The following is a 55,404-nucleotide window of genomic DNA, read 5'->3' as shown; positions in this document are numbered from 1 at the left end:
CGACCCGGTACGGCCCGACGCGGGTGACACCGTACGGCGGCTGCGGCAGGCCGGCTTCCACCGGTTGGTCATGGTGACCGGGGACCGGCCGGAGGTCGCCGAGCGGGTGGCCCGCGCGGTGGGCGTGGACGACGTGGTCGCCCGCTGCTCCCCGCAGGAGAAGGTGGCCCGGGTGCGGACCGAGTCCGACCAGGCGGTGACGGTGATGGTCGGCGACGGGATCAACGACGCGCCAGCGCTGGCAATCGCCGGAGTGGGCGTGGCGCTGGGGGCGACGGGGGCGACCGCCTCGGCGGACGTGGCGGATGCGGTGCTGTCGGTGGACCGGCTGGACCGGTTGGCCGACGCGGTGGAGATCGCGCGCCGGTCCAGGAGGATCGCGGTGCAGAGCGCTGGCGCGGGCATGGGGATGGCGGTGGTGGCGATGGTCGCCGCCGCGTTCGGGTTGCTTCCCCCGGTGGCCGGCGCGTTCCTACAGGAGGGCATCGACGTGGCCGTGATCCTCAACGCGCTACGCGCCCTCGGTGGCGGCACCCGTGTCGGGGCGCTGGCTAGCCGGGACGTAGCGCGACGGCGGTGACCTTGTACTCGGGGCATCCTGTGGTGGTGTCGGCGCAGTCCGAGGTGAGGGCGTTGGTGGGCCGGTCCGGGAAGGCGAAGGTGGTGAAGACCTGACCTCGTTCGACGGTGTCGGTGACGTTGACCGGGAAGGTCACGCTGGTGCGCCGACTGGTCACCTCGACGAGGTCGCCGTCGGCGAGCCCGAGCCGGGCCGCATCGTCTGGGTGCAGGTCGAGCACCTCGCGGGGGAACAGGTCGAGGTTGGGGGTGCGGCGGCTCATCGATCCGCTGTTGTAGTGCGGCAGGCGGCGGCCGGTGATGAGTACGAACGGGAACCTCTGATCGGGTTGTTCTCCGGGCGGCAGGTAGTGCCGCGCAGCCAGGGCGGCCCGGCCGTCAGGGGTGGCGAACCGGTCGAGGTAGAGCCTCGCCTCCCCGGGCTGGTCGGGTGCCCGGCAGGGCCAGTGCAGCGGCCCGTTCCGGTCGAGCCGGGCGTGGGTGATCCCGGCGAACGTCTGTCAGGCTGGCGCATTCGGCCATCGCGTCGGCCGGGGCTGGGCAGCCGAGGTTGGCGCCCATCGCGGCGGCCAGTAGGTGGAGGATCTCGAAGTCGGGCTTCGCCTGCCCGGGTGGTGGCAGTGCTGGGTGGGCCCGTTGGACGCGGCGTTCGAAGTTGACGAAGGTGCCGTCCTTCTCCAGGGAGGAGACGGCGGGGAGGACTACGTCGGCGTGTTCGGCGGTGCGGGACAGGAACAGGTCGTGGCAGACGACGAGGTCGCAGGCGGCCAGCGCGGCCTGGACGCGTCGGGTGTCGGAGGCGCCTTGGACGTTGTTCTGCCCGCGCAGCGTGAGGATCCCGCAGCCGTCGGGGGTGCCGACCGCGCCTTTGAGGATGGCCAGGTTGGCCAGGGTACGGACGCCGTCGGTGCCGTGGGCGTGTTCGGTGATCCCGAGGCCGTAGACGATCGCCGGCAGCCGCGCGTTGCCGTAGAGGCGGGCGGCCTCGTCTAGGGTCGCGGGGTCGACTCCGGCCAGCTGGGCGGCGCGGGCGAGGGGGTAGTCGCGTAGCAGTTCGGTGAGCTCGTCGAATCCGCTGGCCCGGTGACGGATGAAGGTCTGGTCGACGTGGTCGTTGTCGAGCAGGGCGCGGGCGATGCCGTTGAAGACGGCCACGTTGGATCCGGCCGGGCCTGCACGTGGACGTCGGCGAAGCCGACCAGGTCGATCCGGCGCGGGTCGATGATGACGAGCCGGACGCCGTCGAGGACGCGCTGTTTGATCCGGGCACCGACGACCGGATGTGCCTCCGATTTCCCACCGGCCCGTTAGGGCGAAGGTCCCGTCGCAGCGGCCCCTTCTGGCCCTACGGGGCAGGGTCGCTGCCTTGGTACCACCGAGGTGACCACCTGTATCGACGGATCGGGAGAGGCGGCCGGTGATGCGCAAGTACGTGTTCGACTTCATCGAGGGCGGCGCTGATCTGACGGACCTGTTGGGCGGCAAGGGCGCGAACCTGGCCGAGATGACCCGGTTGGGTTTGCCGGTTCCGCCGGGGTTCACGATCAGTACCGAGGCGTGCCGCGCCTACCTGTCGACGGGCGCCGTGCCGGCGGGGTTGTTTGACCAGGTCAACGTCCACCTTCGGCTGGTGGAGGATCGGTTCGGCAAGGTGTTCGGCGATCCGCCGGATCCGCTGCTGCTGTCGGTGCGTTCGGGCGGGAGGTTTTCCATGCCCGGAATGATGGATACGATCCTGGACATCGGCCTGACCGATGCGAGCGTGCCGGGCCTGGCCGCGCGGTGCGGTGATCCGCGGATGGCGTGGGACTCGTACCGGCGGTTGATCGGGATGTTCGGTAGGACGGTGTGCGGGGTACCGGCCGAGGCGTTCGAGCGGGAGTTGGCGGCGCACCGGTCGCACGCTGGAGTCGCGACCGACGCGGAGTTGAGCGAGGCTGACCTGCGGCACCTGGTGCAGGCGTACAAGAAGGTTTTCCACGAGCAGACCGGCCGAGAGTTCCCGCAGGCGCCGCACGAGCAGCTCTACCAGGCGGTCGAGGCGGTGTTCGCGTCGTGGAACACCGAGCGGGCGGTGCTGTACCGGCGGCAGGAGCGGATTCCGCAGGATCTGGGCACCGCGGTGAACGTGATGGCGATGGTCTTCGGCAACCTCGGCCCAGACTCCGGCACCGGGGTGGCCTTCACCCGCGACCCGGCCACTGGGGCACGGGGCGTGTACGGCGACTACCTGGCCAACGCGCAGGGCGAGGACGTGGTCGCCGGCATCCGCACCCCGGTGCCGCTGGAGGACCTGGCCCGGATCGACCCGCGCAGTTTCCACGAGCTGGTGTCGATCATGGAGCGGCTGGAGCACCACTACCGCGACCTGTGTGACATCGAGTTCACGATTGAGCGCGGCAAGCTGTGGATGTTGCAGACCCGGGTCGGCAAGCGCACGCCGGCGGCGGCGTTCACCATCGCGGCTCAGCTGGTCGACGAGGGCGTCATCGACCTGGACGAGGCGCTGCGGCGGGTCACCGGTGCGCAGCTCGCCCAGCTCATGTTCCCCCGCTTCGACCGGACGGCCGCGCCCGAACCGCTGGCGGTCGGCGTACCGGCCTCCCCCGGCGCGGCCAGTGGACGGGTGGTCTTCGACGCGTCCCGGGCCGCGTCCCGGGCGGCGGCCGGTGAGCGGGTCATCCTGGCGCGGCGCGAGACGAACCCGGACGACCTGCCCGGCATGATCGCCGCGCAGGGCATCCTCACCTCGCGCGGCGGCAAGACGTCACACGCCGCTGTGGTGGCGCGGGGGATGGGCCGGACCTGCGTGTGCGGCGCCGAGACGCTGGACGTCGACACCGACGCCGGCCGCTTCACGGTGGCCGGGACGGTGGTCTCCGAAGGTGACGTCGTGTCGATCGACGGTGCGACCGGTGAGGTGTTCCTCGGCGAGGTGCCGGTACATGCCTCCCCAGTCGCGCGGTACTTCGGCGGTGAGGCGCCGGCGGCCGGGACGGACCTGCTGCTCGACTCCGTACACCGGTTGATGACGCACGCCGACCGGGTGCGGCGGCTGTGGGTGTACGCGAACGCCGATACCGGTGCGGACGCGGCCCGGGCGCGGCGGTTGGGTGCCGAAGGAGTCGGGCTGTGCCGTACCGAGCACATGTTTCTCGGTGAGCGCCGGGCCCTGGTCGAGCGGCTCATCCTCGCCGACGGCGACGAGGAACGGGCGGCGGCCCTGGCGGCGCTGTTGCCGTTGCAGCGCGCGGACTTCGTGAAACTCTTCGAAGCGATGGACGGACTGCCGGTCACGGTACGCCTGCTGGACCCGCCGCTGCACGAGTTCCTGCCGCCGCTGGCGGAGCTGACCGCCCGGGTGGCCCGGGCCGAGGCGCTCGGCCAGGACCCGGGACGCGACGGTGCACTGCTGGCCGCGGTGCGGCGGATGCACGAGCAGAACCCGATGCTGGGGCTGCGTGGGGTGCGGCTCGGGCTGGTTGTTCCCGGGCTGTTCGCCATGCAGGTCCGGGCGGTCGCGCAGGCCGCGGCCGACTGCGCCGCCCGTGGGCTGTCGCCACGGCCGGAGATCATGGTGCCGTTGGTCGCGGCCGTTCCGGAGCTGGCGGCGGTACGCGCCGAGGCGGAGCGGATACTCGCCGAGACCGACGGGCTGCGCCGGGTCCCGATCGGCACGATGATCGAGGTGCCCCGGGCGGCGCTGACCGCCGGTGAGATCGCCGGCGCGGCCGAGTTCTTCTCGTTCGGCACCAACGACCTGACCCAGCTCGGCTGGGGGTTCTCGCGGGACGATGTGGAGGGTTCGTTCTTCCCCCACTACCTCGCAATGGGCATCTTCGGCGTATCCCCGTTCGAGTCGATCGACGCCTCGGGCGTGGGGCGGCTGGTGCGGATCGCCACCGACGAGGGCCGCGCGGCCCGGCCGGATCTGAAGATCGGGGTCTGCGGCGAGCACGGCGGCGACCCGGACTCGATCCACTTCTTCCACACGGTCGGCCTGGACTACGTCTCCTGCTCGCCGTACCGGGTGCCGATCGCCCGCCTGGAGGCCGGCCGCGCCGTGGTCGCCGCTCCGGTGACCGCCAGCTCCGACAGCCGTTAGCGAGGCCCGCGATGCTCCACACGATTCCCCGCCCGGGCCAGGGCACCCGACCGGACACTGTCGGACCGCCGGTCGGGCTGATCGGCCCCGAGCCGGTCACGCTGGTGCCGGTGGTCCGTGGCGGCACGCGACCCATCGGCGCGTACGTGCTGGCCGGTGGGACCGCCCGCTATCGGCCCGCGTTCGACGTGCGGGAGGTCCTCGCCGCCGTGGTCTTCGCCGCCGCCGTCACGGCGGTGGCGGCGAGCCGCCGGTCCGGCCCGAGCGTCGGCAGCATCCGGATGGGCCCCGGTGGCTGGGTGAGCCTCAAGGGCGTACCGGCACCGGCGCTGACCCCGACCCGTCGACCGTGGTGGGCCCGTGTTCTGCGAGCCCGCCGGCTGGTCGTCGAACGCTCCGAACCGAGAAGGAGAAGGCCATGCGCGCGTCCGTCGTGACGAGTTTCGACAGACCGTTGGAGATCAGGGATGTTCCGGTGCCCGCGACGGGGCCGGGACAGGTCCTGGTCCGCATCGAGGCCAGCGGGCTGTGCCACACCGACATCCACGCCGCCCACGGCGTCACGCAGGACAAGCTCCAGCTCGCCACCGCGCTCGGCGCCGATGACGTGGTCAACGCTGCCGGCACCGATCCGGTCGCCGCGATCGAGGCGCTGGGCGGGGTCGACGTGGCCGTGGTGCTCGCCGCCGATTCGCGGGTGCTGGAGCAGGCGCACGCCTGCCTGCGCCGTGGCGGTCGGTTGGTGCTGGTGTCGCTGCCGAAGGAGAACGCGATGCGGCTGCCGATCTTCGAGACCGTGCTCAAGGGCATCACCGTGTACGGCTCGATAGTCGGTACCCGCGACGACCTGGCCGAGGTCTTCAGGCTGCACGCCGCCGGCCGGACGAAGGTCAGCTACGAGGTCCGCAAGCTCGACGAGATCAACACGGCGATCGCGGACGTGCTCGCCAGCCGCGTGCCGGCGCGGTTGGTGCTCCAGCCCTGAACGGATTTCAGGGCGGACGTGCGGCCGGCCGGCGTTTCCCGACGCCGGCCGGCCGCACGCGGGATGGAAGGACGGATCATGCCGAAGCAGAAAGGCGGCGTAGCATCGCGTGCCGCCGCGAAGTGGCACAGCCTCCTGCGGTGGATGTATGCCAGCGGTCGCCCGAACCGGATGGCCCGGTTCCTCAACCGGATCTCGGCGTTCCAGTTCTCGACCGGCCTGTTGGCCCCGGGCAACTGGGTGACCCTGGAGGTGCGTGGGCGGCGCAGCGGCCGCCCTGTGACGCTTCCCGTGGTGGTCACCGACCACGACGGCGAGCGCTACCTGGTGTCGATGCTCGGTCCGAACGCCAACTGGGTCCGCAACGTCCGCGCGGCCGGCGGCCAGGCGGTCCTGCGGCACCGTGGCCGTGAACGTGTGCGGCTCCAGGTCGTCCCGGTGGCACAGCGCGCACCGATCCTGCGCCGCTACCTCCACCTGGCCCCCGGCGCCCGCCCGCACATTTCGGTCGAGCGGGAGGCGCCGCTGGCGGAGTTCGAGCGAATGGCGGCACGGTTCCCGGTCTTCCGTATCACACCCGACCCGACCGGCCGGTAGCCGACGCGGCCGCACGGCCGGCGTACCGCCGGATCCAACCGAAACCGGCCGCCGGATGGTCGGCTCGGACGAACACGCCGCCACGGGCCTGGGTTCGCCCGGCCCTGAGCTGACGGGACCAATGCCCCTGTCCGGCAGCCGTGACCCCGAGCAGGCTGGGATACGCCGTTCCCTCCCTAACTGCGAGAGGCCGCACTCATGGAGACGACCCTGGAGACGACGACGGCGCCGTTGAGCGAGGCGGAGCTGGCGCGACTGGAGCGTACTGGCGGGCGGCGAACTACCTCACCGTCGGCCAGATCTACCTGTTGGACAACCCGCTGCTGCGTGAACCCCTGCGGCGCGAGCACATCAAGCCGCGCCTGCTCGGGCACTGGGGCACCAGCCCGGGGCTCAGCCTGCTCTACGCCCACCTGAACCGGGTGATCGTGGCCCGGGACCTGAACGCCATCTACGTCACCGGCCCGGGACACGGCGGTCCCGCGATCGTGGCGAACACCTGGCTGGAGGGCACCTACAGGCCCTGGACGACATCGCGGCGATCCAGCGGCACGCCCGCACCACCGGCGAGATGACCCGACCGCGCTGGCCGATGATCGTCCTGCGTACCCCGAAGGGCTTGACCGGGCCCGCGACGGTCGACGGGCAGCAGGTCGAGGGGACCTTCCGGGCACACCAGGTGCCGATCTCGCAGGTCCGGGACAACCCGGAGCACCTGCGGCAACTGGAGGAGTGGCTGCGTTCGTACCGGCCGGAGGAACTCTTCGACGCCACCGGCGCCCCGGTCCCGGACCTGGTCGCCCTGCCGCCGACCGGCGAGCGGCGGATGAGCGCCAACCCGCACGCCAACGGCGGCGTCCTCCTGCGTGACCTGGTGCTGCCGGACTTCCGTGACTACGCGGTACCCGTCGACCGGCCGGGCGGGTCGACGGCGGAGGCCGCCCGGGTGCTCGGCAGCTGGGTCCGGGACGTGATCCGGGCGAATCCGGACCGGTTCCGGTTGTTCGGCCCGGACGAGGTCGCTGGACCGATCCCGGTACGGTCTCGACTCTCTGACCTTGGCGGGGTGTGTCGCCCGGCCCGGACGATCGTGCGATCGTCCGGGCCGGCGCGGTCCGATCGGCGGTATCAACGTGCACGGCGCGATCCGACCCGGCCAGGTCGGGTACGCCCGCCGGAAGGTCACCGCGGCGTTGCGGCACGTGCCGCGGCCGGTGCTCTTCGTCCGGATGAGTCTGAACCGATCCGCCGCCTGTGGCGTCGACCGGCCGTACGGCGTCGCCATCCACGCCAGCCTGCCGTGCGTGGACCTGCACGCGGCAGCCGACGCGGCCACCTTCACCGAAGCGGTCGCACTGGCGCAACGGCGCCTGGAGACCCAACTCCAACGGGCGGACCGGCGGGGTTGATTCCGGACCGAGCCGGGAGGCGACGCGCGCCCGCCAGGCACCACCCGGCCGAGATGGCACCGCAGACCGAGCATCCAGGGTGGCCGATCGGGCCACCGGTCCTGTCCCGACGGGACCTGTGGCCCTGCTCGGCCAGGAATCGAGGACGGAGGCTGGAGGTGACCGGATCGACGGAGGACCGCGATGGCACGGCGGAGCAACGCCCATCCCGCACCGGTCCGCGGTCTGACGCCGCATCCGAAGCGCTTGGAGGAAGTGATGACCACGCTCGACGCCTGGCGCGGATTCGTGGGCGATGACTGGCGGCACCGGATCGAGGTGGCCGCGTTCATCCGGCAGAACTACACCCCGTACGAGGGCGACGGCGCCTTCCTGGTCGGCCCCACGCCACGGACCACCGCGCTGTGGGACGGGCTCGGGCCGCTCCTCGCCGAGGAGCGACACCGTCGCGTGTACGACGTCGACGTCGGCACCCCGTCGACGATCACCTCGCACGGGCCAGGCTATCTCGACCGGGAGCGGGAGCTGATCGTCGGGTTGCAGACCGACGGACCACTGCGCCGGGCGATCCTGCCCAACGGCGGGATCCGGATGGTCCAGACGGCGCTGGCCGCGTACGGCTACACCCTCGATCCGCGGGTCTGGGAGACGTTCACCCGGCACCGCAAGACCCACAACGACGGCGTCTTCGACGCCTACCCGGACGCTGTCCGCAGGGCCCGCCGCTCGCATGTCATCACCGGGCTGCCCGACTCGTACGGCCGCGGTCGGATCATCGGCGACTACCGCCGGATTCCGCTCTACGGCGTGGACCAGCTCATCGCCAGTCGGCTCGCCGACCGGGTCCGTCTGGACGCGTTCCGCTCCTCGGCCGAGGTCATCCGGGACCGCGAGGAAGTGGCGGAACAGGTCCGGGCACTGGATGATCTCAAACGGATGGCGGCCGGCTACGGCTACGACATCTCCGGTCCGGCCAGCACCGGTCGGGAGGCGATCCAGTGGCTGTACTTCGGCTACCTGGCAGCGACGAAGGAGCAGAACGGCGCGGCGATGTCGCTCGGCCGCACCGCCACTTTCCTCGACATCTACCTCCAGCGGGACATCGCCGAAGGGCGGCTGACCGAGCAGGAGGCGCAGGAACTCGTCGACGATCTGGTGATCAAGCTGCGGCTGATCCGCTTCCTGCGTACGCCCGAGTACGACCAGCTCTTCTCCGGCGACCCGACCTGGGTCACCGAGGCGCTCGGCGGGATGGGACGGGACGGGCGGACCCTGGTGACCCGGACGGCGTTCCGGTTCCTGCAGACCCTTTACAACCTCGGTCCGGCACCGGAGCCCAACCTCACGGTGCTCTGGTCGCCGGCGTTGCCTGACGGGTTCAAGCGGTTCTGCGCCCAGGTGTCGTTGGACACCAGCGCGGTGCAGTACGAGAACGACGAACTGCTGCGTCCCGGGTTCGGCGACGACGCCGCGATCGCCTGCTGCGTCTCCGGGATGCGGGTCGGCAAGGACATGCAGTTCTTCGGCGCCCGCGCCAACCTGGCCAAGGCGCTGCTGTACGCGATCAACGGCGGCCGGGACGAGATCAGTGGAGCGCAGGTGGCCCCGCCGACCGCGCCGGTCGGCGGGGAGATCCTCGACTACGACGAGGTGGTGGCGGCGTTCGAGCGGACCCTGGACTGGCTCGTCGCCACCTACGTCGACGCGCTCAACGTCATCCACTACATGCACGACAAGTACGCCTACGAGCGGCTGCAGATGGCCCTGCACGACTATCCGGTGCACCGGTTCCTCGCCACCGGCATCGCCGGGCTGTCCGTCGCGGTCGACAGCCTCTCCGCCATCAGGTACGCCCGGGTTAAGGTGCTGCGCGACGAGACCGGGCTCGCGGTCGACTACGCCGTCGACGGGGACTTCCCGTGCTACGGCAATCACGACGACCGGGTCGACGCCATCGCGGTCTGGCTCGTCGAGGCGTTCATGGACCGGCTGCGCCGGCAGCCGACGTACCGCAGTGCCGAGCCGACGTTGTCGGTGCTCACCATCACCTCCAACGTCGTCTACGGCAAGCACACCGGCAACACTCCGGACGGACGGCGCGCGGGCGAGCCGTTCGCACCCGGCGCCAACCCCGGCAACGGCCGGGACCGGCACGGCCTGGTCGCCTCCGCGCTGTCGGTGGCGAAGCTGCCCTACGCCAGCGCTCGGGACGGAATCTCGCTGACCAGCACCATCACCCCCGGCGGGCTCGGCCGCACCCGTGCCGAACAGATCACCAACCTGATCGGCGTGCTGGACGGGTACGCCGATGCCGGCGGCTACCACATGAACGTCAACGTGCTCGACCGGGCCACCCTCGAAGACGCCATGGCCCACCCCGAGCGCTACCCCCAGTTGACCATCCGGGTCTCCGGCTACGCGGTCAACTTCGTCCGGCTCACCCCCGAGCAGCAGCGCGACGTCATCTCCCGCACCTTCCATGGATCGCTGTGAAGACCGCCGTTCGCCGGGTAGCCGGGGCCGTCCACTCCTGGGACGTCTCGACCGGAGTCGACGGTCCCGGCACCAGGTTCGTGGTGTTCCTGGCGGGCTGCCCGCTGCGCTGCCTCTACTGCCAGAATCCGGACACCTGGCGGATCCGGCCGGGGCAGCGTATCGGTCTCGACGAACTCTGGACTCTGGTGTCGCGGTTCGCGCGGTTCATCCGGGTAGCCGGCGGCGGCCTCACCGTCAGCGGCGGCGAGCCCTTGCTCCAGCCGGCGTTCACCGCGGCGCTGTTGACCCGTGCCCGGGAGGCGGGCCTGCACACCGCGTTGGACACCTCCGGCGTGCTCGGCGACCGGGCCACCGACGTGCTGCTGGACGCCACCAGCCTGGTCCTCCTCGACATCAAGTCCGGCGACCCGCAGACGTACCGCAGGGTGACCGGCGGCGAGTTGGACCCGACCCTGCGGTTCGCCCGCCGGCTCGCCACCCGTGGCAATCGGATGTGGATCCGATTCGTGCTGGTGCCCGGCCTGACCGACGCGCCGGCCAACGTCGACGCGGTGGCTCGGCACGCCGCCGCGCTCTCCACGGTGGAGCGGATCGAGGTGCTGCCGTTCCACCGGCTCGGCGCGGCCAAGTACGCCGCCCTGGGGCTGAGGTTTCCGCTCGCGGCGACTTCTCCGCCGTCGCCGGAGCTGCTGGAGCGGGTACGCGACCAGTTCCGCGCACATGGCCTGACCACCCTCTGACCACACGCTCTCCGAGCCCGCGACCGGCAGGGCACAACCGGCGGGCAGACGGGTCCGAAGGTCCCGGGCCGGATGGCAGTCAGGCCCTGGATCGGACATTCGGCACGGCGGATCGGTGGAGGCACGGGGCTCGCACCGAGCCTCTGTGCCGCGGGACGGTGCCGAGGTCGCTGCGAGCGAAGCGCGACGGGAGGACACCATGCACGGAGTCGGCCGGAAAAGGCGGCGCCCGACGACCGACGACTGGACTGCGGATCCGCAGGGCACGCCGCACGGATCGCTACGTGCGTGTCTGACGGCCGCCGTCGCGGCGCCGTCGGTGCACAACACCCAGCCATGGCGGTTCCGGATCCGCGGCAACACCGTCGATGTCCTCGCGGATCGGCGGCGACGGTTGCCGGTGCTCGACCCGCGGAACCGGGAGCTGCTGATCAGCCTCGGTGCTGCGGTGTTCAACCTACGGGTGGCGATGCTCGCCCGTGGTCGTGTGCCGGTGCTACGCCTACTGGCGGACGCCGGCGAACCGGATCTCGCCGCCCAGGTCACGGTCGGCCCGTCGACCCGCCCACCGGGGACGGCGCTGATGCTGGCCGAGGCGATCTCCCGCCGGCACACCAACCGTCGGCCGATGCGCGACCTGCCCGTCCCCGCTGAGGCGCTCACCGACCTGTCTGCCGCCGCCGAGGCCGAGGGGGCACGGGTGGTCGTCACCGACGCACTCGCCCGCGACGCTGTCCTCGACGTGGTCCGCATCGCCGAAAAGCGACGCCGGCACGACCTGGCGTACCGACGGGAACTGGGCGAGTGGACCGGGTTCCGCCCGAGGCACCGTGACGGCGTACCGTCGGAGGCGTTCGGGCCGCGCGACGCGCTGGAAACGATGCCGATCCGCGACTTCGGCGTCGTACGGTCCGCGCGGCGGCGTGGCCCCGCCCGGTTCGCGCAGGTTCCGACGATCGCCGTCCTCTACACCCGCAGTGACACTCCGGACGAGTGGCTGCGCTGCGGACAGGCGCTGGAGCGGGTGCTGCTGACGAGCACCGTACGCGGCCTGGCGTCGACGATCATGACGCAGCCGGTGGAGGTGCCGGACCTGCGGGTGCTGCTGGAGGATTCCGCCGACGGATACCACGCCCAGGCCGTCCTGCGGTTCGGCTACGGGCCGCCCGGTGCGGCATCCGCCCGGCGGCCGTTGACGGATGTGCTCGTCCGTACCGGGACGGGTCCAAGGTCCCGGACCGACCGGGAGGCCGGCCCTGCCGGGTGGGCGGACCGGCCGGCACGCTGAAGTCATGGCTTCCAGCACGGCACCGGTGGTGGCGCGGGGACTGACGGCCCAGGCGGCTGCCGCCCGGCTTCGCGCCGAGGGACCCAACACGGTGGCGGCGCCGGCCCGACGGCACCTGGTGACCCGGATCGCGCACCAGCTCGGCGACCCGCTCGTCGCGCTGCTGATCGCGGCCGCCGTGGTGACCACGGCCCTGGGCGACCATCCGGACACCGCCGTCATCGCCCTGGTCGTCGTCGTCAACACCGCGATCGGGGTGTTCCAGGAGGTCAGGGCGGACCGGGCGATCGCCGCCCTGGACCGGATGGCCGCGCCGACCGCACGGGTGGAGCGGGACGGCCAGCACCTGATCGTCCCCGCCGCCGAGCTGGTCAGGGACGATCTGGTGCATCTGGAGCCGGGTGACGTCGTCCCGGCCGACCTCCGGCTGCGGGAGGCGTACCGGCTGCAACTCGACGAGGCCGCGCTGACCGGCGAGTCCATACCGGTGACCCGGCAGGCCGACGCGGAGGCGTACGCCGGCACCGTCGTGGTCACCGGGCGCGCCACCGGCGCGGTCGTGCGTACCGGTCCGGCCAGCGCGCTCGGCCGGATTGCCGCCCTCGTCGCGACGACCCGGCCCGCACCCACTCCGCTGCAACGTCGCCTCGCCCGGCTCGGTCGTGTCCTGGGGCTGGCCGCGGTGGCGCTGTCGGCCGCCGTCTTCGCCGTCGGCGTGATCGGCGGGCGATCCGTCGTGGAGATGGCCGTCACTGCGGTCAGCCTGGTCGTCGCCGCGGTGCCCGAGTCGCTGCCCGCCGTGGTCACCCTCGCGTTGGCGCTCGGCGCGCGCCGGATGGCCGCCACCCGGGCGATTCCGCGCCGACTGCATGCGGTGGAGACACTCGGCTCGGTCACCGTCGTCGCCTCGGACAAGACCGGAACCCTCACCGAGGGACGGATGACCGTGCAGCGGGCGCTGACCGCCGACGGCACCGGATACCGGGTACGCGGCACCGGGTACGACCCGGGCGGCGAGTTGCGCGACGACGCGGACGAACCGTCGACACCCGACGCGGGCCTGCGCGACCTGGCCCGGGCAGTCCTGCTGTGCAACGATGCCGCGCTCGCGGCGCCGACCGAAGACCACCCGCGGTGGACGCCGATCGGGGATCCGCTGGAGGCCGCGCTGGTCGCCTTCGCGCAGCGGTGCGGCCTGGAGCCGTCGGCCGAGCGCGAGGCGTGGCCGCGCGTCGCGGAGCTGCCGTTCGAGCAGGCGAGCCGACGGATGGTCACCGTGCACCGCAGGCCCGGTGGCGGGTTCCTGGTGGTGTGCAAGGGGGCGCCGGAGTCGGTGCTGGCCACACCGCTGATCGACGGCGTCACGTCGGAGATGCTGGCCGGCGCGCACCGGCTCGCGGCCGACGGGCTGCGCGTGCTCGCGGTCGCGACCGCGATCCTCGACACGGCACCGGATCCGGAGCGGGTGGCGGGGCTGCGGCCGGTCGGTCTGGTCGCGGTCGGCGACCCGGTCCGGGCATCGGCGCCGGAGATCGCCGCCGCCTTCGCCCGGGCGGGCATCCGGCTCGTACTGATCACCGGCGACCACCCGGTCACGGCCGCCGCCATCGGCGGCCAGCTCGGCATCTGGCGTGGCGGTGACGACGTCGTACGGGGCGACGACGGCGAACTCACCCGGCACGGCGTCGACGGCCAACGGGTCTTCGCCCGGATTCAACCGGAGCAGAAGCTGGACATCATCGCGGCCCTGCAGGCCGGCGGGCACGTGGTGGCGATGACCGGTGACGGGGTCAACGACGCACCGGCGCTGCGCCGGGCCGACATCGGTGTGGCGATGGGCGGCGGCACCGAGGTCGCCCGGCAGGCCGCCGACCTGGTACTCGTCGACGACAACCTCGGCACGGTCGGCGCGGCGGTCGCCGAGGGCCGCCGGATCTACGACAACATCCGACGCTTCCTCCGCTACGCGCTCGCCGGCGGCGTCGCCGAGATCCTCGTGATGCTGACCGGACCGTTCCTGGGGCTCGCCGTACCACTGCTGCCGGCCCAGATTCTCTGGATCAACCTGCTCACCCACGGCGTGCCAGGGGTGGCGCTCGGCGCCGAACCGGCCGAGCCGGGCATCATGCGCCGCCCACCCCGGTCGCCGCACGAGTCGGTGCTCGGTGCCGGGCTGCTGCGCGGGGTGTTGGTGGCCGGCGCGCTGCTGTCCGCCGTCGTGCTCGGCGCGGGCGTGACCGCGCACGCGCTGGACCGGCCCTGGCAGTCGATCGTCTTCGTGGTGTTGGGCCTGGGCCAACTCGGGATCGCACTGGCGGTACGGGCACCACGCCGGCCCGGCGGCCCCGGCAACCGAGCCCTCATCGCGGCGGTGGCGCTGTCGGCGCTGTTGCAGCTCGCCGGGGTGCTGCTGCCGCCGCTGCGCACGCTGCTCGGCACCGGCGCGCTGTCCGCCGTCGACCTGGTGGCCTGCGCCGTGGCGGCGACCGTGCCGGGTCTGGCGATCCGGCTCACCGCCACCGGAGGAAAGGGGAAGGACAGATGGCTGAAGTGGTCATGACCGACGTGACGAAGGTCTTTCCCAGCGCCACCGTCGCCGTCGAGCAGGTGAGTATGACAATCGGCGACGGCGAGTTCATCGTCCTGGTCGGGCCGTCCGGCTGCGGCAAGTCCACACTGCTGCGGATGGTCGCCGGGGCGGATGGTCGCCGGGCTGGAAGACGTGACCTCCGGCAGGATCGAGATCGGCGGCCGGGTGGTCAACGACGTGCCGCCGAAGAACCGTGACATCGCGATGGTGTTCCAGAACTACGCGCTCTACCCGCACATGACCGTGGCCCAGAACCTCGGCTTTAGCCTGCGGCTGCGGGGCGTCCACAAAGTCCGACATCGCACAGCAGGTGGGTGAGACGGCCCGGGTGCTCGGGCTCACCACCCTGCTGGACCGCAAGCCCGCCGCGCTCTCCGGCGGCCAGCGGCAGCGGGTCGCGATGGGCCGCGCGATCATCCGTCGCCCGCAGGTGTTCCTGATGGACGAGCCATTGTCCAATCTGGACGCGAAGCTGCGGGTCGCGATGCGCGGTGAGCTGAACCGGCTGCACCAGCGATACGGCACCACCACGATCTACGTCACGCACGACCAGGTCGAGGCGATGACCCTGGGCAACCGGATCGCCGTGTTGGATCGCGGCAGACTCCAGCAGGTGGGCGCACCGGACGAGCTGTACGCGGCGCCGCGCAACGTCTTCGTGGCCGGCTTCATCGGGTCGCCGGCGATGAACCTGGCTACCTGCCGGGTCGAGGCGACCGCCGAAGGGCTGGCGCTGGTGCTCGGCGAGCAGCGCTGGCCGGTACCCGACAACCAGCTCGCGCTGCGACCCGCCCTGCGCTCGTACGCGGGCCGCGAGATCGTTATCGGGCCGCTGCCCGCCACGCAGACCATCGAGGCTACCGCCGGCTAACCGGCCCGCGATCGGGTGCCCGCGGCCCGGCCTACCGCCACCGCCCCGAACTGCCACCGGTGTGGCGCGAACAGCCAGGACCAGCCCAGCACCTCACCAGCGCCCACGGTCTCGATGGCCACGTCGCCCCGGCCCGGCCTCGGCAGGTCCAGCGCCACCCGCCCCGAACGCAGCAGCCAGAATCGCATCGCCGGCCGCCCGGCCGCGAACAGCCGGTAACCGCGGTTGCGGAAGACCGGGTGCGCGTAGGCGGTCAGCCGGTCGAGCCAGGCCGGGCACAGACCGTCGACGAACGGCTGCCCGACCAGCAGATCACGGGTGCTTGGCATGACTCTCCCTCATCGCCGTACGACGCCGTCGGGCCCGGTACGCCGACCGAGCCCGACTGTTCCTGGCAAGCCCGCCCCGAGCGGCCGGCCTCTACTTCGTGTCCGTTCCGTTGCGGCCCGTCCCGACCGTGATCGGGATGGTCTTGCCGGCGGTCTCGGGCGTGCTGACGAGCACCTTGATCGTCAGGATCCCGTTGGTGTACTCGGCGGTGATGGTGTCCTCCCGGGCACCGGCGGGCAGCGGGACCGTCCGGTAGAACGACCCGTAGTGGAATTCCGAGCGGGCCTTGTCCTTGCGTTCGGTGGAGCGCACCACGTGCAGCCGCAGCTCGCCGTCCGCGCACGTCACGGTGACGTCCTTGGCCGGGTCGGCGCCGGGCAGCTCCGCCCGGACGGTGTACGTGTCGCCCTCCAGGAACTCCTCGATCCGGATGGCCGACGCCAGCAACGGGAACAGGGACAGGTTGTTGACCCACTCCAGCGGGGTGAGCCCGCCACGGGTCTTGATGATCGTCGACATCACGACCTCCTTGTCGTCGTCTCCTCCATCACATCCCTCGGCCTGGCCGCCCGACCAGGGACCAACGGCCCGGCCAGGCCGCCATCAGTCCCGCCCGGCGATCAGCGCGGTCAGGTCGATGAGCCGGTTGACGTAGCCCCACTCGTTGTCGTACCAGCCGAAGACCTTGACCAGCGTCCCGCCCGCCTGGGTGAGCGCGGCGTCGAAGACGCAGGAGGCCGGGTCGCCGACGATGTCGCGGGACACCAGCGGCCGGTCGGCGTAGCGCAGCACCCCGCGCAGCGGACCGTCTGCGGCCGAAGCGAACGCGTCGTTGATCTCCGCCACCGAGGCGGGAGTGGCGAGTTCGCAGGTCAGGTCGCAGATCGAACCGTCCTCCACCGGTACCCGCAGCGCGATGCCGTCGAGCCGTCCGGCGACGCTGGGCAGCACGAGGCCGATCGCCTTCGCGGCCCCGGTGCTGGTGGGGATGATGTTGACGGCGGCTGACCGGGCCCGCCGCAGGTCCTTGTGCGGGGTGTCCAGCACCGCCTGGTCGTTCGTGTACGCGTGCACGGTCGTCAGATAGCCACGGGACAGGCCGAAGGTGTCGTGCAGGACCTTGACCATCGGCGCCGCGCAGTTGGTGGTGCAGGACGCGGCGGAGATGACCTGCTGCGCCGGGTGGTAGGCCGACTCGTTGACACCGAGCACGATCGTCGCGTCCACCCCCTTGCCCGGTGCGGAGATCAGCACCCGCCGCGCGCCGGCCTTGAGATGATTCGCCGCCGCGTCCCGGGTACGCAGCCTGCCCGTCGCCTCGACGACGAGGTCGACCCCGAGCCGGGCCCAGGGCAGCCGCTCCGGCTCCCGTTCCTGGAACGTCGCGATCCGCCGGCCGTCGACGACGATCTCCGTACCGTCGACGGTGACGTCGGCGTCGAGCGGGCCGAACGTCGAGTCGTACGCCAGCAGGTGGGCCAGGGCCGCCGGCTCCCACAGGTCGTTGATCCCGACCACCTCGAAGCCGTCGCCGAAAACCCGCCGGTCCAGCAGTCCGCGCAGGTAGTTGCGGCCGATCCGGCCGAACCCGTTGATCGCGATCCGGTAGTTCATCTCGTACCTCCAGCATCTCCGCGGCGCCGGTACGCGCCCTTCCGCGTGATCCGCCCGATGTCACCGGCCGCCTCCACGAGGACGTGGGCGAGGTCGTCGAGCGCCCGCGAAACGGCGAGTTCGTCGCCGATCTGCGGCACCCTCGGGTCCGCCGGGTGCCGCCACGCCACGCCAGAGCCGACCAACCCGCTGCCGTCCGGCATCCGGAGCCGGGCCTCCGCGCGAGTGCGCCGCTCGTCGTCACGCTCGTCGATGACGATGTCGACAGTCCACCGCTTCGCCCGAGCCATCGTGATCACCTCCGCACCTCCAGCCTGGCCCGACCCGCGCGCGCCTCCCAGGGGCGAAGGTCCCGCAGAGCCATAGCACTCGGCCCTGCCCTAGCGCACCCGGATGCCGTGCCCCAGCAGCGCCCCGTTCGCGGAGCCGCCTGAGGGTGACGCCCGCTGAACGGTGGCGCGGGACCGCCGGCACCCGGGGGGGTATGTGGTCTCCGTACCACCACACCCACCGTCGCGTAGACGGCTACCCGGCACCGGCGGCCCGGCACAGCGGCCCGGCGGCACTGATCCGACGTTCGACGAGGACGTCGACGATGGCGCGGTAGCTGGCGTCCTCGGCACCGCCACGACGTCGATGGTCATGACGTCCCGCACCGTCCATCTCCTCACGGCTCTGCTCCTTCGTGAGCACGCCCGCCGGAAGCCTGCGGGGGTCGCCCACCGCGACGGTTTCCCCCTCCATGGCACGCCGCTCGGGCCGGAGCCGGACCGGCCGAACGACCCGGCCGATACCGGCAATCGACCCTGCAATTCCTCGGCCACGCCGGAATCGGCCGGACCGCTGGGGCCGCGCACGCGATGTCGACAAGTCCCTTGTTCCCGGCGGCGCGGTATGCGGGCGCCGGTCCTGCCCCGGGGACCGACCGCTCCGGCCGGTCTGCGTCGGCTTCCGCCCGGTCCTGCCATAGGTAGAGGGTCACCTACGGGGCTGACCATCGGCCCTACGCCGGATACCTCGTACCTCGTTACGTTGCGGGTAGAGAGCCCGGTTGGAGGAAGTTATGTACGCCCATCCCATAATCGTCGGGTACGACGCATCCGAGGGCGCGAAAGCCGCCTTCCGGTGGGCGCTGGACGAGGCGACCCGCACCGGCACGCAGGTCACACTGCTCTTCGCGTTCGAATGGCCGGCCGTGCCCAGTACGGTCGCGCCGACGGCGACGAGCTGGCCGGATCAGGGCGCGCGGGAGGACGCGCAGAAGATCCTCGACGCCGCGATCCCCGACGCTTTTCAGACCCATCCGCGGGTGCTGGTCACCGGCACCGTCGCGGACGGTCCGGCGGCGGTCCTGCTGCGGGAGCGGTCGCGTGAGGCACGCCTGCTGGTGCTGGGCAGCCGTGGGCACGGCGGATTCACCGGCCTGCTTGTCGGCTCCACCACCGTCGCCGTGTCGGCGCACGCGCACTGCCCGGTCGCCGTGGTCCGGGAACTCCCCTCGACCGCCGACTGATCACGCCCAGCGCGGCCGACGTCCGAGCGACAGGTGCCGACGCTGCCGTTCCGTCCCCTCCATGGAAGTGGTGCCGCCGGAACCCGTGTCAACCGGCCCGGCGGCGCCGAACGCGCGACGCGCGGATCCCGGTCAGACAACCCTGCGAGTAGGTCAAGGAGCCGAACATGACGGCCATCAAGCGTTGGAATGTGGAGATCCTCATCGGTGAGGTCGACGACCGGACGTACGCGGAGGCGCAGCTCTACGACGAGATCCGGGACGACCTGGTCGGCGCCGGCCAGGCGTGGCTGCGTCCCGACGAGCCGCACCGTACCGAGATCGGGAATGAGATCGCGGTGGCTCGCGCGCTGTCGGACCTGGGACACCGACTGCTGGTCACCGCCTCCGGTGACCTGGAGGAGACCATCCACCGACCCGTCAGCCTGGATCACTGATCATGGCCGCCAGTGCCCGGCCGATTCCCCGGCTGTCGCCGCACACCGTGGCGAACTGTCTGCGCGCCGCCGTCGCCGCACCGTCGGTACACAACACCCAACCCTGGCTCTTCCGGGTCCGGGGACGGCAGGTCGAGGTGTGGGTGGACCGGGATCGCCAGCTCGGCACAGTGGACCCGTCCGGCCGACAGATGTTCATCAGCGTCGGGGCCGCGATCCTCAATCTCAGGATCGCGATGTGCGTCGACGGCCGGATGCCGGTCCTGCGCCTGCTGCCGGACGCGACGCGCCCGGAACTCGCCGCCGTGGTCCAGGCCGGCCCCGTCACGGCACCGGGCCCGGTGGCCACCGTGCTGGCGGCGGCGATCGCCCGCCGGCACACCAACCGGCGCCCGTACCGCGCCGAGGCGGTCCCGTGGCCGGTGCTGAACGCACTCTCCGGCGCCGCGGCGGCGGAGGGCGCCCGGCTGACCGTCGCCGAACCCATCCCGCGTGACGCGATCCTCGCGCTGACCCGGAACGCTGACGAGATCCTCCGACGGAACGCCGGGTACCTCGCCGAGCTCGCCGCCTGGACCGAAGGCGGTCCCGGTCGTCAGGACGGAATCCCGGCGTACGCGTATCCGCCGGATGATGCCGCCGGCCGCCTGCCGCTGCGCCGTTTCGGCCCGGCCCGGGAGGCCGCCACGTTCGAGCGTCGCCCCACGATCATCCGGCTGACCACCCGGGGCGACGCCCCGTACGACTGGCTGCGGGCCGGGCAGGCGCTGCAGCGGGTACTGCTGACCGCGACCGTGCGGCGGTTGGCCGCGTCCCCGGTCAACCAGGCGCTGGAGGTGCCCGAGCTGCGCGCACTCGTCGGTGGTGGTCACGGGCACACCCAGATGATCCTGCGCATCGGATACGGCGATCCGGTTCCCGAGACCCCCCGCCGCACGCTGTCCGAGATCCTCGATCCCGGGTACACCCTCGCCTGACCAGGAAGCCGGCGGGATGCGGGGCAGGGCCGGCACTGCCTGCGGCAGGGTCAGTTGCCGTCGAGAGTCCCGAGCCGCCGCTGGTACTCGTCGTCGTCGATCTCGCCCCGGGCGTAGCGCTCGGCAAGCAGCCGCCGGGCCGTGAAGGTCGCTAGGTGCGGCCGGCTCCCACTCGCCGGCTCGGCGCGGTGCAGCCACCGGTACAGCAGGACGCCGGCACCGGCCAGCACCACCCAGAAGAGCAGCATGTTGAGCACCATGGCGGCGTATCCCCAGCCGCCCGTCCCGTGGTCGTACCAGTACATGGTCATCACTTCCCTCGTAAGGTTTCGGCGATGCCGCCCGCCCAGGCGTCAATCGCCGCCCAGTCCCGGAAGTCACCACGTGGAGCCCTCACCACGGCTGTGACGGCCCGCTCGGCGAAGCCGAGGCGGTGTCGGTCCAGCTTCCCCGCGAACACGACGTGCTCGCGGGCGCCGATCGCGGTGACGAACTCGGCCGCCTCAGCCGGATCCTCGTCCGACCTGGGCGGGTCGCCGACCGGGCCGCTGGAGAAGAGCCATACCGGCACCCCGGCCAGCGCGGCACCGTGCCTGACGACGAGGTCTCGCGCTGGCCCCAGCCAGCAGCCGGCGTACACCGCGCTGCCCAGCACGACGGCGTCGTAGCCGTCCACCGTCGTCACCTGGCCGGCGGCCCGTACGTCCACGGTGGCCGACGGCAGCGCGGCGCGGATCGCGATTCCGATTCGTTCGGCGACCTCGGCGGTGGCGCCGTGCCTGCTAGCCACGGCGACCAGCGCGCGAACCGGCGCGTCCCTCCGTACCGGCCCGCTCGGGGCCGCCTCGACGGCAGGTACCGGCCGGGGCGGCGCGAGGCCTGCCACGGAGGCGGTCGGGGCGCCCGGCGACGGGCCGCGATCTCCCGACGGAGACGCGTGAAGCGCGGAGGTTTCCGGGTCAGGGATTGCCATCGGACGGAGTTCCGGGGTGGTCTGCGGGGCATTCATCTGCGCCTCCGGAGATGTCGGCCTTCACCGACCAGCCTGCGTCATACCGGATCGCGCCCCCAGAGCCGCCCGGCCTACCGCGGCAGGTCCAACGACGTCCGTCCGGCGGGCCGTTGGACCTGTCCGAGTACACACCATCAGCCGGCCGTCAGCGGCCGGCTGATGGTGAACGGGCTAGCGCCGGATCAGGCGTGGGACAGGACGACCTTCAGCGCGCCGGTTTCGGCCGGTCTGGTGAAGGCGTCGTACGCCGCGATGAAGTCGTCGAGCGCGAACCGGTGCGTGATCATGTGCCCCACGTCGAGTTGACCCGCGCTCAGCATCGTGAGCAGGTCCGGCGTCGAGTAGGTGTCCACCAGGCCGGTCGTGATCGTGACGTTCCTGCTCCACAGCTCTTCCAGGTGCAGCGTGGCCGGCTTGCCGTGCACGCCGATGTTCGCCACCCGGCCGCCAGGGCGGACCAGCGTGGTGCAGGTTTCGAACGCCTGCGGCGTGCCGACCGCCTCCATCACCACGTCCGCGCCGAGCCCGCCGGTGAGCGCGTGGACGGTCTCCCGGGGATCCTCGCCGGCGTCGACAGTGACGTCGGCGCCGAACTGCTTGGCCGCCTGCAACCGGCTCTGGGCCTTGTCGACCGCGACGATGTGCGCCGGGGAGTACAGCCGGGCGGTCAGGATCGCGGCGAGCCCGATCGGCCCGGCTCCGACCACCACGACGGTGTCGCCCGGTCGGACCTGACCGTTGAGCACACCCACCTCGTAGGAGGTTGGCAGGATGTCGGCCAGCATGACGGCGGCCTCGTCGTTGACGTCTGCCGGTAGTCGGTAGGTGGACAGGTCGGCGAAGGGCAGTCGGGCGTACTGTGCCTGTACGCCGTCGACGTGGTGGCCGAGGATCCATCCGCCGCCGCCCAGGCACTGCCCGTACCGGCCGGAGCGGCAGTAGCGGCACACGCCGCACGCCGAGATGCAGGAGGCGAGGACGCGGTCGCCCCGGCTCAGGCCCGTGATCCCGGCGCCCACCTCGACGACGGTGCCGACGGCCTCGTGCCCGAGGATCCGCCCGGGCTGGACCTCTGGTACGTCGCCGGCCAGGATGTGCAGATCCGTGCCGCAGATCGTCACGGTGTCCACCTCGATGATCGCGTCCCTTGGGTCCGTGATCGTGGGGTCGCGGACATCCGCCCAGGACTTGCGGCCCGGCCCGTCATACACTAGTGCTTTCATCGGTGCCTCCATTTCTCCTGCCCCCAACCTGCTCTCTGGCCGGGCTTACCCGGCAGGGCCGGCCCGCCTCGGGAGGCGGGACCAACGTCCTGCCCCCGTCGAGCGGGGTTCGGGGACCGTTGCCTGCTACAGCCAGTCGCGGCGCTCATCGGTGAGGTAGAGGACGCTGCACCGCAGCGATATCGGGTAGCCGGTGACCCCACCCGAGTTCGGGAATGTTCGTTGCCTCGGAGGAGAATTGGAGACACCTGGTCACGTTTGCCGACACCGCTCCGGGTGGTAATGGCCCCGCAGGGTATGGCCAGGCACGCTGATACAGCGCTGGCCTGGCAGGGACTCGCATACGGGACAACGTGGAACTCCGGTCTCTTGGGGGCACGGATGTCCCTGTTCCGCACCGGGTTTGATGGAGACATCGAAACCTGGGAGGAACACTAGCGATGCCGGCACCGAAGAAGTACAGCGATGAGCTGCGTGAGCGTGCTACCCGGTTGGCGGTCGAGGCCCGCCGGGATCCGGCGTCCGCGGTCGGGGCGATCCGGCGGATCGCCGGTCAGCTCGGGGTTCATCCGGAGGCGTTGCGCACGTGGGTGAAGCAGGCCGAGACCGACGCCGGGCAGCGGCCGGGGACCACCAGCGGCGACGCCGAACGCATCGCCGCCCTGGAACGGGAAGTGCGTGAGCTGCGGCGGGCGAACCAGATCCTGAAGTCCGCGGCGAGTTTCTTCGCGGCGGAGCTGGACCGTCCGTCGCGATGAAGGTCGACTTCGTCGACTCCCAGAAGGCCGAACACGGTGTCCAGCCGGTCCTGCGGGCGCTCGAAGACACGCCGGCGCAGATCGCACCGTCGACCTACTACGCCGCCAAGACCCGCCCCGCCAGCGCCCGCTGTCGGCGCGACGAGGAGCTGACCGCGATGATCGAGCAGGTCCACACGGCCAACTACGGCGTCTACGGCGCCCGCAAGATCTGGCACGAGCTGCACCGCCAAGGGGTGCGGGTGGCCCGGTGCACGGTCGAGCGGCTGATGCGTGAGTCCGGGCTGCGTGGGCTGCTGCGCGACAAGTCGCCACGCACGACCCGCCCGGCAGCCGAGACCAGCCGCCCTGCTGACCTGGTCAGACGGGACTTCACCGCAGCCGGGCCGAACCAGCTGTGGGTCGCGGACCTGACCTACGTGCGCACCAGCGTGGGCTGGGTGTACGCCGCGTTCGTCCTCGACGTGCACTCCCGCATGATCGTCGGCTGGCAGGTGTCCACGAGTCTCTACACCGGTCTGGCCCTCGACGCGTTGAAGATGGCGATCTGGCGCCGCGAGAATCAAGGCGCTGACCTGGGCGGACTGGTCCACCACTCCGACCGGGGAGTCCAGTATCGAGCGATCCGCTACACCCAGCGGCTGGCCGAGGCCGGCGCCGTCGCCTCGGTCGGCTCCAAGGGCGACTCCTACGACAACGCCATGGCCGAGGCGTTCAACTCCCTGTACAAGGCCGAACTCGTCCGCAACAAAGGCCCGTGGCGTGGACTCGACGACCTGGAGATGGCCACCGTCGAGTACATCGACTGGTACAACAACCGGCGCCTACACGGCGAGCTCGGGCACGTCCCGCCCGCCGAGCACGAGGCACTACACGCGATGACCCAGCCGGTCACCGCACCCCTGGAAACCAGCTAACCAACTCTCCATCAAACCCGGGGCTTGACACCCAGTTCCAGACCGCCTGGCTGACGTCGTGGGCGGCTAGTACTCCAACGTCACTTCGCCTGTCTGCGCTGGTAGTGGGATCGTCGGGCTCGGGCTTGGGATGTTCGTCGCCAGATCGACCAGTGCAGGGTGTGTTCTGGCGGTGGCGATGTGGCGAGGACGAAGGCGTTGAGGAGTCGGCGGATCTCGGCGACGGTCAACGCGATGATCTCCGAGTCGGGATCGGGTTGCTGGGCGGCGAGGATGGTCAGGACGGCCAGGGCGAGCATGGCCAGGGTGATGAACCGGTGCCAGCCGGTCCAGCCGCGGACCTGGTAGTGGTCGAGGCCGACCTGGCCTTTGCCGGTCTGGAACAACTCCTCGATGCTCCAGCGGGAGCCGGCCACGGTCACGAGGGTGTGCAGCGGCACCGGCCGGGGTGACCAGCACAGGTAGAAGGCCAACTCGCCGCTGGTGCGGTTGCGGCGGATGAGCAGCCACCGATACTCGCCAGGGCGGGCGGCCGTGGTGATCCAGGCCCATAGATAGTCGCGGGGCCCTTTCGCGCCCGGCCCGCAGCTGTGCCGCTGCCACTCGCGGGTGGGGATCCGCTCGGCGAGTTCGTCAACGCGGATGAGGGTGCGGCCGTCGTTGACCGCCACGCGTCGGTCGCAGCCGACCGCGAGGACGTAACCGATCCCGCGGTGTTCGAGGTCAGCGCGCAGGCCGGGGTCGGCGCCGTAGACCTCGTCGCCGGTCACCCATCCGAACGGGATTTCGGCGTCCAACGCGGCGGCGATCATCTGTCGGGCCAGCGCAGGCTTCGTGGCGAACCCGACACCGTCCGGAACGCCGGCGGCGGCGAGACGCTCGGGCTGCTGGCACCAGGTCGTCTCGGGTAGATAGAGCCGGCGGTCGATCAGCGCCCGCCCCAGAGGTGAGACATAGGCCAGGAACACCCCGACCTGGCTGTTCTCGATCCGCCCGGCGGTGCCGGTGTACTGCCGCTGCACCCCGACCGAGCACATGCCCTTCTTCAGGAAGCCTGTCTCGTCAGTGGCCAGCACGGCGTCAGGGTGGCCGAGGTGCTCGATCAGCCAGGCCCGCACGTCGTCGCGGACGGCGTCGGCGTCCCACACCGCCGTACGCAGCAGCCGCTGCATCGCCTGCGGATCATCGTGACCTGCCCGTTCCGCCAGGGACCAGCAAGTCTTGCGTTCCACGCGCGACAGCAGCCCTTCCACGAACTGCCCGGCGGTCCGGCGTGGCTCCGCGCGGACGAACCGGTCAGCGACACGCGTCACCGCCTCGTCCAGGATGACCCGCCACTGATCAAGGTCTACGCTGTGGCACACGGCCACCGCACGATCTTCGGTTGTCCTCACAAACCATCGATGATCAACGCGGTGGCCGTCCTCATGCCCACGCCACGCCCATGGCCGAAGCCAAGTGACGTTGGAGTACTAGGTGCAGGCTGTCGTCGGACTATACTGCTACGCGCTCATGAATCCGCACGAGTGCGTTCCGCAAGCGCTGAAGTGCGTCCTGCTCCCCGGCCACGGCTCCATTCTCCCGGACCTCACTACCTTTGGTCCCGATTCCAACGAACTGACTGCCGGGTGTTCGCCACCGTGGGGCTTCGTCGCCTCCGCAGCAACGGAAGCGGCGTCCGACCCGTCATTCCGGCACTGCCGGCACCATTCGGGTCGATCATCCGGTCGACGCGTTGCCTTGCCTCGACCTCGTTGGCCGCGCTGCCGATGATGGTGTACCGGTGCGGCTTGCCGAGCCGGCCAGCCAGGTGAGGTAACCACCGTCGAGGTTGGCTACCCGGACAGGGTCACCGACGAGGGCGGCTGCAGTGTGGGGTTGTCCAGTTGATGCCACTGCACGCTGCGTTCGCCGCGGGTACGCATCGAGGCGTCCACCACGATCCCCCCACGTGAACCGACGGCCAGTCCGGCGGTACGAGCCAAGCCGACCTCGGGGCGTACGCCGATGGCCAACAGGACCAGTTCGGCGTCGATCAGCCGCCCGTCGGTCAGTTCGACGGCGTCGGCCAGCACCTTGGCCGGTCCGGTCCCCAGGCACAGGGTCACCCCGTGCGCACGCAGCTGTGCGTGGACGCCTGCGGCCATCTCCGGATCGAGCGGGGCGAGAACCTGCCGGTCGAGTTCGACGACGCTGACCGCCAGACCCCGGCGGGTCAGGTTCTCGGCGACTTCTAGCCCGATGAACCCGCCACCGATCACCGCTGCGGTACGTGGGCGCTGTCCGCGCATTGCCGTGACGACGCGGTCGGCGTCGGTGACGGTGCGCAGCGGCAAGGCCCCTTCGATGCCGGGTAGATCCGGAACGATCGGTGCCGCACCGAGGCTGAGCACGAGGACGTCCCAGGATTCGTCGTACTCGGTCGCCCTGTCGAGGTCTCGCACCCGCACAGTGCGCCGCTCCCGGTCTATCGACAGCACCTCGGTGCGTATCCGCACGTCAAGACCGAACCGCCCGCCCAGCCCTTCGGGGGTCTGCAGCAGCAGGTCCTTCCGGTCGCTGATGACACCGCCGAGGTGGTACGGCAGGCCGCAGTTGGCGTAGGACACGTGCTCGCCCCGCTCGAACACGACGATGTCAGCGTTCGCGTCCAGTCGCCGCAGCCTGGTCGCCGCCGACATCCCGCCCGCAACACCGCCCACGATAACGGTCTTCATCGGTCCCGACCTCCCCTCGTCCGGTCACCCGGCAACGAAGGTACGCCCGGGGGTATGCGTCCAACCGGGCCGTTGGTCACCCTGAGAACGGTCCGGATGCCCCGTCGACGCTGTTGAACACCGGCGCCACGACGGTGTCACGACCACGCGGGCCGGGAGGAGGTCGGCTTCCGGTTCGGGACGGTCCGGCGGGTTCACGCCAGGGACAGGAACAACTTCTCAAGCTTGGCGACATCGACGGTCTGCTGCTCGCCCTCGTTCTGGGCGGTCACACACTGGCGCAGCCCGGTGGCGATGATCTTGAATCCGGCGCGGTCCAGCGCGCGGGACACCGCCGCGAGTTGGGTGACGACCTCGGCGCAGTCACGACCAGACTCGAGCATCGCGATCACCCCGCGGATCTGGCCCTCGGCTCGGCGCAGCCGCTTGATCACGTCACCGAGCGCGTCACTGTCGATCTGCATCTCACTCTCCCACTGTTTTCGCACTGATTTCAGCATACCCCGGCGGGTATCTGTGGCAGCGGGCCATCGCCCGAGGTGACGCCGCTCCGGGCGGCGCTTTCCGTTACCCCTGGGGGTATAGGTCCGAATCCGGTCTTGCGTGGGCCATGTCACCGGATTCGAGCTTGACAGTCTCGCCGCTCATGGAGATAGCGTCGATCGCAGATACCCCCGGGGGTATACGATCGGGAGGAGGCACGTGATGCGTGCCGCGCGGTGTCCCGGTGCACCTGATCTGCGCCAGCGGCAACCGGAACGTCGCCGTCGCCAGCTACCTCACCCGGGCGGGTGTAGACGCCCGGCCCGTGGCCGGCGGCACCGACGCCCGGTGGCGCGCCGGGCACCCCACGGTCCGGGGCCGCCACGTCAGCGCCTGAACCCACCCCTCAACCGCAAGGAGTTCTCGTGTTCCGTATCCTGCCGATCGACACCCCGACCCTCGGAGACCGCAGCTACCTCGTTCACGACGGCACCGTCGCGCTCGTCGTGGACCCACAGCGCGACATTGACCGGGTCCTCGACCTGGCCGCCACCGAGGGCGTGCACATCACCCACGTCTTCGAGACCCACATCCACAACGACTATGTGACCGGCGGCTACGCCCTGGCCCAGACCACCGGCGCGGCCTACCACGTCAACGCCGACGATCCGGTGACCTTCGACCGGGTGGCGGTCCACGACGGCGACGTCATCGCCGTCGGCGACACCATGCGGGTAGGGGTGCTCGCCACTCCCGGGCACACCTTTACCCACCTGGCCTACGCCCTCGACGTCGGCGGGAGGCAGGTCGCCGTGTTCACCGGCGGGTCCCTGCTGTACGGCTCGGTCGGCCGGCCAGATCTGCTCGGCCCGGCACACACCGACGCCCTGGTGCGCCACCAGTACCAGTCAGCCCACCGCCTGGCCGGCGAACTGCCGGACGACGCCGGAATTTACCCGACGCACGGGTTCGGCAGCTTCTGCTCGGCCACCCAGTCCGAGGCCGCCGCCTCCACCGTCGCCGCCGAGAAGCGCAGCAACCCCGCTCTGACCAAGACGGAACAGACCTTCGTGGACGACCTGTTGGCCGGCCTTGACGCCTGGCCGGCCTACTACGCGCACATGGCGCCGGCCAACAGCGCCGGACCGGGCGCGCCGGACCTGAGCGTGCCGGAGCGAGCCGACGCCGAGCAGCTGCGCAAGCGCCTCGCCGACGGCGAGTGGGTGGTCGACCTGCGCAACAGGGTAGCGTTCGCCGCCGGCCACGTCGCCGGAACGCTGAACGTCGGCCTGGATGGCGGCTTCGCCACCTACCTCGGCTGGCTGATTCCCCCGGGCACCCCGCTGACCCTGCTCGGCGAGACCGTCGAGCAGGTCGCCGAGGCGCAGCGGGAGCTGGTGCGAATCGGTATCGACCGGCCGGCCGCGCACGCCACCGGCAACCCGGCTAAGTGGGCCGGCAGCGCCGCCCTGGAAGCTTTCCCCCGGGCCACCTTCGCCGACCTCGCCCAGGTACGCCACCACCGGGCGGTCGTCGTTCTGGACACCCGTCGCGACCTCGAGGCTGCCGCGGCCCGGATCGAGGGTGCCGTGCACATTCCCTTGCACGAGTTGCTGCGCCGCGTCGACGAGGTGCCCGACGGCGAGGTGTGGGTGCATTGCGCCGGGGGTTACCGTGCCGCGATCGCCGCCTCGATCCTGGCCGCCGCCGGCCGCCGTGTGGTCGCTGTCGACGACGAGTTCAGCAGGGCCCGCGAGTCGGGGCTGCCGGTGTACTTCGGTGGGTCCCCGAAGGTGGGCTCATGACCGCCGCTCTGGTCCTGACCATGGTCCTCGCGGTCGGTATCGGCGCCAGCCTCGGTCTGCTCGGCGGTGGCGGCTCCATTCTGGCCGTGCCGCTGCTGGTCTATGTCGCCGGTCTGCCGGCCAAGGAGGCGATCGCGACGTCGTTACTCGTTGTCGGTGTCACCAGCGCGGTCGGTGTTCTGCCGCACGCCCGGGGCGGCCGGGTACGCTGGCGTACCGGCCTGGTCTTCGGGCTGGCCGGTATGACCGGCGCCTACGCCGGTGGCCGGTTCGCGGAGTTCATCCCCGGCGGTGTCCTGCTCACCGGCTTCGGGCTGATGATGCTGGCCACCGCGGCCGCGATGATCAGGGGCCGGCGGGATTCCGCCGACCGACCTGCCCCGCACGAGCTGCCCGTGCCGCGTGTAATCGCCGACGGAGTGATCGTCGGCCTGGCCACCGGGCTGGTCGGCGCCGGCGGCGGCTTTCTCGTCGTGCCAGCCCTCGCCCTGCTCGGCGGCCTGCCGATGCCGGTCGCGGTCGGCACGTCGCTGCTCGTCATCGCGATGAAGTCCTTCGCCGGCCTGGCCGGCTACCTGTCCACCGTGCACGTCCACTGGGGGCTCGCCATCGCGGTCACCGTGGCCGCCGTGGCCGGCAGCCTGATCGGCAGCCGGCTCGCCGGTCGGATCCGCGAGGATGTACTGCGCAAGTCTTTCGGCTGGTTTGTGGTTGTCATGGGCGTCCTCGTCCTCGCTCAGCAACTGCCCACCCGATGGTGGCACAGCCCCCTGCTGTGGGCCGCCACCGCGGCGCTGGTCCTCGCCGCCACCGCCGTGCTCCGGTTCCGGTCGATCGCAAGCGACAAGGTCGCGCACCGCTCGACCGCTGCTCCACCCGTGCCGACACCGGCCCCGTTCCGGTCGCATCACGAGGTGGTCATCGTCGGAGGTGGTACCGCCGGCATCAGCGTCGCCGCGCGCCTGCGCCGCGCGGGCGTGTCCGACGTGGCGGTGGTGGAGCCGTCGCAGACGCATTTCTATCAGCCGCTGTGGACACTCGTCGGTGGTGGCCGCGCCGAGGCCGCACAGACGGTGCGTCCGGAGGCCAGGGTCATGCCCAAGGGTGTCACCTGGGTGGCCGAGCGGGTCACCGCCGTCGACCCGGACGCCCGTACCGTCGTCCTCGGCAACGGCCGGACCCTCACCTACGACTTCCTGGTCATGGCCCCCGGCCTGCAACTGAACCCGGACGCGATCCCGGGACTGGCCGAGACGCTTGGCCACGACGAGGTCTCCACCATCTACCACTTCGACCTGGCCCCCAGGACCTGGCAGAACATCCGGCAGACCCGGGGTGGGACGGCTCTGTTCACCATGCCGCCAGGCTCGATCAAGTGTGCCGGCGCCCCGCAGAAGATCGCCTACCTGGCCACCGACTGGTGGCGCCGTCAGGGCGTCCTGCACGACATGCGGGTGATCCTGGTACTGCCCACCGCGGCCATCTTCAGCCAGCCGCAGTGGGGTGAGGTGCTGCGGGGCGTCGCCGCCGGGTACGGCATCGAGGTCCGCCACAACACCCACCTGGTCGAGGTCGACGGCCCCGCGCACCGGGCGACGCTGCTCGACACCAAGCGCGGCGCCATGGAAGAGATCCGCTACGCGATGCTGCACGCCGTACCGCCGCAGAGCGCTCCCGACTGGGTCGCCGCATCACCCCTGGCCGACCCGGACAGCCCGTTCGGCTACCTGCAGGTCGACCAGTACACCCTGCAAAGCTCGCGCTGGCCCAACGTCTTCGCCCTCGGCGACGTGGCCAACCTGCCCACCGCCAAGACCGGCGCCGCGATCCGAAAGCAGGCGACGATCGTCGCCGCGAACCTGCTCGCCGCCCGCCGCGGCGAACCTCCGCCGGCCCGATACGACGGTTACACCTCCTGTCCGCTGATCACCGCCCGCAACCGGATGCTGCTGGCCGAGTTCGACTACGACCTCACGCCACGGCCCAGCTTCCCACTCATCGACACCATGCGACCCCGATACGACATGTGGCTATTCAAGCGCTACGGCCTGCCAGCGCTGTACTGGCATGGAATGCTGCACGGCCGCGCCTGATCCTCCGCAGCCCGTCCACCGCACATCCCACCTCTTGCCGAAGGAGCACAACTTCCCGTGACCGACGCCGCCGCACACCCGACCCGACTCGACCCGGCTGCCCTGCGCGACTGGCTCGCCACCGACGACACCGTCCGCGTCCTCGACGTACGCAGCCCCGCCGAGTTCGAGGCGGTCCACATCCCCGGCGCCTACAACGTTCCGCTGCACCTGATGCGCGAGCACCGCCGGGAGCTTCACGCCCACCTCGACCAGGTCGTCCTGGTCTGCCGCTCGGGTATGCGCGCCGCCCAGGCGGAGCAACTACTCGCCGAAGTCGGCATGCCGAATGTGCACGTCCTCGACGGTGGCATCCTCGCCTGGCAGGCCGCCGGCGTACCGGTCAGGCGCGGCCGGGCCCGCTGGGACATCGAACGGCAGGTCCGGCTGGTCGCCGGCACGCTCGTCCTGCTCAGCGTCCTCACCAGTCTGGTCCTGCCCGGCGTGCAATGGTTCGCCGCCGCCATCGGCGCCGGCCTGGTCGTCGCGGCCCTCACCAACACCTGCGCCATGGGCGCCGTACTGACGAAGTTGCCCTTCAACCGAAGCGCCAACTGCGACATCGACAAGGTCATCGGCCAGCTCGCCGCCCGCTAGGTTCTGTCTCGCCGATCATGGTCGTCCCGGACGGTGATGGATCAGTTGGTTAGCTGGTTTTCAGGAGCGCGGTGACCGGGTGGGTCATCGCGTGTGGTGCCTCGTGCTCGGCGGGTGGGACGTGGCCGAGCTCGCCGTGCAGCCTTCGGCTGTTGTACCAGTCGATGTATTCGACGGTTGCCATCTCCAGGTCGTCGAGCCCGCGCCAGGGCCCCCTGTCGCGGACGAGTTCGGCCTTGTACAGGGAGTTGAACGCTTCGGCCATGGCATTGTCGTACGAGTCGCCCTTGGATCCGACCGAGGCGACGGCGCCGGTCTCGGCGAGCCGCTGGCTGTAGCGGATCGCTCGATACTGGGCGGATTCCAGTGGTCGTCGCAACACTCTGATCGAGGGGTGTGTCATGGGAAGACCTCCGGGGTGGGTGACGGCGGCACCAACGAGAACACCAACGGACTGCTACGCCAGGGCAGCCGAAGGTGGCTGCTGCTACCAGGCCAACCTGACACGTTCCGAACAGCGTCGGAGGGTGGTCCGGGAGTCTATGCCCGTCGTGGGTTGGCCGTAGGTTAGAGGTCCTGCTCGCGGGCTGCGCGGACGGCGGTGGTGGGGCGAGGGTGAACAGGCCAGGCTCGGGTTCGGTCAGGATCTGGCGGGCGACGAGGCGTTTGAGCTTGGCGCGTAGGCCTTCGGTGTCCTTGGCGGTGGTCCCGGTGCCGAGGGTGTGGCAGATGTCCTTGGCGCGCATCCCGCTGGTGGCGGTGTGGAAGACGGCGAGGATCTGCTGGTAGGCGGGGCTGGCGATGGTCGCCTCGGCGGGTGCCGCCGGATCGGTCTGGCCGGTCAGGATGAGTAGGGTCTTGCGGGTGATCGTGAGTTCGGCCAGCTCGGTCTCGGCTGCGGTGAGCTGTGCGGTGAGGGTGGCGATCTGCTCGCGTAACCGTTCGGCCGCGACGCCGGTTCGCCGGCCGCCCTCGCCGCCGGCTACGACCTGGTGTTCCTCATCGCCGCCGGGATCGGCCTGGCCATCGCGCTGGTGAGCCTGCTGCTGCCACGACACCGGCGGGGCTGACCCCGGCCGGAGGGCGACCGCCGTCCGGCGACCACGAGAACGGGGGCCCGCTCCCGCTCGGCGCTACCCGAAGGCGGGTGTCGCCGAGCGGGAGCGGAAGGCACCGGTCGTCCTTCCCGGACCACCGGCCCGGTCAGCAGCCCAGGCCGTCCTGGTACGACTTCGGGACATCGCCGTCGGCGACCTTGTCGGCGATCTCCCAGACGACCTCGGGGTAGTCGCCCTCGTCGTTCATGTCGTGCAGCACCTTCCAGTGGTGGCTGCTGCGCAGCGCGGCCGCGGCCTGCCTGACCGCGTGGTCGTCGCCGGCGGAGTCGGCCCGGATCCACTCGGCGATCCAGTCGCAGGTGACCCTGCCGGCCACCGCGGCGCCGAACTGGTACGGGTCGTTGGCCCCGGCGTTGTCCAGTACCGACACGTCGAAGCCCGGCGGGGACGGCATGTCGGCGAGAATCCTGGCGGCTTCCTCGCGGACGTCGCCCGGCGTGACGATCTCCGGCGGCAGCGCCTTGAGGAACGACTCGGCATCCACCTTGATCACGTGGGTGAGGATCTCGTCGAAGGTGGCCCGGGTCCAGTTGCCCCCGGTGCGCAACTCGACAAAGGTGCCGTCCTGCGGCCTGAGCATGGCCGCCATGTCGTTCCTGCGGTAGGTGAAGATGCTGGCCGGCCGGTTCGCCACGGTGGTCGCCTCAGGCTTGCTGACGTGTAGCCGGTCGTCGTAGTAGTCCTGGTACCGCTCGTCCGGGTACCAGTTCATCTGCAGGCTACGGTCGCCGTTCTGGAATTCGATGCTGCCGGTCTCCTCGGCGAACCCGTAGACGCTGATCGCCTTCCAGCCCGGCTCGTCGATCAGCAGGCGCGGGTGGTCCTGCGCAGCCTTCAGGTCGAGTTCCCACCCGCTGATCGCGGCCGTGTCCACGCCGGGCAGGCCGGTCGGTCCGCCGTACACGTCGTCGGGCTGCGCGGACCAGAGCGACGAGGTGGCGATGATGCCGGCGACGGCCGCCGCGGCGGCCGTGGCGCCGACGAGTCGACGGACGAGGGTACGGCGCGGCGGTCTCGCCGGTACCGGGTCGAGTTTCGGGGTGGACATGATCTCCTCCAGGAGATGCTGATCCGCCCCGCCGAGGCGCGCGACGATCTCAGGTCGATAGGGGTCGGCGTCTCGAACCAGGCGGTCGAGGTGCTCGTCGGTCATCTGCCCTCCTTCGGGACGGGTGCGGCCAGGACATCGAGTACATGTCCGGGTGCCTCGGCGTCGTCACCGACGAGTTCGCGCAGCCGGGCCCGCGCCCGCGACAGGCGGGTCCGCGCCGCGGTCGGGCTGATTCCGACCACCTCCGCCGCCTCCCGGGGCTGCAGGCCCTCCCATACCGTGAGTAGCAAGATCTCCCGGTCCGTGTCGTTGAGCCGGCGCAGCGCGGCCTGCACGGCGAGCCGCTGCGGCACCTCACTGCCGGGATCGGGCGTGGAGACCGCGGTCAGGCAGTGCCGGAGCCGCTCACCCAGCCGCTGTCGGCGGATCCCGCTGCGGTGGTGGTTCGCCAGCACGCGGCGGGCCACCCCGTACAGCCACAGCCGGATCTCATCCTCGGCGGGCAGTTCGGCGCTGCGCCGCCACGCCACCAGGAAGGTCTCCGCGACCACGTCGGCGGCGTCGTCCGGCTGCCCGACACGACGTGACGCGTACGCGAGAATCGCTTCGAAGTTGCCGGCGTAGACGCGCCGAAACCGGTCCTCAGGGCTCACGTCTCTTGCATGTCCGGCACCGCGCCCATCGTGGCACCACGATATCGCCGGCCGATCGCCGGTCCTCGGCCGGACAGTCCGGGGACCCCGACTCCTTCAAGATCAGGTTCAGGATCAGCCGTAGGCGGCGCGGAGGGTGGCCGTGATGCCGGCGGTCGCCTCCTTCACCAGGTCGGCGAGCTGCTCCACGCTGTTGGCGTGGATCGCCGAGGTGACCGAGACCGCGGCGATGGCACCCTTCTCCGAGTTGAGCACGGGTGCCCCGACCGCGAAGTAGCCGACGTGCATCTCCTCCACCTCGGTGGCCGTGCCGGTCTCCCGGGCCCGTTCCAGCGCCTGGCTCAGGTGCAGCGCCGAGGTGATCGTGCGGGGCGTACGACGGGGGAGGCCGGCCCGGAGCGTCTCGGTGAGCAGCCTCGGGTGCGAGTACGCGAGCAGTACCTTGCCCACGGCGGTGCAGTGCATCGGCATCCGGCCGGCGATCTGGGTGTGCCGGGTCGGCTGCCGGTACGGCGACAGGCGCTCGATGACCAGCGCGTCGAGGCCGTCGACGATGGCGAGGTGCACCACCGAGCGGGTGCGGTAGAGCAGTTCCTGCATGTACGGCCGGGCCGCGTCGCGCAGGATCCGCTGCCGTGGCACCCGCTGGCCCAGCTCGAACAGGCGTAGCCCGAGCCGGTAGTCGGCGCCGGACCGCTCCAGCACCCCCCACATGGTGGCGACCTGGCAGATCCGGTGGACCGTGGTGCGGGGCAGGCCGGTGCGACGGACCAACTCGGCCAGTGACAGGTCGACGTCGTCCATGCTGAACGCATCCAGGATTATTTCGATCTTGCCGGCGACCGACCGTGGGTCGAGCCGCTCGGTGTCCCTCGGAGCGGTCATGTCGCCTCGTCGTGGTGGGCCGGGTCGGCGCTCCCGCCGGACGCCGGCGCGGCGGTGCCGCCTCGCGGTGCGGCGGTGCCGTGTCGTGGCGCGGCGGTGCCGTGTCGTGGTGCGGCGGTGCCGCCTCGCGGTGCGGGACCGGGGGAGAGCGGGGTCTCGTCGAGGAACTTGGTGACCAGCGCCGCGACCTCCTCGGGCAACTGCTCCATCAGCGGGACCATGCCGCCCTCGATGATCTCCAGGCAGGCCTGGGGGAAGCGCTCGACCAGCCGCGACACCTGGTGGAAGCTGATCGGGTCGGCGGAGGCGCCGATGCAGAGCACCTGCCCCCGGTAGCCGGTGCGCCCCTCCATCCGGTAGGCGCTGATCGCCCGGTGTCCCTCCTCGGCCTGGTCCTCCAGGAGCAGTACGTCCCGGACGTACCGGTCGAGCAGGTCGGGCCGGGCGGGTGGGTAGAAGCCACTGCGGCGTACCCACAGCTCCATGAGGTGGCGGCCGTCGTCCTGGAGTTCGACCAGGCTGAGCGGGTGCATCTGCGGCCGGTTGCGCCGGAACACCTCGTCGACGTAGGGGGTGCCGGAGAGGATGAGCGCACCCGGTCGCTCCGGCTGCTGGTGTGACATCTCCACCGCCACGATGCCGCCGAGCTGGTGGCCGAGCAGGTGGACGCGGTCGAGATCCAACTCGTCCAGGAGCGCGAGCACCGCCTCGGCGTACCGCTCGATGGAGTGGTCGGTGATCGACTCGGATGCGCCGAAGCCGATGATGTCCGGGGCGATCACCCGGCGTCTCGTCGCCAGCAGGGGCATCAGCTCGCGGAACTCGTCCCACGAACTGGGCGTCTGGTGCAGCAGCACCAGCGGTTCGCCCGTTCCCATCTCCACGTAGTGGATCAGGCCACTACGGGTGCGGGCGTAGTGCGGGGAGAACATCGGGGCGATCATCAGCCTTTGGTCCCTGTCATCGTCTTTTGTCTGGTTCGAGGCTTTGCTGGCTTCGGCCCGTCGGCCGGAGTGTTCCCTGAGGTGCTGCCGCCAGCCTAGTTCGGCCCGGGCTGCGGCCAGCCGAGCCTGCATCCACTGACCGGAATACCGCGCTGGTCAGCGGGGTGGTCGGTCGCGCAGCCTATGACCGCAACGGCCCGACGGGACGGGAAGGAGGGCCGATGACGACCGATCTTGTCGAGCGTGCCTGGGCCGCGATAGACGCGGACCGGCTACGCGACCTGACGCTGCGGATGGTCTCGACTCCGAGCCCGACCGGGGACGAGGCGGCGCTCGCCCGGCTGCTGACCGGACATCTGGCAACGGTCGGGCTGGAGGCGGCGTACCAGGAGATCGACGAGAGGCAGGGCAACGCGGTCGGCCGGCTGCGCGGCGACGGCACCGGGGCGGACCTGCTGCTGTACGCCCCCATCGACACCCTGTCGGTCGGCACCGCGGACGAGGACGTGCCGCAGGTCGGCGACGCCCTGCGTCCGGACATGCGCCCGGAGGGCGTGCGGGACGGCGACCGGGTGATCGGGCTCGGCGCCAGCAACCCGAAGGGGCACGCCGCCTGCGTCGTCGAGGCCGCCTCGGCGGTCGCGGCCGCCGGCCTGCCCCTGCGCGGCTCGCTGCTGGTCGGGCTGGGCGCCGGCGGGATGCCCACCAACAGCCGCCCGGGCGCGACCCGGGCCAACACCGGCCAGGGCAACGGCTGCTCGTTCATGCTCGAACAGGGCGTCTGGGCCGACCACGCGATCCTCGCCAAGCCCGGCTGGGCGGTCGCGCACGAGGAGGTCGGACTCTGCTGGTTCACCGTCCGGGTGAACGGCACCTTCAACTACGTGGGCAGCCGGCAGCGCCTGCCGTACCGCAACGCGATCGTGGACGCGGCCCGGCTGATCGGCGAACTGGAGCGTTGGTTCCCGGAGTACACCGCGCGGAACACCGGCGGACTCGTCGCGCCGCAGGGACACGTCGGGTCGGTACGCGGCGGCTGGGAGCGTACCGCCGCGTTCAACCCGGCGGTCTGCGAGTTCACCGTCGACCTGCGGACCAGCCCGCGCACCACCCCGGCCGACGCTGCCCGGCAGTTCGGCGAGGGCATCCGGGCCGCACTGGACCGGCTCGGCGACGTCTCCGCCTCCTGGGAGATGGTGCTCGCCATTCCCGGCAGCCACACCGACCCGGACAGCTGGATCGTCCGCGCCTGCGTACGGGCCTGGGAGCGGGCGACCGGCCGACCGCACACCCTGGACGAGGCGGCCCGGACGACGAGCGGTGCCACCGACGGCAACATCCTGCGCAACCGGGGCATCCCGACCGCGCGGATCGGCATGCCCCGACTGCTCGGCACCGACGGATCCGAGGTCGACTTCCCGATGGGGATGAACTCGGTGTCGATGACCAACATGCTCCGGCTGACCCGGCTGCTGGTGACGGCGGCGGTGGACGCCTGCACGCGTGAGCGTTCGGAACTGGGAGGAGTCGCATGACCCGCTGGTGGCAGGAACCATTCGCTGGCGAGGCCGGCGTCGCGTACGCCTCGTTCGCGCACCGTCAGGCGCCCGGACAGCGCCCGGCGGTGATCGTCATCGACGTGGTCCGGTCCTTCGTCGGCTCGCCCGGCCTCGACCTGGCCCGGGCGATCGAGGAGTGGCCGACCGCCTGCGGGCCAGCCGCGCACGAGGCGTTGCCGGCGATCGCCGCGCTGCTGCGCGCCGCCCGCACCGCCGGGGTGCCGATCGTGCACCTGCGCCCGTCCGGTCCGGCGGCCCTGCTCCTCGGGCCCACCGTCAAGAACGAGCTGGTCGGCGAGTTCGTCAACGGCCGCCCCGGTGCGGTCGACTTCGTGCCCGAGTCGACGCCCCGGGACGGTGAACTCGTCGTCGCGAAGCCCCGGGCGAGCGCCTTCTTCGACACCCCGGTGGCGACCTATCTGCACGCGCTGGGCGTGGACGACCTGATCGTCGCCGGTACCACCACGTCCGGCTGCGTACGCGCCTCGGTGGTGGACGGCTTCTCCCACGGCTTCCGGCCGTTCGTGGTCGAGCAGGCCGTGTTCGACCGCTCGCGGCTCTCCGCGGCCGTGAGCCTCTACGAGATGGACGCGAAGTACGCCGATGTCGTGCAACTCGACGACGTACTCGAACGGCTGGCGGGGGTCTGATGAGGACCGTCCACTTCCACGACATATATCGCGGCCACCACTTCGACGAGGTCGTGGACGCGGCCGCGCGGTGGTTGAGCGCACACCTCGATACGACCAACGCGGAGGTTCGGAACAGATGACCATCGAACGCGAAGCGGCACAGCCACCGGTGTGGCAGAACGACACCCCGGAGGGCCAGGCGCCGGTGATGGAGGGGCAGGACTGGTCGTCCTGGCCGACCTACGACAGCGCGGTACTGGGACTGCGCGACTACTGGTACCCGGTCGGCTGGGCGGAGCAGTTCGGGCGCAAGCCGCAGACGGTCCGGCTCCTCGGCGAGGACATCGCGCTGGTCCGCGAGGGGGACGAGATCTACGCGCTGCACGACCGGTGCCCGCACCGGGGCGTGCCGCTCTCGCTCGGCCGCCGCCAGTTCCCCGACACGGTGAGCTGCCCGTACCACGGCTGGACGTTCGAGCTCAAGACCGGCAACCTCTGCGCGGTCCTGACCGACGGGCCGGACTCGCCGATCTGCGGCAAGCTCAAGGTGCGTACCTACCCGGTGGCGCAGCGGCTCGGCCTGGTCTGGATCTACGTCGGCGCCGGCCCGGTGCCGCCGGTCGAGCGGGACATCCCCGACGAACTGCTCGAGCACGACTTCGTGATGGGCGGGCGCAGCGACATCCGGAACGGCAACTGGCGCTTCGCCGCGGAGAACGGCTTCGACGAGGGGCACGCCAAGTATCTGCACAACACCGCCCTGTGGCGGCTGTTCAAGGTGATGCCGGCCTGGAACAAGACCCGGATCCAGCAGGAGGGACCCTGGCTCGTCCGGGTGCAGGAGGAACTGCACTGGGAGGCGGAGTACCCGGGGCTGGGCGTCTGGACCAACAAGCGGTGGTGGAAGCGCATGCCGCTGCCCGACCGCCCGGGCAAGGGCAGCCGGGTCAACCCGGTCATCGACTCGCTCAACATCCCGGGCTTCGTCTCGATCCGGCTGCCCGGCCTGCTGCGGGTCGCGTACCCGCAATTCATCCACTACGAGTGGTACGTGCCGGTCGACGAGGACCACGTCCGGTACGTGCAGATCATGGCGCGGTTCGAGCGGGGACTGACCGCGGCCGCGTTCAAGCTCAAGTACCTCGCCGGGATCCGCTGGCTCTTCCACGGCCAGTTCACCGGCCAGGACGCCTGGATGGTCGACGTCAGCGACGCGCCACCGGAACGGCTCTACCGCCCGGACGTCTCGATCACCACCTGGCGTCGCCTGGTCGAGCGGTCCAAGCCCGTCGTCCAGACCCGTCCCCTCCGTGCGAAGGACGAATCATGAAGCTGCGTACTCCCGTCGTCGTGACCGCGGCCGTCGTGGCCGTCGCCAGCCTGCCCCAGGTCCGTCGCGGCCTGGCCCGGCTGCTCCTGCGCACCACCGGCACGGTGGTCCGGGACCAGCGGCGGATCCGGTGAGCGAGGTCGTCCTCGGCGTCGGTGCCTCGCACAGCACGCTGATGAACACCCACTGGGACGAGGTCGCCGACCAGCCGGACGCGATCGGGTTCCGCGACGGTCTGACCGAGGCGGCGGCGCTGGTCGCCGACGCCCGGCCGGACGCCGTGGTGGTGATCGGCTCCAACCACTTCCGCGGCTTCTTCCTCGACCTGATGCCGGCGGTGACGGTCGGCGTCGCCGAGTGCGTTGGCGCGGGGGAGTCCGGTACCCCCGGCGGCCCGTTGCCGGTCGACACCGGCCTCGCCCGGCACCTCGTCGACTCGCTGCTGGACAACGAGTTCGACGCCGCGTTCTCGCTGCGACTCCAGGTGGACCACGGCATCACGCACAGCCTCCAGTACCTGGTGCCCGGGCTGGACGTGCCGATCGTGCCGATCGTGCTGAACATGTTCGCCCCGCCGCTGCCGACGCTGCGCCGCTGCCACCGGCTGGGCGAGCAGCTCGGCCGGGCCATCGCCACCGACGGTCGGGACAAGCGGGTCGTGGTGATCGCCTCGGGCGGCCTGTCGCACCGGCTGCCGTGGCCGAAGTGGTTCGAGACGTTCTCCGACGACGACCGCTTCCTGGTCGAGGCGTGGCTCAACGGGCGTACCTCGTGGACCGAGTACGAGGTGCGGCGGCGCCAGATCATCCGGGCCGCCGAGGCGGACATCAACCCCGACTTCGACCGCCGCTTCCTCGACCTGCTCGCCACCGGCCGGCTCGACGAGATCGTCGGGTACGACAACGACCGGGTCGAGGCCGAGGCCGGCAACGGCGGGCAGGAGATCCGCTCGTGGGTCGCGATGGCCGCCGCCGTCGGCCCGGCGCAGGGGCGCACCCTCGGCTACGCGCCCATTCCACAGTGGCTCACCGGCATGGGTGTGGCCGTGCTCTCCCCAGGAGGCGACCGATGACGTTCTGGACCGACCTGACCGGGACCCCGTTCCGACTGGAGTACGTGGACGCCGGTGGGATACCCACCCGTACCCTCCGGGCCGGCGCGGGCGAGCCGGTGGTCTTCCTGCACGGCACGAGCGGCCACCTGGAGGCGTTCGTCCGGAACATCCCGGCGCACGCCCGGCACTTCGACTGCCACGCCATCGACATGCTCGGGCACGGCTACACCGCCGGGATCGACGCGCCGTACCGGATCCCCCGCTACGTCGAACATCTGCTGCGCTACCTGGACGCCGTCGGCATCGAGCGGGCGCACCTGGTCGGCGAGTCGCTCGGCGGCTGGGTCGCCGGCCGGCTCGCCGCCGACCACCCCGACCGGGTGGCCCGGCTGACGCTGGTCGCGCCCGGCGGTACCGTGGCCAACCCGGCCGTGATGGAGCGGATCCGGACCAGCACCCGCGCGGCGGTGCAGAGCGACGACGTCGGGCTGACCCGCAAGCGCCTCGAACTGCTGATGCACGACCCGGTCAAGGACGTCAGCGACGAACTCGTCGCGGTGCGGCACGACATCTACCACCGCCCCGAGTTCCAGGCCGGCCTGGACAACCTGCTCTGCCTGCAGGAGATGGAGAACCGGCGGCCGGACCTGCTCACCGAGGAGCAGCTCGGCCGGATCGCCGCGCCGACACTGATCGTGTGGGGGGCGGAGAACCCGTTCGGCGAGATCCCCGAGGCGAAGCGGATGAACGCCGCGATCCCCGGTTCCCGGCTGGAGATCTTCGCCGAGTGCGGGCACTGGCCCCAGCACGAGCACGCGGAGCGCTTCGACGCGCTGAACATCGCGTTCCTCACCGGACGGGGGTGACCCGATGGACGTCCTGGTCAAACGGACCACCTGGGAGGCCGAGGGCGTCCTGGCCGTGGAGCTGGTCCATCCGGACGCGGCCGAACTGCCCGGCTGGACCCCGGGGGCCCATCTCGACCTCTACCTGGACGACCGGGTGCGGCAGTACTCGCTCTGCGGTGACCCCGCCGATCGCGGCCGCTACCGGATCGCGGTGCTGCGGGCGGCGCAGAGCCGGGGCGGATCGGCGTACGTGCACGAGCGGCTGCGACCGGGGCAGACCGTCCGGATCGAGGGGCCGCGCAACCACTTCACCCTGGAACCCTCGCCCCGGTACGTCTTCGTCGCGGGCGGGATCGGCATCACCCCGATCCTGCCGATGATCCACCAGGTCGCCGCCGAGGGGCGCGACTGGCGGCTCGGGTACGGCGGCCGGGCCGTGCGCTCGATGGCCTTCCGGGACGAGTTGGCCGGTTACCGCGACCGGGTGGAGATCGTGCCGCAGGACGAGCGTGGGCTGCTCGACCTCGACGACCTCCTCGGCACGCCGTCGCCGGAGACGCTGGTCTACTGCTGCGGGCCGGAGTCGCTGCTCGAGGCGGTCGAGGCGCGCTGCGCCGGCTGGCCGCCCGGCTGCCTGCGGCTGGAACGGTTCGCGGCCAAGCCACAGGACTTCGGTCCGGGCGTGCCGTTCGAGGTGGTCTGCCAGCGCTCCGACGTCACGGTGCAGGTCGAACCGGAGACGTCGATCGTCGACGCGCTGGAGACGGTGGACATCTGGGTGCCAAGCGCCTGCCGGGAGGGGATCTGCGGCACCTGCGAGACCCGGGTGATCGACGGGGTGCCGGACCACCGCGACTCGCTGCTCTCCGACGACGAGCGGGCGGCCGGGAAGGTCATGCTGCCGTGCGTCTCCCGTGCGCTGACGCCGCGGCTGGTACTGGATGTCTGAGGCGGAGGCGACGGTGGACAGGACCAGGGTGGCGATCGTCGGGTCGGGCAACATCGGCACCGACCTCATGATCAAGATTTTGCGGGTCTCCCCGACCCTGGAGGTCGCGGCGATGGTCGGCATCGATCCCGGCTCGGACGGCCTCGCCCGGGCCCGCCGGCTCGGCGTGCCGACCACGTCGGACGGGGTGCGCGGCCTCGTCGCGATGCCCGGCTTCGACGAGGTCGAGATCGTGCTCGACGCCACCTCGGCGGCGGCGCACAAGGCGAACGACGCGGTGCTGCGGCCGTACGGCAAGCGCCTGGTCGACCTCACGCCGGCCGCCCTCGGTCCGTACGTCGTGCCGTCGGTGAACCTCGACGCCCACCTCGACGCGCCCAACGTCAACATGGTGACCTGCGGCGGGCAGGCGACCATCCCGATCGTCGCCGCGGTCCGCGCGGTGACGCCGGTCCACTACGGCGAGATCGTGGCGTCGATCGCGTCCCGCTCGGCCGGTCCGGGCACCCGGGCGAACATCGACGAGTTCACCGAGACCACCAGGCTCGCGATCGAGCAGGTCGGCGGCGCCGCCCGGGGCAAGGCGATCATCGTGCTCAACCCGGCCGAGCCGCCCATGATCATGCGGGACACCGTGCTCTGCCTCGTCGACGAGCCGGACCGGCAGGCGATCGCCGACTCCGTGCACGGCGCGGTCGAGGCGGTGCGGGCGTACGTGCCGGGGTACCGGCTCAAACAGGAGGTCCAGTTCAGCCGGGTCGAGCCGGACGAGCCCCTGCACACCCTGGCGGGCGTGCCGGACAGCCGTGCACTGTGGCGGGTCTCGGTCTTCCTGGAGGTGGAGGGGGCCGCCCACTACCTGCCCGCGTACGCCGGCAATCTCGACATCATGACGTCGGCGGCGCTGCGGGTCGCGGAACGCCTGGCCGCGACCGGGAAGGTGGTGCCCTGATGACCGGGGTCTACGTGCAGGACGTGACGTTGCGGGACGGCATGCACGCCATCCGCCACCGGTACACCCTGGACGACGTCGTCCGGATCGCGGCGGCGCTCGACGAGGCCGGCGTGGACGCGATCGAGGTCTCGCACGGCGACGGGCTGGGCGGCGGGAGTCTCACCTACGGCCCGGGCAGCCACACCGACTGGGAGTGGATCGCCGCGGCCCGGGACACGGTACGGCGCGCCCGCCTCACCACGCTGCTGCTGCCCGGCATCGGTACCGTGCAGGACCTGCGTCGCGCCCACGACCTCGGGGTCACCTCGGTGCGGATCGCGACGCACTGCACCGAGGCCGACATCGCGGCGCAGCACATCGCCACGGCCTGCGAACTCGGCATGGACGTCGCCGGCTTCCTGATGATGTCGCACATGTCCGACGCCCGGGAACTGGCGGCGCAGGCGAAGCTGATGGAGTCGTACGGCGCGCACTGTGTCTACGTGACCGACTCCGGCGGCCGGCTGACCATGGACGGTGTGCGGGAACGGGTGCGGGCGTACCGGGACGTGCTCGACGACGGCACCGAGCTCGGCATCCACGCCCACCACAACCTGGCGCTCGGCGTGGCCAACTCCGTCGTCGCCGTCGAGGAGGGGGTACGCCGGGTCGACGCCTCGCTGGCCGGGCAGGGCGCCGGCGCCGGGAACTGCCCGATCGAGGCGTTCGTGGCGGTGGCGACGTTGCAGGGCTGGACGCACGGCTGCGACCTCTACGCGCTGATGGACGCGGCGGACGACCTCGTCCGGCCGTTGCAGGACCGGCCCGTGCGGGTCGACCGGGAGACGCTGACGCTCGGGTACGCCGGGGTCTACTCCAGTTTCCTGCGGCACGCCGAGACGGCTTCCCGGCAGCACGGCGTCGACGTGCGCGAGATCCTCGTCGAGGCCGGCCGCCGGCGTCTCGTCGGCGGCCAGGAGGACATGATCGCCGACATCGCCCTCGACATGCGCACGGCGGACCGAGCGGGGAGCCCGCCCGCCGCCTGAGCCGCCGCCGAGCACCTCCGGGTGTACGCGCGGAAAGCCGTGCCCGCGCGTCCGCCGGGGCCGGGTGTGACCAGCGCCGGGTGGGTACCCCGGGTCCTGAGCAGGCCGGCGAACTCGTCCCGGCTGGTCACCGCCGCCGCCCGGTCCGGTGCACGGGCCGCGCGGGCGGTATCTGCTCGGCTGCCCGGGTGCTGTCCAGCAAGACCGAGATCCGCCGCCCGGCGAGGACGCCCCGGTAGAGCCCGGGTCGGGTGTCGGGGGTCACCGGCACCTGGCTGGCGGCCACGCCCAGCGCGTCGAGCAGCCCGCGGACCGCGTCGTACGGGCTCGCCGCCGCGCCACCCAGGTCGGAGCCGCGGAGGCTCAGCTGCGACCGCCCGCCGGTGAACGGCTCGGCCGGCCGAGCCGCCGCCCACTGCACCTCCAGGGTGGTCCGGCCGATTCCCGACGTACCGGTTAGGACGGTGATCACCACTTTCGCCGGGCGGTCCCAGTCGAGGGTGTCCAGCAACGAGTCGAGCGTGCCGAACTGTTCGCCCCGGCCAGCGGGGGCGACCAGGTTCGCCGGTGGCTGTCGTGGCCTCGGCAGGGCGGTCCGCACCGGCGTGTCCGGCGGTGGTGGGTCGAGGTCGGGGTCGGCGGCGAGGATCCGCTGGTGCAACTCCTGTAACGCCTGGCCCGGCAGCACGCCCAACTCGCGGGTGAGGACCTGGTACGCCTCCCGGTACGCCGCCAGCGCCGCCGCCCGCCGGTCGCACCGGTACAGGGCGAGCATCAGCTGGCCCCACAGCCCCTCCCACATCGGATAGGCCCGCACCAGTGGGTCGAGTTCGGTCGCCACCTGCTCGTGACAGCGCTCGGCCAGGGCGGCGTCGGCCCACCGCCGGACGACCTGCAACCGGCGCTGGTCCAGCCGATCAGCCTCCATCCCCAGGTAGGGTCCGCCGACCAGCCCCGCGAGCGCGGGCCCGCGCCACAGGTCGAGCGCGGCCCGCAGCCGCCGCACCGCGGTCGGGGTGTCGGCCCGGGCCAGCGCCTGGTCCCCCTCGGCGGCGAGCGCCTCGAACGTGTCCAGGTCCAGCTCGCCGGGGCGGACCTCCAGGCGGTACCCCCGCTGGTCGGTCGAGACCCGGGACCCGTCCTCACCGGCACCGACGAGGAGGGTGCGCAGGCCGACGACGTAGGTACGCAGGTTGGACTCCGCGGCGCGGGGTGGTGCCGCCCAGAGCGCCTCGGTGAGCTGGCCGAGGGCAACCGCCCGGTTGGCGTGCAGGAGCAGAGCCACCACCAGGGCAGGGCGCTTCGCACCGCCGAGCCGGAGCACCTGGCCGTTGCTGACTACCTCCACCGGACCGAGCAGCCGAAATTCCACGTCAACCCCCCGGATGTCACGACGCGCAGCGGATGTGGGGCCCGGAGCCTACCCGCAGGGGTCTCGATCCCAGTGATCGATTTCGTGCTAGTGGCGCCCTGTATCGCCTGTGCGAGGGCTGTGCGGAGCCTGGGCGGAGCACAGGCACACTGTGGAGCCGACGCCCGTATCCGGGTGCCCGGGACAGCCGACCCCGAACCGTCGGCGAAGGACAGCCCATGCTTCTGCGTCGTACCGCCGGACTGCTGGTCGCGGGTGGTCTCGCCGCGGCCGCGTTCCTGGCTCCGACAACCCCGGCGGTCGCGGCCGTCAGCTCCGGTGCGATCTTCAACAATCCCACCGTGGCCAGCCAGCAGTACGCCATCGTCGAGCACCTCCAGGGGTTGATCCAGGGCGCCGCCGTCGGTTCCACGATCCGGGTGGCGATCTACCACTTTTCGCTGACCCGGGTGTCCGACGACCTGATCGCGGCGCACGACCGCGGGGTCAACGTCCGGGTCGTGGTCGACAGCCAGTCCCGCGACTACCCCGCGGTGACCAACCTGATCGGCGCGCTGGGCACCAGCCGGGCCAACCCGTCCTGGGTGACCGTCTGCACCACCGGGCGGGCCTGCATCGGCAACCTCAACACGCCCATCATGCACAACAAGTTCTTCCTCTTCTCCGACACCTCCGGCTCGACGAACGTGCTGGTGCAGAGTTCGGCCAACCTGACCAGCGGCAACGCCGAGCGCTACTGGAACAACGCGGTGACGCTGGTCGGCAACACCGCCGTCTACAACTCCTACGTCAACTACCACAGCGACCTGGCCGCGAAGGTGAAGAACAACGACTACTACCGGACCACGTCCAGCGGGAACGCCAAGTCGTACTTCTTCCCGCGCGCCGGGTCGAGCGCCAGCACCGACACGATCTACAACATGCTCAACGAGAACGTCACCTGCCAGGGCAACACGTCGGTCGGCACCGAGACCGGGCGCACCATCATCCGGGTCGGGATGTGGCACTTCAGCCGCAACTCGATCGCGAACGAGCTGCGGGACCTCGCCAACCAGAAGTGCTGGGTGGAGGTCGTCTACACCGATGCTGACGTCGACGTGCCGAACATCCTCTCCGGACACAGCCGGATCAGGCTCTACCGGATCAGCGGGGACTACATCGTCCACTCGAAGTACATGCTGATCGAGGGGACGTACGCCGGGAAGCGGGACACCAAGTGGGTGGTGACCGGCAGCCACAACTACTCCAACGCCGCCCTGCGGGAGAACGACGAGGCTCTGCTGCGGATCCAGTCGGCGACGATCCACGACCAGTACCGGTCGAACTTCTGGGACCTACGAGCCGCAGGCAAGCTGGTCAGCTGACGCCCCCGAATACCAGCGGCGGTTCGTCGAGGCCCCCGGTGGGGCCCGCTCCCGAGCGGGTCCCGCCGGAGGGCCTGGTTCAGTTGCCGACGCCGGTTCAGTTGCCGACGCCGAGGGCTTCCATGAACGCGGGCGGGTACCGGTCGCCGCGCGCGGCACGCGGCGGCACCGCCCGCTCGGCCCCGGCGAGTTCACCCGCGCCGAGGCGGAGTTCCGCCGCGGGCAACGCCTCGGCCAGCCGCTCGCGGGTACGGGCACCGACCAGCGGCACGATGTCCCGACCCTGTGCGGCCACCCAGGCGATGGCGAGCTGGGCGACGGTGTGGCCCGACGCCTCGGCGACCCGCCGGAGCGCGGCCACCAGGGCGAGGTTGTGCTCCACGTTCCCGCTGGAGAACCGTGGGCTGAAACCGCGCAGGTCGCCGGGGCCGGCGACCTGGCCGGCGCGCCAGTGCCCGGAGAGGAGACCCCGGCCGAGGACGCCGTACGCGGTCAGGCCGATGCCCAACTCCCGCAGCGTCGGCAGGATCTCCGCCTCCACCGCGCGGGACAGCAACGAGTACTCGATCTGCAGGTCGGCGATCGGGTGCACGGCGTGTGCCCGGCGGATCGTCGCGGCGTCGACCTCGGAGAGCCCGACGTGCCGCACGTACCCGGCGTCGATCATCTCCTTGATCGCACCGACCGTCTCCTCGATCGGCACCGCCGGGTCCAGCCGGGCCGGACGGTAGACGTCGATGTAATCGACGCCGAGCCGGGTCAGCGAGTAGGCCAGAAAGTTCCGCACCGCCTCGGGCCGGTTGTCCTGCCCACCGAAGACGTGACCCGGCCCGCGCAGTGCACCGAACTTGACGCTGAGCAGGTAGCTGTCCCGATCCCGGCCGCGCAGCGCCTCGGCGAGCAGCAACTCGTTGTGGCCCATCGCGTAGAAGTCGCCGGTGTCGATCAGTGTGACGCCCGCCTCCAGCGCGGCGTGCACCGTGGCGATGCTCTCCGCGCGGTCGGCCGGACCGTACGCGCCGCCCGACATGCCCATCGCGCCCAGGCCGATGGCGGAGACGGTCGGCCCGGTGCGGCCCAGGGTTCGTGTCTGCATAGCGTTTTCCTCCGTCGTCGATGTCGTCACCCACCCTGCGCCGGTGCCGGGACGCGTGGAAGCGGAGCGTTCATCATGGGAGAGCTGCTCCCTGGACCTGCCCGCCGGCCGCGCGGGAGCATTGGCAGATGCAGCGTGAGCAGCTCGCCGACTTCCTGCGCCGCCGCCGCGAGGCGATCCGCCCGGCCGATGTCGGCATTGCCGAGGGTCCCCGCCGCCGTGCCGCCGGCCTGCGTCGGGAGGAGGTGGCCATGCTCGCCTGCATGTCGACGGACTATGTCGTACGTCTGGAGCAGGGCCGCAGCAGTCAGCCCTCGGCCCAACTGCTCGGCGCGCTGGCCCGGGCGTTGCGCCTCTCCGACGACGAGCGCGACCACCTCTTCCACCTGGCCGGCCACCGGCCCCCGCCGGCCGACGGGGTGGCCCGGCTGGCCCGCGCCGGCCTGCTGCGCATGCTCGACCTGCTCGGCGACACGCCGGCGCTGGTCCTGTCCGACCTGGGGGAGGTCTTCGCCCAGAACCGGGCGGCCCTGCTGCTGACCGGCGACCACACCAGCTTCTCCGGTGACCGCCGCTACGTCGTGTACCGCTGGTTCACCGACCCTGCCACCCGCGCCGTCCACCCGCCGGAGGAACACGAGCACCAGGCCCGTCGGCTCGTGGCCGACCTGCGCGCCGCCGCCGGCCGGCGATCCGGCGATCCGGTGGTCACCGGACTCGTCGAGCGGCTGCAGACCGCGAGCGCCGACTTCCGCCGGCTCTGGGCCGAGCACGAGGTGGCGGTCCGGCGTACCGACCGCAAGACCATCCTGCACCCGAGGGTGGGCCGGCTGCTGCTGGACTGCGAGACCCTGGTCACCCCCGACCAGCGTCAGCAGTTGCTGGTCTTCACCCCGGTCGACGCCGAGAGCCGTGAGCGGCTGAACCTGCTGCGGGTGCTCGGCACCGAGGAGTTTCCGGAGGGGCCCACGCGCGTGCCGCGACGGTGACCGGGCCGACCGGGTCGGCGACCCGCTACCCGGTCCGGCCGACGAGCCGGGCAGCTCATCGATGGTGCGGGTGGCGGTCGCCACCGCCGACCTGGTGTGGGTTCTCGGCGAAGGTGATCCGGGCCAGCGCGCTGACCAGCAGCGGATCAGATTCGGTGAGAAGCGCTACGGTGTCTTCTTCTCACCGAAACTGATCTCTCTGCTGGCCGCCGGTTGGTCTGTGGGTGGACAGGCGGTCGGCAACGCCTGCCAGTGCTGCGAGGTATGACGCCATAACCGCATCGACGGGTAGCCTGAAACGTAGCGTCCACGAGGGCTTCGAGAGCGGGGGTGACGATGGACTTCCCCACGCTGCTGAGATCCGCCTTTGGCCTGTTGATACCCGCTGCACTGCTACTGGCGGCGTTATGGGCGTTTGGTGTGATCCGGCGCAGGCTTACCGCGAGGCGGAACCGACAGACCGGAGGCGGTGGACTCGACTGAGCCCACCGCCCCTGGATCCGTCAACGCTGGGCGTCGATTAGCCCCTGACGTGCGACAACAGCTGCGTCAGTGGTGATGAGTAGCCCGACACCCGACCAGATTACGAGCGGTACGTAGCCCAAGGCTTCGGCGAGCTTGTTGATCCAGGCGACGCAATCCTCGATCGATTGCGTCGAGACGCCTAGATCAGTGGCGATCGTCTGGGTGGCAACCGGGCTGCCGGCCCGCTCGGCGAGATAGCGCACGAGGCCCTGGCCGTTGCTGTCGATCTTGCGGAGCAAGGCGCGAGCGTCGAACGCGACGTCGTGCCCGTTCGTGATCCACTCACGGGTCGGGTCGTTGGCGGGGTTCTCGTCGATCATCACCACTCCAGGGCTAACCATGCCTCCATGGCGGTGGCCGCTGCCGGCGGTCAGGCGGTGCAGGTGTCGGTCGCGCGACCGATGTAGGCATCATCCGAGTTGTAGTAGGCGGTCACCCACAACATGAAGGTACCGCTGAGCAGACTTGCATGGTCCCCGGTCGGAGTGCTCCATGATCCGCTCGACGACGCGTAGGGCCAGTTCTCGGTGGTCTTCCACCACTGGCCGTTGATGAACAGGTCGCGGTAGATGTGCAACTGCCTGTTGGGTTGGGCGTCCACGCCCCACCCCTTGTCCTGAACGTACCTCGTCGGAAGGATGTGGCAGGCGATGTCGGCGTAGACGATGGGGGCGAGTGCCTGTGGCTGGCTTGCCTTGGCCATGGCGAGTCTCGCAAGGGCTCCGCGCTCGTCCGTCCGGAAGAGATCGGGCGACAGCGAGGAAGCTGCCGACACTTCGCTGGGCCGAGCTGCGGCTGGTGAGGCTGCGGCGGCCAGGAGGGTGGCGACGATAAGTAAGATCGCGCTTCCCTGGTGTCCAACGCGTCGGATCACTCTCTGCACTTGTGTGCCTCCTTACCGTGGCATCAGTTCGGCCCGATGCTTCCAATGGGGAACCGGTAGACGGAACCCAAAAGTCGCATCCACGACCGTGGATATACGAAGAGTTTCCAAATTTTGCCCAACTCGCCTGGGTGGACGGAATCACGCACCCATGGCGGGAGGGCGCGACGGCGCCGTCAGCCAGCAAGATGAACATGGGTCTGTCAAGTTAACGGCTGATCTTGGTTGTTGAGGTGGTCAGTCGTTGGCCGGGGTGAGCCGGCCATCGAAGGCGAGCTGGAAGGCGTTCAACGGTGCCTTCCAGCGCATGGTCCACCGCCGGCGTCCGGTGCCGGTGGGGTCGAGGCTCATCAACGCCATGTAGACGCACTTGAGTGCTGCGGCCTCGTTCGGGAAGTGTCCGCGGGCGCGGACGGCCTTGCGGATACGGGCGTTGACCGACTCGATCGCGTTCGTACCCGGTATGAAATCAGGTGGAGGCCCGCGTGGTGTTCCGCTGGTCCGGCACTCTTGGTCGGGCATACGGTGTGACCGTCCGGAACAGGGGCCTTCGGGGAACACGTATGGGCAGGCCGTTCTTGCTCGATGGGCTGCGAGCCCGTGTTAGTAGTTGGCCGCCCCTGCGACTGGTCCGGCTGCGCTGCGAGCGCGTATCCGTAGGTGTCGTTCCGTCCCAGCGGTTCCCCACCGATCGAGCAGCGGAGGGAGCAGATGATGGTCCGCTATATCGGTATGGACGTGCACCGCGAGTTCGCGCAGCTGGCGGTCGTCGAGGACGGCCTCGTGCGTGACGAGGGCCGCATCGGCGTGACGTCGGAAGCGCTGCGGCAGTGGGCCGCCGGCCTACGGGCTGATGACCAGGTCGCGTTGGAAGCGACGGGTAACAGCGACGCGATCGCGACCCTGTTGACCCCTGTCGTCGGCCGGGTGGTGGTGTCGAACCCGTCGAAGACCCGGGCGATCGCGGAGGCGAAGGTCAAGACCGACAAGGTCGACGCCCGGATTCTGGCGCAGTTGCTGGCGGCGGACTTCCTGCCGCCGGTGTGGCTGCCCGACGAGCGGATCCGTAGCCTGCGGCGGCAGGTGACCCGCCGCGCTCACCTGGTGCGCCAGCGCACCAGGATCAAGAACCAGGTCCACGCGATCCTGGCCCGCAATCTCGTCCCGACGCCGCCGGTGTCGGACCTGTTCGGCAAGACCGGACGGCACTGGCTGTCTCGACAGCCGCTACCAGCCGACGAGTCTTCCAGCGTGCGGGCGCTGCTGCGGCAGTTGGACTTCCACGGTGAGGAACTCGCCGTCGTGGATAAGGAACTCGCAGTCGAGGCGTTCGCCGACCCGGCCGTCGCTCGGCTGATGACCATTCCCGGCGTCGACGCGATCGTGGCGATCTCGATCGTCGCCGCGGTGGGTGACTTCACCCGGTTCAGGGACGCGGACAAGCTCGTCGCCTATGTCGGGCTTAACCCGAAGGTGCGTCAGTCCGGGAACTCTGCGCCGGTGCACGGCCGGATCAGCAAGGCCGGACGGGCGCACGTGCGTGGCGTCCTGGTCGAAGCTGCCTGGTCCGCCAGCCGAGCCCCGGGACCGTTGCGCGCGTTCTTCCAACGCGTCAAGGCACGACGCGGGTTCCCGACCGCTGTGGTCGCCACCGCCCGGAAGATGACCGCCCTGGCCTGGCACTTGGTGACCAAGGACCAGGACTACGCCTTCGCCCGCCCAGGCCTGGTCGCGCACAAGCGGCGCAAGCTCGAACTCGCCACCGGAGCACCCTCACGGCGTGGCAACCACGGAACCCCGGGTGCGGCCTACAACGACAAGCAACGACGCGCTGCCGAGACCGCTGCCGTCGAACAGGCCGAACGCGCCTACGAGGTCTTCGTCGCGCACTGGCAACCACACAATCCGGCAAAAACCCGAGCGAAGACTTGACGATTTCATCCGTGGAGCAGATGACCTTGCGGATCTCCACGTCGAAGGCGAGGAAGGGCACGAACTCGGCCCAGGCGTTCTCCCACAGCTTCACGATCGCCGGGTACTTGCGGCCCCATGCCTCGGCGAACTCCAGGAACCGTTCAGTCGCGGCATCCTCGGTCGCCGCGGTGTAGACCGGCTTGAGCGCCTTGGCGATCTTGTCCCAGTCCTGGCGGGCCGCGTAGCGGAACGAGTTGCGCAGCAGGTGGACTACACACGTTTGAACGATCGTGCGGGGCCACACCGTCGCGACGGCGTCCGGCAGGCCCTTGAGCCCGTCGCAGACGAGCATCAACACGTCCTGAACGCCGCGGTTCTTCAGCTCGGTGAGCACATGCAGCCAGTGCTTGGCGCCCTCGCCGCCGTCACCAGCCCAGATCCCCAGGATGTCGCGGTGCCCGTCGACAGTGACCGCCATGGCCAGGTAGATCGGCCGGTTCGCAACCTGACCATCGCGGATCTTGACGTTGATAGCATCGATAAACACAACCGGATACACCCTGTCGAGAGGCCGGTTCTGCCACTCGGCCATGCCGTCCATGACCTTGTCGGTGATGGTGGATATGGTCTGCTTCGACACCTCGGCGCCGTAGACCTCGGCCAGGTGCGCGGCGATCTCCCCGTGGGTCAGACCCTTGGCCGACAACGACAGCACCATGTCGTCGACGCCGGTCAGGCGCCGCTGACGCTTGCGCACGATCTGCGGCTCGAACGTCCCGGCGGCATCGCGTGGGACCCGGACCTCGACCGGCCCGACATCGGTGAGCACGGTCTTGGCCCGGCTGCCGTTACGAGTGTTCCCGCTGCCCCGACCCGCCGGATCGTGCTTGTCATAGCCGACGTGGTCGGTGATCTCACCGTCCAACGCCGACTCCAGCACACGCTTGGTCAGCTGCTGCAGCAGCCCACCCTCGCCGGTCAACCGCAGCCCGTCACCACGAGCCCGATCGACCAGCATCGCGATCAACTGCTCATCCGTGACCGCACCCACCGGCCCAGCGGCCGGCTGTCCCACGGTGGTCTCGGTCGTCATCTGGCGTCTCTCCCTTGATCGGTCGATCAGCCGTTATTTGTACAGTCCCGTTCCGTGAGAACGGATCAGGTACGGATCAGGTCCAGTGAGAACGGATCAACTCCGCTGAGAACCCACACCTGGCCGCAGGCCTACCGGAACCGCCGCTGTCAACCGCAGTTGACAGCGCGGCGATGTCAACGTAAGTTGACAAACTCGACGGGTACCCGCCGGCACGGCCGAAAGGGGTCAGCGATGACCACCATCACCCTGCAACCCGCGAGCACGCCCCCCGCCCCGCGTCCCCGCCGGAGGACCCGGGCGCTGCTCCGCTGCGGCATCGTCGCCGGGCCGCTGTTCGTCCTGGCATTCCTGATCGAGGGCGCCACCCGCGACGACTACGACCCGTTGCGGCATCCGGTCAGTTCGCTCGCCCTTGGCCCCCATGGCTGGACCCAGACGGTCAACTTCCTCCTCTGCGGTCTGCTCACCCTGGCGTTCGCGGTCGGGGTGCGGCGGGCACTCGCGCCGGGCAGGGCGGCGACCTGGGGACCGTTGCTCATCGGAGTCTGGGCGATCGGGCTGCTCGGCGCGGGCGTGTTCGTCACCGACCCGATCAGCGGGTACCCACCCGGCACTCCGGAAGTGCCGGCCGAGTACACCACCTCCGGGGCGCTGCACGACGGGTTCGCCCTGTTCGCCTTCCCGGCGCTGGCAGCCGCCTGCTTCGTCTTCACCCGCAGGTTCGTCGGGGAGCGTCGGCACGGATGGGCGAGCTATTCGGCCCTCACCGGGCTCGCCTTCCTGGCCGGAGACATCCTGGCCAGCGCCGGATTCGCTCAGGTCGCCGGGCTCGTCGGCCTGGCCGGACTGTTCCAGCGGATCACCGTCGTCATCGGACTGCTCTGGCTCACCCTGCTCGCCGTCCACCTCCACGGCCAGCTCGCCGCCCCCGCCCGTCACGGCGCGGTCTGACGACCCACCCGCCGCCGCGACCGGACCGCATGG

General features: G+C 70.9%; 55 protein-coding genes and 6 pseudogenes (1 of these 61 only partly in view). 37 read left to right on the top strand and 24 right to left on the bottom strand.

Annotated elements, in window-relative coordinates; genetic code table 11:
• Positions 1–580, top strand: partial view of a heavy metal translocating P-type ATPase gene (locus EV371_RS21480; RefSeq protein WP_130463636.1) — the 3' portion only. 1,310 nt of this gene lie to the left of the window's left edge; 580 of the gene's 1,890 nt are visible here — the last part of the coding sequence; its start codon lies off the left edge, out of view; the stop codon is at positions 578–580.
• Here EV371_RS21480 and EV371_RS34520 read toward each other — a convergent pair.
• Positions 552–842 (bottom strand): molybdopterin dinucleotide binding domain-containing protein, encoded by a 291-nt coding sequence (locus EV371_RS34520; protein WP_349340051.1) that lies wholly within the window; start codon positions 840–842, stop codon positions 552–554. The two genes, EV371_RS21480 and EV371_RS34520, sit on opposite strands and share 29 nt — an antisense overlap.
• A gap of 115 nt (positions 843–957) precedes the next feature.
• The gene (locus tag EV371_RS33885; RefSeq protein WP_207230566.1) at positions 958–1,734 is read right to left on the bottom strand and encodes a molybdopterin-dependent oxidoreductase; all 777 of its coding nucleotides are present in this window, start codon (positions 1,732–1,734) and stop codon (positions 958–960) included.
• Between the two features lie 265 nt (positions 1,735–1,999).
• On the opposite strand from EV371_RS33885, the gene ppdK reads away from it, so the two are divergent.
• From ppdK to EV371_RS34495, 13 genes and pseudogenes are all read left to right on the top strand, one after another.
• Entirely contained in the window at positions 2,000–4,684 is a 2,685-nt protein-coding gene (ppdK, locus tag EV371_RS21470) for a pyruvate, phosphate dikinase (RefSeq protein ID WP_130463635.1), read from the top strand.
• An 11-nt stretch (positions 4,685–4,695) separates the two neighbouring features.
• Positions 4,696–5,121, top strand: a complete 426-nt coding sequence (locus EV371_RS21465; protein ID WP_130463634.1) for a hypothetical protein — start codon at positions 4,696–4,698, stop codon at positions 5,119–5,121.
• Complete coding sequence (locus EV371_RS21460; RefSeq protein WP_130463633.1) at positions 5,103–5,669, top strand: zinc-binding dehydrogenase; 567 nt, start codon at positions 5,103–5,105, stop codon at positions 5,667–5,669. Before EV371_RS21465 ends, EV371_RS21460 begins: the two co-directional genes overlap by 19 nt.
• A 78-nt stretch (positions 5,670–5,747) precedes the next feature.
• Positions 5,748–6,266: a nitroreductase family deazaflavin-dependent oxidoreductase gene (locus EV371_RS21455; RefSeq protein ID WP_349340055.1), complete on the top strand. Its 519-nt coding sequence runs from the start codon at positions 5,748–5,750 to the stop codon at positions 6,264–6,266.
• Positions 6,267–6,476: 210 nt separating this feature from the next.
• Positions 6,477–7,290: pseudogene (locus EV371_RS34515) on the top strand (phosphoketolase family protein); the annotation flags it as partial.
• A 109-nt stretch (positions 7,291–7,399) separates the two neighbouring features.
• Positions 7,400–7,675, top strand: a complete 276-nt coding sequence (locus EV371_RS34510) for a hypothetical protein (protein WP_349340061.1) — start codon at positions 7,400–7,402, stop codon at positions 7,673–7,675.
• 258 nt (positions 7,676–7,933) lie between these two features.
• The gene (gene pflB / locus EV371_RS21445; RefSeq protein WP_130463632.1) at positions 7,934–10,168 is read left to right on the top strand and encodes a formate C-acetyltransferase; all 2,235 of its coding nucleotides are present in this window, start codon (positions 7,934–7,936) and stop codon (positions 10,166–10,168) included.
• Positions 10,165–10,911: a pyruvate formate-lyase-activating protein gene (pflA, locus tag EV371_RS21440; protein WP_130463631.1), complete on the top strand. Its 747-nt coding sequence runs from the start codon at positions 10,165–10,167 to the stop codon at positions 10,909–10,911. The genes pflB and pflA overlap by 4 nt, the downstream gene beginning before the upstream one ends.
• A 292-nt stretch (positions 10,912–11,203) precedes the next feature.
• On the top strand, positions 11,204–12,199 hold the full coding sequence (locus EV371_RS21435; RefSeq protein ID WP_486484956.1) for an Acg family FMN-binding oxidoreductase: 996 nt from the start codon (positions 11,204–11,206) through the stop codon (positions 12,197–12,199).
• A gap of 4 nt (positions 12,200–12,203) precedes the next feature.
• On the top strand, positions 12,204–14,759 hold the full coding sequence (locus tag EV371_RS21430) for a cation-translocating P-type ATPase (protein WP_130463629.1): 2,556 nt from the start codon (positions 12,204–12,206) through the stop codon (positions 14,757–14,759).
• The gene (locus tag EV371_RS34505; protein ID WP_486484734.1) at positions 14,741–14,986 is read left to right on the top strand and encodes an ATP-binding cassette domain-containing protein; all 246 of its coding nucleotides are present in this window, start codon (positions 14,741–14,743) and stop codon (positions 14,984–14,986) included. The genes EV371_RS21430 and EV371_RS34505 overlap by 19 nt, the downstream gene beginning before the upstream one ends.
• Positions 14,901–15,107, top strand: a complete 207-nt coding sequence (locus tag EV371_RS34500) for a hypothetical protein (protein ID WP_486485005.1) — start codon at positions 14,901–14,903, stop codon at positions 15,105–15,107. The genes EV371_RS34505 and EV371_RS34500 overlap by 86 nt, the downstream gene beginning before the upstream one ends.
• Complete coding sequence (locus EV371_RS34495) at positions 15,100–15,660, top strand: ABC transporter ATP-binding protein (RefSeq protein WP_486484733.1); 561 nt, start codon at positions 15,100–15,102, stop codon at positions 15,658–15,660. The genes EV371_RS34500 and EV371_RS34495 overlap by 8 nt, the downstream gene beginning before the upstream one ends.
• Here EV371_RS34495 and EV371_RS21420 read toward each other — a convergent pair.
• From EV371_RS21420 to EV371_RS21400, 5 genes are all read right to left on the bottom strand, one after another.
• Entirely contained in the window at positions 15,657–15,989 is a 333-nt protein-coding gene (locus EV371_RS21420) for a cyclic nucleotide-binding domain-containing protein (protein WP_130463628.1), read from the bottom strand. The genes EV371_RS34495 and EV371_RS21420 overlap by 4 nt on opposite strands.
• A gap of 91 nt (positions 15,990–16,080) precedes the next feature.
• A complete protein-coding gene (locus tag EV371_RS21415) occupies positions 16,081–16,509 on the bottom strand; it encodes an Hsp20 family protein (protein ID WP_130463627.1) in 429 nt (142 codons plus the stop codon).
• An 84-nt stretch (positions 16,510–16,593) separates the two neighbouring features.
• Positions 16,594–17,604 carry a type I glyceraldehyde-3-phosphate dehydrogenase gene (gap, locus tag EV371_RS21410; RefSeq protein WP_130463626.1) on the bottom strand — a complete coding sequence of 337 codons (1,011 nt, stop codon included), beginning with the start codon at positions 17,602–17,604 and terminating at the stop codon, positions 16,594–16,596.
• Complete coding sequence (locus tag EV371_RS21405) at positions 17,601–17,894, bottom strand: dsRBD fold-containing protein (RefSeq protein ID WP_130466105.1); 294 nt, start codon at positions 17,892–17,894, stop codon at positions 17,601–17,603. Before EV371_RS21405 ends, gap begins: the two co-directional genes overlap by 4 nt.
• A gap of 235 nt (positions 17,895–18,129) precedes the next feature.
• A complete protein-coding gene (locus EV371_RS21400) occupies positions 18,130–18,348 on the bottom strand; it encodes a hypothetical protein (protein WP_130463625.1) in 219 nt (72 codons plus the stop codon).
• Positions 18,349–18,655: 307 nt separating this feature from the next.
• Between EV371_RS21400 and EV371_RS21395 the strand changes: the two genes are divergently transcribed.
• From EV371_RS21395 to EV371_RS21385, 3 genes are all read left to right on the top strand, one after another.
• A complete protein-coding gene (locus tag EV371_RS21395; protein ID WP_165436784.1) occupies positions 18,656–19,117 on the top strand; it encodes a universal stress protein in 462 nt (153 codons plus the stop codon).
• A 167-nt stretch (positions 19,118–19,284) separates the two neighbouring features.
• Positions 19,285–19,554: a DUF1876 domain-containing protein gene (locus EV371_RS21390; RefSeq protein WP_130463623.1), complete on the top strand. Its 270-nt coding sequence runs from the start codon at positions 19,285–19,287 to the stop codon at positions 19,552–19,554.
• A 2-nt stretch (positions 19,555–19,556) separates the two neighbouring features.
• Complete coding sequence (locus tag EV371_RS21385) at positions 19,557–20,531, top strand: Acg family FMN-binding oxidoreductase (protein WP_130463622.1); 975 nt, start codon at positions 19,557–19,559, stop codon at positions 20,529–20,531.
• A gap of 50 nt (positions 20,532–20,581) precedes the next feature.
• On the opposite strand, the gene EV371_RS21380 is transcribed toward EV371_RS21385, so the two are convergent.
• From EV371_RS21380 to EV371_RS21370, 3 genes are all read right to left on the bottom strand, one after another.
• Positions 20,582–20,842 (bottom strand): SHOCT domain-containing protein, encoded by a 261-nt coding sequence (locus EV371_RS21380; RefSeq protein WP_486484732.1) that lies wholly within the window; start codon positions 20,840–20,842, stop codon positions 20,582–20,584.
• On the bottom strand, positions 20,842–21,321 hold the full coding sequence (locus EV371_RS21375; RefSeq protein WP_207230565.1) for a flavodoxin domain-containing protein: 480 nt from the start codon (positions 21,319–21,321) through the stop codon (positions 20,842–20,844). The genes EV371_RS21380 and EV371_RS21375 overlap by 1 nt, the downstream gene beginning before the upstream one ends.
• Positions 21,322–21,725: 404 nt before the next feature.
• Positions 21,726–22,766 (bottom strand): zinc-dependent alcohol dehydrogenase family protein, encoded by a 1,041-nt coding sequence (locus EV371_RS21370; protein WP_130463621.1) that lies wholly within the window; start codon positions 22,764–22,766, stop codon positions 21,726–21,728.
• A 440-nt stretch (positions 22,767–23,206) separates the two neighbouring features.
• Here EV371_RS21370 and EV371_RS21365 point away from each other — a divergent pair.
• Positions 23,207–24,441, top strand: a pseudogene (locus EV371_RS21365) (IS3 family transposase).
• A gap of 80 nt (positions 24,442–24,521) precedes the next feature.
• Here the strand turns inward: EV371_RS21365 and EV371_RS21360 are convergent.
• The 3 genes from EV371_RS21360 to EV371_RS21350 form a co-directional block, all read right to left on the bottom strand.
• Positions 24,522–25,811 (bottom strand): IS701 family transposase, encoded by a 1,290-nt coding sequence (locus EV371_RS21360; protein WP_486484425.1) that lies wholly within the window; start codon positions 25,809–25,811, stop codon positions 24,522–24,524.
• Positions 25,812–26,276: 465 nt separating this feature from the next.
• A complete protein-coding gene (locus tag EV371_RS21355) occupies positions 26,277–27,158 on the bottom strand; it encodes an FAD-dependent oxidoreductase (RefSeq protein WP_130463620.1) in 882 nt (293 codons plus the stop codon).
• A 194-nt stretch (positions 27,159–27,352) separates the two neighbouring features.
• Positions 27,353–27,622, bottom strand: a complete 270-nt coding sequence (locus EV371_RS21350; RefSeq protein ID WP_130463619.1) for a metal-sensing transcriptional repressor — start codon at positions 27,620–27,622, stop codon at positions 27,353–27,355.
• A gap of 245 nt (positions 27,623–27,867) precedes the next feature.
• Between EV371_RS21350 and EV371_RS21345 the strand changes: the two genes are divergently transcribed.
• The 5 genes and pseudogenes from EV371_RS21345 to EV371_RS21330 all read left to right on the top strand — a co-directional run bounded on the left by EV371_RS21345 (position 27,868) and on the right by EV371_RS21330 (position 32,175).
• Positions 27,868–28,038, top strand: a complete 171-nt coding sequence (locus tag EV371_RS21345; protein WP_130463618.1) for a rhodanese-like domain-containing protein — start codon at positions 27,868–27,870, stop codon at positions 28,036–28,038.
• 28 nt (positions 28,039–28,066) lie between these two features.
• Positions 28,067–29,446: an MBL fold metallo-hydrolase gene (locus EV371_RS21340; RefSeq protein ID WP_130463617.1), complete on the top strand. Its 1,380-nt coding sequence runs from the start codon at positions 28,067–28,069 to the stop codon at positions 29,444–29,446.
• Positions 29,443–30,267, top strand: a pseudogene (locus EV371_RS34490) (sulfite exporter TauE/SafE family protein); the annotation flags it as partial. The gene EV371_RS21340 and the pseudogene EV371_RS34490, both read left to right, overlap by 4 nt.
• Positions 30,262–31,539 (top strand): NAD(P)/FAD-dependent oxidoreductase, encoded by a 1,278-nt coding sequence (locus EV371_RS21335; protein WP_349340876.1) that lies wholly within the window; start codon positions 30,262–30,264, stop codon positions 31,537–31,539. The pseudogene EV371_RS34490 and the gene EV371_RS21335, both read left to right, overlap by 6 nt.
• 57 nt (positions 31,540–31,596) lie before the next feature.
• Positions 31,597–32,175 carry a rhodanese-like domain-containing protein gene (locus EV371_RS21330; RefSeq protein WP_130463616.1) on the top strand — a complete coding sequence of 193 codons (579 nt, stop codon included), beginning with the start codon at positions 31,597–31,599 and terminating at the stop codon, positions 32,173–32,175.
• Positions 32,176–32,224: 49 nt separating this feature from the next.
• On the opposite strand, the pseudogene EV371_RS21325 reads toward EV371_RS21330, so the two are convergent.
• The 5 genes and pseudogenes from EV371_RS21325 to EV371_RS21300 all read right to left on the bottom strand — a co-directional run.
• Positions 32,225–32,530: pseudogene (locus tag EV371_RS21325) on the bottom strand (integrase core domain-containing protein); the annotation flags it as partial.
• Positions 32,531–33,378: 848 nt separating this feature from the next.
• A complete protein-coding gene (locus EV371_RS21315) occupies positions 33,379–34,446 on the bottom strand; it encodes a hypothetical protein (protein ID WP_130463614.1) in 1,068 nt (355 codons plus the stop codon).
• Positions 34,443–34,997, bottom strand: coding sequence for a sigma-70 family RNA polymerase sigma factor (locus tag EV371_RS21310; RefSeq protein WP_130463613.1), 555 nt, complete (start codon positions 34,995–34,997; stop codon positions 34,443–34,445). Before EV371_RS21310 ends, EV371_RS21315 begins: the two co-directional genes overlap by 4 nt.
• Positions 34,998–35,111: 114 nt before the next feature.
• The gene (locus EV371_RS21305) at positions 35,112–35,882 is read right to left on the bottom strand and encodes an IclR family transcriptional regulator (protein WP_130463612.1); all 771 of its coding nucleotides are present in this window, start codon (positions 35,880–35,882) and stop codon (positions 35,112–35,114) included.
• Positions 35,879–36,826, bottom strand: coding sequence for an alpha/beta fold hydrolase (locus EV371_RS21300; RefSeq protein ID WP_207230564.1), 948 nt, complete (start codon positions 36,824–36,826; stop codon positions 35,879–35,881). Before EV371_RS21300 ends, EV371_RS21305 begins: the two co-directional genes overlap by 4 nt.
• A gap of 221 nt (positions 36,827–37,047) precedes the next feature.
• Between EV371_RS21300 and EV371_RS21295 the strand changes: the two genes are divergently transcribed.
• The 9 genes from EV371_RS21295 to dmpG all read left to right on the top strand — a co-directional run bounded on the left by EV371_RS21295 (position 37,048) and on the right by dmpG (position 45,181).
• Positions 37,048–38,361, top strand: a complete 1,314-nt coding sequence (locus EV371_RS21295; protein ID WP_130463611.1) for a zinc-binding metallopeptidase family protein — start codon at positions 37,048–37,050, stop codon at positions 38,359–38,361.
• Positions 38,358–39,035, top strand: a complete 678-nt coding sequence (locus tag EV371_RS21290) for an isochorismatase family protein (protein WP_130463610.1) — start codon at positions 38,358–38,360, stop codon at positions 39,033–39,035. The genes EV371_RS21295 and EV371_RS21290 overlap by 4 nt, the downstream gene beginning before the upstream one ends.
• Before the next feature lie 118 nt (positions 39,036–39,153).
• Positions 39,154–40,347: a Rieske 2Fe-2S domain-containing protein gene (locus tag EV371_RS21285; protein ID WP_130463609.1), complete on the top strand. Its 1,194-nt coding sequence runs from the start codon at positions 39,154–39,156 to the stop codon at positions 40,345–40,347.
• The gene (locus EV371_RS33505; protein ID WP_165436783.1) at positions 40,344–40,481 is read left to right on the top strand and encodes a hypothetical protein; all 138 of its coding nucleotides are present in this window, start codon (positions 40,344–40,346) and stop codon (positions 40,479–40,481) included. The genes EV371_RS21285 and EV371_RS33505 overlap by 4 nt, the downstream gene beginning before the upstream one ends.
• Positions 40,478–41,419 (top strand): DODA-type extradiol aromatic ring-opening family dioxygenase, encoded by a 942-nt coding sequence (locus tag EV371_RS21280; RefSeq protein WP_130463608.1) that lies wholly within the window; start codon positions 40,478–40,480, stop codon positions 41,417–41,419. The genes EV371_RS33505 and EV371_RS21280 overlap by 4 nt, the downstream gene beginning before the upstream one ends.
• Entirely contained in the window at positions 41,416–42,267 is an 852-nt protein-coding gene (locus EV371_RS21275; RefSeq protein ID WP_130463607.1) for an alpha/beta fold hydrolase, read from the top strand. Before EV371_RS21280 ends, EV371_RS21275 begins: the two co-directional genes overlap by 4 nt.
• A gap of 4 nt (positions 42,268–42,271) precedes the next feature.
• On the top strand, positions 42,272–43,198 hold the full coding sequence (locus EV371_RS21270; protein ID WP_130463606.1) for a PDR/VanB family oxidoreductase: 927 nt from the start codon (positions 42,272–42,274) through the stop codon (positions 43,196–43,198).
• 67 nt (positions 43,199–43,265) lie between these two features.
• Entirely contained in the window at positions 43,266–44,150 is an 885-nt protein-coding gene (locus EV371_RS21265) for an acetaldehyde dehydrogenase (acetylating) (RefSeq protein WP_486484955.1), read from the top strand.
• On the top strand, positions 44,150–45,181 hold the full coding sequence (gene dmpG, locus EV371_RS21260) for a 4-hydroxy-2-oxovalerate aldolase (RefSeq protein ID WP_207230563.1): 1,032 nt from the start codon (positions 44,150–44,152) through the stop codon (positions 45,179–45,181). The genes EV371_RS21265 and dmpG overlap by 1 nt, the downstream gene beginning before the upstream one ends.
• Before the next feature lie 127 nt (positions 45,182–45,308).
• Here the strand turns inward: dmpG and EV371_RS21255 are convergent, their stop codons facing one another.
• Entirely contained in the window at positions 45,309–46,553 is a 1,245-nt protein-coding gene (locus tag EV371_RS21255) for an AfsR/SARP family transcriptional regulator (protein ID WP_130463604.1), read from the bottom strand.
• Between the two features lie 218 nt (positions 46,554–46,771).
• Here EV371_RS21255 and EV371_RS21250 point away from each other — a divergent pair, with 218 nt between their 5' ends.
• On the top strand, positions 46,772–47,917 hold the full coding sequence (locus tag EV371_RS21250; protein ID WP_165436781.1) for a phospholipase D-like domain-containing protein: 1,146 nt from the start codon (positions 46,772–46,774) through the stop codon (positions 47,915–47,917).
• Between the two features lie 97 nt (positions 47,918–48,014).
• Here EV371_RS21250 and EV371_RS21245 read toward each other — a convergent pair whose 3' ends face one another.
• On the bottom strand, positions 48,015–49,013 hold the full coding sequence (locus EV371_RS21245; RefSeq protein ID WP_130463602.1) for an aldo/keto reductase: 999 nt from the start codon (positions 49,011–49,013) through the stop codon (positions 48,015–48,017).
• A 128-nt stretch (positions 49,014–49,141) separates the two neighbouring features.
• On the opposite strand from EV371_RS21245, the gene EV371_RS21240 reads away from it, so the two are divergent.
• Both EV371_RS21240 and EV371_RS21235 read left to right on the top strand, forming a co-directional pair.
• Entirely contained in the window at positions 49,142–50,002 is an 861-nt protein-coding gene (locus EV371_RS21240; RefSeq protein WP_130463601.1) for an MmyB family transcriptional regulator, read from the top strand.
• A 61-nt stretch (positions 50,003–50,063) separates the two neighbouring features.
• A complete protein-coding gene (locus tag EV371_RS21235; RefSeq protein ID WP_130463600.1) occupies positions 50,064–50,270 on the top strand; it encodes a hypothetical protein in 207 nt (68 codons plus the stop codon).
• Between the two features lie 235 nt (positions 50,271–50,505).
• Here EV371_RS21235 and EV371_RS21230 read toward each other — a convergent pair whose 3' ends face one another.
• The 3 genes and pseudogenes from EV371_RS21230 to EV371_RS21220 form a co-directional block, all read right to left on the bottom strand.
• Positions 50,506–50,850 carry a hypothetical protein gene (locus EV371_RS21230; RefSeq protein WP_130463599.1) on the bottom strand — a complete coding sequence of 115 codons (345 nt, stop codon included), beginning with the start codon at positions 50,848–50,850 and terminating at the stop codon, positions 50,506–50,508.
• Positions 50,851–50,897: 47 nt separating this feature from the next.
• Positions 50,898–51,230 carry a hypothetical protein gene (locus EV371_RS21225; protein WP_130463598.1) on the bottom strand — a complete coding sequence of 111 codons (333 nt, stop codon included), beginning with the start codon at positions 51,228–51,230 and terminating at the stop codon, positions 50,898–50,900.
• Positions 51,231–51,647: 417 nt separating this feature from the next.
• Positions 51,648–51,866: pseudogene (locus tag EV371_RS21220) on the bottom strand (transposase); the annotation flags it as partial.
• Between the two features lie 255 nt (positions 51,867–52,121).
• Between EV371_RS21220 and EV371_RS21215 the strand changes: the two are divergent.
• Entirely contained in the window at positions 52,122–53,342 is a 1,221-nt protein-coding gene (locus EV371_RS21215; protein WP_207230562.1) for an IS110 family RNA-guided transposase, read from the top strand.
• 1 nt (position 53,343) lies between these two features.
• Here EV371_RS21215 and EV371_RS21210 read toward each other — a convergent pair.
• A pseudogene (locus EV371_RS21210) lies at positions 53,344–54,342 on the bottom strand (IS256 family transposase); the annotation flags it as partial.
• A 309-nt stretch (positions 54,343–54,651) separates the two neighbouring features.
• Here EV371_RS21210 and EV371_RS21205 point away from each other — a divergent pair.
• Positions 54,652–55,371 (top strand): DUF998 domain-containing protein, encoded by a 720-nt coding sequence (locus EV371_RS21205; protein WP_130463597.1) that lies wholly within the window; start codon positions 54,652–54,654, stop codon positions 55,369–55,371.
• Positions 55,372–55,404 lie beyond the last annotated feature (33 nt).

This window comes from Plantactinospora sp. CNZ321, assembly GCF_004217235.1.
The sequence above is the reverse complement of the archived record's forward strand: the minus strand, read 5'-3'. Positions and strand labels throughout refer to the sequence as shown.

Bases quoted from the DNA above. Each gene is read 5' to 3' on its own strand.
- EV371_RS21245 (WP_130463602.1), bottom strand. From the start codon at position 49,013: ATGCAGACACGAACCCTGGGCCGCACCGGGCCGACCGTCTCCGCCATC.
- EV371_RS21265 (WP_486484955.1), top strand. From the start codon at position 43,266: ATGATCAAGATTTTGCGGGTCTCCCCGACCCTGGAGGTCGCGGCGATG.
- dmpG (WP_207230563.1), top strand. From the start codon at position 44,150: ATGACCGGGGTCTACGTGCAGGACGTGACGTTGCGGGACGGCATGCAC.
- EV371_RS21205 (WP_130463597.1), top strand. From the start codon at position 54,652: ATGACCACCATCACCCTGCAACCCGCGAGCACGCCCCCCGCCCCGCGT.
- EV371_RS33505 (WP_165436783.1), top strand. From the start codon at position 40,344: ATGAAGCTGCGTACTCCCGTCGTCGTGACCGCGGCCGTCGTGGCCGTC.
- EV371_RS21415 (WP_130463627.1), bottom strand. From the start codon at position 16,509: ATGTCGACGATCATCAAGACCCGTGGCGGGCTCACCCCGCTGGAGTGG.
- EV371_RS34505 (WP_486484734.1), top strand. From the start codon at position 14,741: ATGGCTGAAGTGGTCATGACCGACGTGACGAAGGTCTTTCCCAGCGCC.
- EV371_RS21295 (WP_130463611.1), top strand. From the start codon at position 37,048: ATGACGACCGATCTTGTCGAGCGTGCCTGGGCCGCGATAGACGCGGAC.
- EV371_RS21460 (WP_130463633.1), top strand. From the start codon at position 5,103: ATGCGCGCGTCCGTCGTGACGAGTTTCGACAGACCGTTGGAGATCAGG.
- EV371_RS21305 (WP_130463612.1), bottom strand. From the start codon at position 35,882: ATGACCGCTCCGAGGGACACCGAGCGGCTCGACCCACGGTCGGTCGCC.
- EV371_RS21350 (WP_130463619.1), bottom strand. From the start codon at position 27,622: ATGCAGATCGACAGTGACGCGCTCGGTGACGTGATCAAGCGGCTGCGC.
- ppdK (WP_130463635.1), top strand. From the start codon at position 2,000: ATGCGCAAGTACGTGTTCGACTTCATCGAGGGCGGCGCTGATCTGACG.
- EV371_RS21400 (WP_130463625.1), bottom strand. From the start codon at position 18,348: ATGGAGGGGGAAACCGTCGCGGTGGGCGACCCCCGCAGGCTTCCGGCG.
- gap (WP_130463626.1), bottom strand. From the start codon at position 17,604: ATGAACTACCGGATCGCGATCAACGGGTTCGGCCGGATCGGCCGCAAC.
- EV371_RS21270 (WP_130463606.1), top strand. From the start codon at position 42,272: ATGGACGTCCTGGTCAAACGGACCACCTGGGAGGCCGAGGGCGTCCTG.
- EV371_RS21275 (WP_130463607.1), top strand. From the start codon at position 41,416: ATGACGTTCTGGACCGACCTGACCGGGACCCCGTTCCGACTGGAGTAC.
- EV371_RS34520 (WP_349340051.1), bottom strand. From the start codon at position 842: ATGAGCCGCCGCACCCCCAACCTCGACCTGTTCCCCCGCGAGGTGCTC.
- EV371_RS21390 (WP_130463623.1), top strand. From the start codon at position 19,285: ATGACGGCCATCAAGCGTTGGAATGTGGAGATCCTCATCGGTGAGGTC.
- EV371_RS21235 (WP_130463600.1), top strand. From the start codon at position 50,064: ATGGTGCGGGTGGCGGTCGCCACCGCCGACCTGGTGTGGGTTCTCGGC.
- EV371_RS21290 (WP_130463610.1), top strand. From the start codon at position 38,358: ATGACCCGCTGGTGGCAGGAACCATTCGCTGGCGAGGCCGGCGTCGCG.
- EV371_RS21465 (WP_130463634.1), top strand. From the start codon at position 4,696: ATGCTCCACACGATTCCCCGCCCGGGCCAGGGCACCCGACCGGACACT.
- EV371_RS21215 (WP_207230562.1), top strand. From the start codon at position 52,122: ATGATGGTCCGCTATATCGGTATGGACGTGCACCGCGAGTTCGCGCAG.
- EV371_RS21370 (WP_130463621.1), bottom strand. From the start codon at position 22,766: ATGAAAGCACTAGTGTATGACGGGCCGGGCCGCAAGTCCTGGGCGGAT.
- EV371_RS21300 (WP_207230564.1), bottom strand. From the start codon at position 36,826: ATGATCGCCCCGATGTTCTCCCCGCACTACGCCCGCACCCGTAGTGGC.
- EV371_RS21420 (WP_130463628.1), bottom strand. From the start codon at position 15,989: ATGCCAAGCACCCGTGATCTGCTGGTCGGGCAGCCGTTCGTCGACGGT.
- EV371_RS21240 (WP_130463601.1), top strand. From the start codon at position 49,142: ATGCAGCGTGAGCAGCTCGCCGACTTCCTGCGCCGCCGCCGCGAGGCG.
- EV371_RS21380 (WP_486484732.1), bottom strand. From the start codon at position 20,842: ATGACCATGTACTGGTACGACCACGGGACGGGCGGCTGGGGATACGCC.
- EV371_RS21315 (WP_130463614.1), bottom strand. From the start codon at position 34,446: ATGACCGACGAGCACCTCGACCGCCTGGTTCGAGACGCCGACCCCTAT.
- EV371_RS34500 (WP_486485005.1), top strand. From the start codon at position 14,901: ATGGTCGCCGGGCTGGAAGACGTGACCTCCGGCAGGATCGAGATCGGC.
- EV371_RS21225 (WP_130463598.1), bottom strand. From the start codon at position 51,230: ATGGCCAAGGCAAGCCAGCCACAGGCACTCGCCCCCATCGTCTACGCC.
- EV371_RS21250 (WP_165436781.1), top strand. From the start codon at position 46,772: ATGCTTCTGCGTCGTACCGCCGGACTGCTGGTCGCGGGTGGTCTCGCC.
- EV371_RS21355 (WP_130463620.1), bottom strand. From the start codon at position 27,158: ATGAAGACCGTTATCGTGGGCGGTGTTGCGGGCGGGATGTCGGCGGCG.
- EV371_RS21455 (WP_349340055.1), top strand. From the start codon at position 5,748: ATGCCGAAGCAGAAAGGCGGCGTAGCATCGCGTGCCGCCGCGAAGTGG.
- EV371_RS21285 (WP_130463609.1), top strand. From the start codon at position 39,154: ATGACCATCGAACGCGAAGCGGCACAGCCACCGGTGTGGCAGAACGAC.
- EV371_RS21385 (WP_130463622.1), top strand. From the start codon at position 19,557: ATGGCCGCCAGTGCCCGGCCGATTCCCCGGCTGTCGCCGCACACCGTG.
- EV371_RS21430 (WP_130463629.1), top strand. From the start codon at position 12,204: ATGGCTTCCAGCACGGCACCGGTGGTGGCGCGGGGACTGACGGCCCAG.
- pflB (WP_130463632.1), top strand. From the start codon at position 7,934: ATGACCACGCTCGACGCCTGGCGCGGATTCGTGGGCGATGACTGGCGG.
- EV371_RS21405 (WP_130466105.1), bottom strand. From the start codon at position 17,894: ATGGCTCGGGCGAAGCGGTGGACTGTCGACATCGTCATCGACGAGCGT.